This window comes from Symplocastrum torsivum, from assembly GCF_059505465.1.
In genome coordinates this window covers 1-57,671 of the sequence record NZ_JCACKQ010000019.1, presented here as the reverse complement: position 1 = coordinate 57,671, position 57,671 = coordinate 1, and the positions used below count along the sequence as shown (strand labels likewise).

The following is a 57,671-nucleotide window of genomic DNA, read 5'->3' as shown; positions in this document are numbered from 1 at the left end:
GTTACTTACCTATTTTACCGGGTCAAAGTTCCGCTCCGATGCTCAACCACTACCTCACGTTCGGTACACCCAGGTGGAAGAGTTGGATGCCTTGGGACGCAGCGTGCTGAAATATGCACCCGTTGCTGATTATGAGTTTACCCTTCAGGAAGCTTGGTCGCTTGAGCCGCCTCCGATTAAAAAGCTCATGTACAAAGAAGCGACTTCTACGGCGTTCTTAGTTGAGGAGGCAGGCTCGGAAACTGAATATAGCTTTGAGGAATTTCTCAACAAAGCCGAGACAGATAAACAGTGGTTCCGTCAGATTCTGTTTGCCGATTCCTTCTCAATACCCGTCCTAGAGATGGCAGTAGATATCTTATTGAGGAAGCGCGAACGCACAGGACAACCTCAGGCGATGCTCGTGCGGGCGCTCAACATTCCTCATACCCATCGAGTCGCTAAGCTATTAGAAGAGAATTTCCCCGTCTTGGAGGGAAGAGTCGGTGTTATCCATTCGGAACATGACTCTTACGACCTAGCCGGTCGTCCCAGCTCAATTTTGTCGCGCTTTTACAACGGTGACTACTGGGTAATTGTGCATTGCGGATTAGTCGGTGTCGGGTTCGACCATAAGTGGATTTCCGTCTCCTGTTGCTTGTGTATTCTCAAAAGTATGTCTCCGGCCGAACAAGAATGGGGAAGAGCCTTGCGGCGAGTGCCAGGGGAAGCACCGGGTAACTTCCCTCAATTAACTCATCCCAATTGGGGCGTTGTCGTCACTCATGCGGCGTTAGGACTCAGGGAGTTATTTGGGAAGTTTCAGCAGGGTGTGACATCGGATGTGATTCGAGAAGACGTTGTGCGGGAACGGGTGCGTCCGTTGCTGACAACCGAGTACGAAGCAGGGGAAACGATTCTCAATTTAAGTGATACCTCAACGGTGAAACCCGGAGATGTCTTGCAACTGCGAGTGCCAGTGGGGGCGAAGGAGGAAGTCTCACCGAAGTTTTCTATCGTTGAAGAACTGCGTTCGACGGGGAACTTGTCTGAAGGTAATGGGAAGAGTCCACGGGTGTCGGAGTCGGGTGGTTCTTACGGTGTGGATGAAGACATCACCCCCAAAAACTTCGGGGAAACACAACGGGAGGAGCAAGACTCGCCTCCGCTTGCTGGAGATGTTACGGACGAGAAGTCAACTCCCTTACCTTGGCAGCAGGAAGCGGATGCGATTAGTGAAAAGTTGAGCCAAATTAGAAGCATCAGAACCTACTCCATACAAGTGGAAGCAGTTCTTGATGAGCGAAGTGTGCAGATTACACCCGCGTGGAATGATTTTCCCAAGGGTGTGGGGGTGGATGTCAGTAAATCCAGGGAAGTTAGGGAGTTAAGTCCTGCGAATTTTCTCTCCCACATTGGGTTGGATTGGCAGATTTTGGTGGGTGAAGAGCTGATTTCTTATCGAGACTATTCCCGGCGAGTGGTACTGCAAAAACGTGGCTTCGATTTGGACGACGAGGGTGAAATTCTCGTTGGGGGTGTCCGGCTTAAGGATACAATGCCTTCTTCAGCTTATGAGTTGTTTCTCAAGGGGTTAGAGGCGGAGTTGGCAACGGAAGTGGTGGAGGTGCCGCACCCGGAGGCAGTTGCTCGTCCTGACAAAGCGAAGATGGAAACTCAAGCTCGCTATGGGGCGCAGGTACGGAGTCTGATTAATAATTTGTTTAATGCCAAGCATCTAATTCCTGATGGGACGAATGGTTGCTCGTTGGTTGAACGTCCAACCCAGTTGCTGAGGGATGCGAAAGCACGAGTCGAAGCCAAGGGACATGAACCGGATTTTCGGAGCAATTCGGCGTTGGTTCATGCGGCGGTTTTTGGGTTTATTAAGGAGAAAACTGGGAGAAGTTGGTCAGAGCATACTACGGAGCAGCAGTATCTTGAAGCCATGAAGCTGGCTCGTCAGTTTATGAGGCGACTGGCAGAACAGTTGCAGTGGCGGCGGCGTTAGATGGCTTGTAAGAACTTTTAGACAAAGCCACTCTGAGCGCTTCCTGCCCTCTGCCCTCTGCCTTCTGCCTTCTACTGAAACCAAGACCCGTCAATGTTTCCCTTCTGCATAAAAGCCTTCTGCCTTTTGCTATAGCACCCAACGAGCCGTTCAAGGAACAAAGTCCAAAAGACCCCTCATCGTGAGGGTTTTGGTTTGCCCTGGAATAGGTGTGGGGCTTAACTTTGTCAAATAAGAGCTAAAAAAAGCTTTCACACTCAAGCGACGTCAATGTCGCGTCTTTGACCAGGAGAAGGGATGACAGAAATTGAACACCAAATACTAGAAAGATATGCCCAAGGAGAAAGAGACTTTCGCGGCACATCCCTAGAATCCGCCGACTTCAACAAAGCCATCCTCAGCGAAGCCCTCTTCGACCATGCATCTCTCAAAGACACCGACTTCACCGGAGCCGACTTAAGTCGCACTTCATTCTTTGGCACAGACCTTAGCTCTGCCACACTCGTGAACGCTCAACTGAGCTATGCCGTATTAAATACTGCCATCTTGAGGGGAGCCGACCTATCACAAGCCAACCTGTTTAGTAGTGACCTGATGCGTGCTGACCTAACACAAGCCAAGCTGATCAAAAGCTGCTTGAATAACGCCTATCTTCAAGATGCTAACCTCACAGGAGCCAACCTGAAATGGGCAGACCTGCATAGCGCTACACTCATCGGAGCCAACCTCAGTGGAGCCTCTCTAGAAGGAACCACCCTAAACTACGCCAAACTGCTCAACATACAAATCGACAAAAACACCAAACTTACTGGAAAGTGGCGGCAAGTCGCAGAAATCGTCAACTTAGCAACAAAAGGACGCTTCTTAAACCAAGCTGACTTAAACCAAGCCTGGCTAATTGAGGCTGAACTATCCAACGCTCAGCTCAAGGAAGCACAACTCAATCAAGCCATACTCATCAAAGCTCGCTTAAAGAACGCCTCCCTCAAACGAGCCGACTTACAAGGAGCCAACCTCGACCAAGCCGATTTAACAAAAGCCTTCCTGTTTGAAGCGTATCTGCAACAAGCCTCCCTAAAAGGAGCCGATTTAAGTTATGCCGTATTATGTCGAGCCGTATTGGCCGAAGCCTCCTTAGAGGGAGCTAACCTTACCGGAGCACAAATGCTGGGCACCAACTTCCAGTCAGCCTCATTAAGAGGAGCCAACCTCAGTAACAGCCAGTTAGATACAGGAAACTTCGTTTTCGCCGACTTGAGTGGAGCTAACCTCATCGGAGCGACAGGAATACCCGACTTCAGCGAAGCGGTCTTAGAAGGCGCGAATCTGCAAAAAGCCAAACTCAGCTCTTCAACTTTTACACGAGCCAACCTCAAAAAAGCGAAACTCTCTCAAGCGTATCTTCTGGGTAGTAACTTGATGTCCGCCAATTTAAGCGAGGCTCAACTAGTGGAGACAAACCTCATTACAGCCAGCCTAGTACTCGCCAACTTCACAGGCGCGTCGCTTAAAGGAGCGAACTTAAATAAAGCCAACCTAGCGTTTGCTGTTCTGACGGGAGCGGACTTAAGTGGAGCCGATTTAGGGAATGCCAACCTGGCGGGAGTGGACTTGAGTGAAGTGAATCTAGAAAGCGCCAACCTGGAAGGAACAATTCTTGAACCACCAGGGGTGAATCAAGGAGTGAGATTCATCCCGAAGATGAGAATCGTCAACTGGAATGGACTGCGTTTTCGTTCTAACTCAGAAGTCAAGTTTGCAATGGCGTTAGACAAAAAAGGATTGTTGTATTATCCCAATGCGATCGCACGACTGAACGTGCAAGAGAGCCGACAGAACAAAGAATCAGACTTTCTCATCTGTGCGCCAACGCCGAAGGGATTTCGCTGGGGGATTGTGGAAATCGATGGACCGTTCCATACGCCAGAGAAGAGAGCGACAGAGCAAGAGCGGGAGCGGGTGTTTGAGCATAGTGGGGTGCGGGTTTATCGGTTTGATTCCAAGCGGTGTGATAAGAACCCCGATGCCGTAGTCGAGGAATTTCTGCAGCTGTTGAGTAAGTCTTAGTAGATACCAATGATGTCCTGTCCCTCTTTAAGCGGGTCACCAATAAGTGAGCCAATAGCCGCCAGTGTTTTGGAGAACGAAAGAGTTGTACAACCCTCCAACCCCATGCTCGTGCCACTCGCTGCCATCACATTACCCGTAAAGCGGCCAAGGCGTTCTTTCACGTCTGAGAAGTTAGAGCAATTAACCACTTCCGTAAAGACGCTAGGCATACTAGAGCCTCTGCTAGTGCGACAAAAGCCTTCAGGTGAGTATGAGTTGGTAGCCGGAGAGCGACGTTACCGCGCCGCTCACATCGCTGGGCTAACTTGTGTACCCGTCGTCGTCAGGGAACTAACCGACGAAGAAGCTCTACAGTTGTCATTAGTTGAAAACCTCCAGCGCGAAGACCTCAACCCAATTGACGAAACTGAAGGCATCCTGCAACTGCTATCGCTCAAGCTCAAGCTATCCGTACAAGAAGTAGTTGCCCTGCTTTACCGCATCGAGCATGAAGTCAAAGGAGTTACTGCCCCTAACGTTATGGGCAGTGACTCGTTTAAGGAGATTTGTGCAACATTTAACGAGCTGGGGAAGTTCACTTGGAAGTCCTTCGTCACCAATCGCTTACCGCTGCTCAAGTTGCCCGAAGACATATTGTCGGTTGTCAGAGCCGGCTCCTTGGAATACACTAAAGCCCAAGCGCTCGCACGAGTCAAAGATGAATTGAAGCGACAATCCTTGCTTGAAGAAGCGATAAGAGACAATATAAGCCTGAGTGAGTTGCGAAAACGCATCAAACCCTCTTCACCCGCCCCTGAGACAGACTATTCCAAAACGTTGATGGAAAGAGCTTACCGTCGCATTAGAGAGTCTAAGGTTTGGGAAAATCCTGAAAAGTGGGAGAGAGTGAAGGTGCTTCTTTCTGAATTGTCAGCATTGATCGACGGATAAAATCAAGATAGATTTTCCCCTAAAACCTACCACCTACGACCTAACACTAAGACGCAGGGGTAGGTGAGGGAAAGCGCTTACTCCTCCTTAGGATTCACCATCTCCTCTAGAGACATGAACAGGGCAAGTTGCTCGTACTCCTCAGCTGGTTTAGTTGGGTGCCACTTCTGGAAGAGCGCTTTCCCATTGGGTTGAGGAGGAGGTGGTGGTGCTGTTTTGGAAGGCGTTGGTAGTGGTAGCTCAGGCTCTGAGGCGGGTTCAACTGGAGCGGGTAGCTTTTGGGATGAAGTTAAAGTTTGTACGAGCGATGTAAGTTCGTTGATGCGTTGGTTAGCGGTGGCTAATTGGGCTCGCAGTTCGTCGAGGCTCGGCTTTCCATCTTCTGAAGCTTGAGGAGACGGTGAGTCGAACTCAGTGTTGACTAACTTTTCGTTCCCACTGCGCCCTAAATAGTGTTCAAAAATCATTGCGGGGCTATTGCCCACATATCTAGCCAGTTGAGAGATATCACTATGAGAGATAGGTTTTTCCATCGCCGTTGTTTCTAGAGCCAAAGTAATAAAGGTATGCCGTGTTGAATAGGGGCAGTGGTAATGATCTATCCCTCCTTCAGCTTCGGTTTTACGAGCTAGTTTGGAGACGATTCCTTGAGGAACAAGACCCTTTGTCTCATTCTTTTGTCCATACCAACTGTAGTGAAAGGTTAGACGGTTAATATGACCTCCACCGGGTTGCTGGAAAACAAAATCATCGGGGTTGACATTTTCCGGTTTAAGCTGCTTCAAAAGCTTATTTAGACTCTTATTTGTCCGAGGAAACTCACGATTCTTCCCAGTTTTTGTACTGTTTGTATGAATATGCTTCCCTCGAACTACTGATATGCTCTCGCAAAAGGTGATGTACTTTTCTGTAACACTTTTCCAGCGCAAAGCAACTGCTTCTCCAGTTCGACAACCCGTGAGAAAAAGAAAGGTTACAAGAGGAGCAAAATAGCTGTATCTAGGATGGGTTTCGTAAGCTTTAATAATTAGGTCTCTTTCCTCCCTAGTAAAAGGGTCTGGGTCTTTATCAGATTTAGGTGGTTTCAAGCCATCGACAATCACCCAAAAAGGATTATGCGAAATGAGCTGGAAATGAACAGCCCAGGTGCAGCAAGCCGAAATCTTGGTTAGAGTTCTGTACTTAGCTGTATAACGGAGCTGAGAAAGCTCAGATTCGATCTGCAAAACATCTGAGAGCTTCTTAGTAGTTAACCTGTTGATGTGCGAGCCAACTGTTTTCATAACACCCATAAAAGTCGTAAACCTCCAGCTTTTGCTTTTGTGATCAACAAATAGCGTCCACAATTCATCCAGCTGTAGTTCTTTTGCTTGAGTAGGCGGGAGTTTGTTAGCTGTATTTTCCGGTTTGCCCCAGATGTACTCCTCTAATTTTTGCGGGTCATAGTCCCCGATAAGCTGGATATGGGCATGGATTCGCTTAATGATTTTGTCAGCTTCTCCTCGATTTTCGGGAGTATCCTTCATTCCTAAGGCGATACGCTTTTGCTCTCCAGTGGGCGAGTGTTTGGCAGGGACAATTAAGCGTAACCGTCCCTCGACGGCTTCCAAACCAATGTTTCCTCTTGTAGCTCTAGGTTTTTTCGTGCTCATTTTGTCGGACTCAAAAAATACTTAAACAGGCTGATCGCCCAGGTGTGAGAGAAGAGCGATCGGCTGAAACGCCCATATTGCAAAGGCTTGAAGATTTTGTGATAGAATTCGGAGTTCATAACAACGCCCTATGCACAAGGGTTCTAGGGCTTGAAATCGGCAAAATACTTAATTCGTACTTAAAGGGGGGTAAGGAGAGTTGGCTAATCATTGGAGTGGAGGGGGTTTCGGGGATAAAGGCACGTATTTAATTGCTTGAGTGCAACAGCGCTGGGTTAGATGTTGACGACAGGGCGTTCGTGCCACAGGGGAGCTAACGCTGTCACTTGTGGCAGCGTTAGCTATTGCGTGCGGCAATCGAGGGTTTGCTCGCCAACTAGTTTTTGGATTAATGACCTCTAGCTTGGGTAGAGGGAGTTCTAGCTATTTGGGTAGTCTCTACATTTAGCGATCGCTTTTAACGAGTCTTGTGAACCGACTTTCCACTAGAAGTGAACCGAATTTAGACCGCGAATAGATGGCTTTTACGCCAGCACAAATCCCGGTCATCGTTGACCCTAAAAAGCTAAGAAAGCTCGAAATTTGTTGGCTCTAAAAATTTGAGAAGCCATGAAAGTAAGTTGGCTAATCTCTTGACTATCCCTTTGCCAAATTGCTGGTTAGTTTCAATCTCGGACGTAGCTTATTGAGAGGCAAAACTTGGCTCGTGACTTTAGACCCATTGAGTCTTTATTTGCTTGAGTTTGATTGCAGTTTTGAGTCTCAATTCCCTTCATTAGTGCTTAGGTTGGTTCTGAGTGATTTCTACTCATAATTCCTAAATAGCTTGCCTGACAACTTCCTTCAAATCAGAAGTTAGAAGTGCTTGATGAGGAGGAGTATTCATCACCAAGAAGTTTGGTGCCAGTTCAGTGGAAAACTCTCACTGACCTTGCTATAACTACCGTAAGGTCAGAGGATTTGCCTTTCAAGGGAACTTCCGGGAAAACGAAAGTTCCCGGAAGTTCCCGGAAAGACTTTTCAGCTCCGACCAGAGCAACAAGCATTTTTATCGCTTAGACCAGATAACCAACTAAATCTCTGCACAGATTCCACATGAGTCAAACGGGTAAGCCAACTCGCGGGGTTAAAGCGACTGAGAAAGGGCAAAGATTACTCGAAAAGCACAGGAGCGTGGATTCCGACTCCTCCGAAAAGCTCCTGAGTTACGAGAAACTTGCTGCCAAGGCAGGTTGCGATACTAAGACACTGAGAAAGTTTTTTAAGGGAGAAGTAGTTGACACAGCTAAGGCTTACGGTATTTGTGCAGCTTTGAACGTAGCCATAGAAGAGATTGTTGCTCCTGAAGACTTGAACAAGACTCCTGTCGAGTCGAAACCGAGGGAGGAACGGCTTCAGGAACTCATAAGAAGATGCCGGGAGATGCTAGCGCTCAAGACGAAAAGCTTAATCACCAACCCCTTAACCGCAAGGCAAGGGGTAACTCACAACATTGATGATTTGTATGTCGATGTCACAGTGGTGAAGCGCAAACGACTGACCAAACAAGGAGCGGATGATTGTGCACAACAGGGGTCTTTGTTGTATGAACGCAAGGAAATCAGCCAGATATTTAAGCCCGGTGAATTTTTTGACAAAGTTATCTTGCCAAAACTAAGTCTTGAAACGAAAAACCAACCGATTGCGATTATTGGTGAGCCTGGGGCGGGGAAAAGTAGCCTGCTCTCTAAAATCGCCTCAAGAATAGTATCAACCGAGTCATCAGTCCTTAAAGAAGAAGAACCAGTAGTCATTTGGGTATCTTTGGCGGAAGTTGGCAACCAACCCCTGAGTCAGTATTTGTTGAAAAACTGGCTGAGAGACGCGCCAAAGGCGGTAGTTGCCGCCTCGAAAGAATGGGAAAACGCCTTGGAAGAATTACTTAAGAGTGGGCGAGTCTGGTTACTACTCGATGCCGTGGATGAACTGGGAGGAGACAATCCCCTGGATTCCCTAGCTGAGCAATTCCAGCAAGGTTGGATGCATCAGGTGCAGGTGGTATTGACTTGTCGGTCGAATGTTTGGGATAGCACTTTCAATGTCCTAGCCGACAAAGTTGAAACATATTGCACCTTGCCTTTTAGTTACAAAGACGAGCAAGACGCACTGAGCGAAGAAGATGACGCCAAAGAAGACCAAGTGGCTCAGTTCATCAGCAAGTGGTTTCATGACTACTCACCTGAGAACGGAGAAGCGTTACGACGCTCCCTAAACGAGGCGGGCAAAGAGCGGCTTAAGGATATGGTAAAAAATCCCTTGCGGCTAGCTTTGCTATGCAACACTTGGAATCTCTGGCAAGCGCAGGGAGGACTGCCCGATACAAAGGCGAAACTTTACAAGGGATTTGTTGATAACTACTACGACTTGCAGCACAAGTTAATTGGTAGTACCCGACAGCGACGCCAACTGAATGAAGCCTTGGGAGAACTTGCCTTATGGGCAATAAAGCAACCGACTTCCCGCTTCCGAATCCGACTAGAGCAAATCCCGGCTCCTATCACCCAAACTTTCGGAGAGGCAGACGAGGAAGGCTCGCTGTTGTGGTTAGCTCTGGAGTTAGGCTGGCTAAATCATGTTGGGGTGGCAGCCGAGAGTCCCAATGAAGCGGCCTATGCTTTCTTTCATCCCACGTTTGAGGAATATTTTGCGGCTTGTGCGATTAAGGATTGGCGCTTTTTCTGTGAGAGTGCCCCTAACTCCCCTGATGGCGAACAACCGCGTTGCCGCATCTTAGAATCTCAATGGCGAGAAGTCTTTTTGCTATGGCTAGGGCGAACTGATGTGGCGGATTCGCACAAACAGTTGTTGTTCGAGTATCTGTACGAGATAGGCTCTGAGGAGCTATTGGATAGTATCGATATACTTGAGACCTGTGAAGCTTTGTTTCTCATCGCTGCGGGTTTAGCTGAGTTTAACAACTTTGAGCGAGCTGAGGAGGTTATCGACCGGATTATCGAGTTGTTCCGTCCTCAGTGTTTCAAAGAGCCTGGACTTCAAAAAGAGATGGTGGTTTCAAGTCCGGTTTATTATGAGTGCCAACAAGCTCTGTTGCAAACTAAACGCCAGCTAGCGGTCACGGTTATCTGTAAGTACTTGCGTTCCCTGGAAGAGCCGACGCTCAATACGTGTAAGTTTCTAATCTTGCTGCTTGAAGAGATGGGCATTGGGAACCCAAAGGTGATTGATGCCTTAACTGGACTGTTGAGGAGAACTCAGGATAAGAACCTCGCTTTACAAATAATCCGCACTCTAGAACCGATTTATCCAGGTCATTCAAGTGTTATCAGGATTCTGACTCACCTGAGCCATAAAAGCTCGGTCCCTCAGATTCAGGGCTTGCAGGCTTTTGGTTTACAAGTAATTGAGGCACTGGATTTATTGTTTACTCCAGAGGCTTAGCTTCTAATCACACATTCGGCAAACGTGATCGTAGACATCAGCCTTTGATACTGAGATTCAGAAGCAATGCTAGTTTGATCAAAGGCTCGTCATGGAAGCTCAACTCACTCGTAAGTGGCATCAAAAGAAGCGGTTTATCCTGCCTGCGCTGGTATTTTTTCCGCCGCTGGGCATCCCTTTAATTTGGCTCTCGCCGTGGAGTCGTAACGCCAAAATTGGAGCGACTATTGTTTCGGGACTATTAATGATGGGGGCGCTAGCTGACTCTCCCCAGACGGCTACACAATCGGCTTCTAAGAAAGCTCCGGTTGTATCTTCCCGTGCCGATATCCAACCCAGCCGACAAAAAAGTGACACGAGCTATCAAGAAATTACCAAATCTTCAGTGTCACCCGATGCCAACACTGAAGCTGATACCGAAGCTACCTTAATTGACGATGACCCGAAGTCAAAAATTAATCTTCGAGCTACACCCTCCGGCGCTGGCAAGTATTTGGGGTACGGATTAGTAGGCGATCACGTGCAGGTCATTAGCCAAACCGTAGCTGATGAAGCTACCTGGTATCAAGTGAAATTCCCTCGCTCCGGCGCTCTAGGCTGGATTCGTGGAGATTTTGTCAGAGTTGCCGGAGGTCAGCCCGCCTCTTCTACTCAATCTGAGTCGCAAGCTACTTCGTCCGTGACGAGTCCATCACAAAGCCCTAACCCTATTTCAACTGACGATTGCAACATCAAGGATTTAGGAAACCTTGCTGGAGCGCACGCTCTTGAGGTCAAAACTCAAACAGGTAATCAGTACTGGCTAATGGCGACCAACGAGGTACAGCAGCGCATTATCTCTGGTAATGGCACAGGCGATTCGGGTCTTAGCTACGAAGAGTTTATTGATACAGGTCTTACGCTTGAGTCTTTTAAGGCGATCAGGGATTTTGCCAGTGTATATGGTGTGGAGCAGGTCAGATTCTGGCGAATATCGGAGGCAGAGGCTCAAAAATCTCAAACTTGGTTTTCTGGTGTCACTTGCCATTAGATGCCCGTTAGCTATTGCTCAGGGTTGCTATGTCTGACTCAAAGCATTATTAATTTGCTTAACAACAAAAATTTCTCCATTGCTAAACAAAAGTGGGAACTCGTTACAACAGCCAACTTTAAGCGATCGCTTTTGTCACGCCGCTAGCTACATCTTGAGCAGATTGACGCTTGGGGAGCCGAGGCGAAAGCGCGGGGTTAGTTGCGCGGCGAACGGCGACACTCGATGTCGTTTCTGCCCTGATGCGATCGCTGGTTGAGTGAGTGAACATTAACCGGACAACCTTCAACGCAAGCTTAATCATTCAATCTCTCACTTACGCGGTAAACCTTCACTACATTTGTCGTGAATGTACTTGGCAATTCCTTGAATACTCATATCCCTTGGGGTATGCCGATGAAATGAAACAGCGAACTGATTCATCCAGTCCAATTTGTGGATTGTCCACTCTTGACTGACTCAGCACGTCTCTCTGTACTCATCCCCCTAAAAATCGCTCAAGTCTTTTCACACTAGGCATTCAAGCTCAGCCGACACTCCCAATCACCCCCATGAGCGATTAGCCGTTAAACAACCATAAAGGTTTGCCTGCACAAGCCAAGCTCTCGGACGCTCACTTGCGCTTTACAGTCGAATTGTTGACGACTCTGGAAGGAGGTGAACCCAACACCAAACTTCTATAAGAGTCATCACCGCCGTCATTCGAGCCAGGAGCCGAGCTTTTACCGTGAACGCCACCACCACCAACTCCCTACATCAAACTTCTTTCTCAACCGACAACGCTCCGGAAAATTCTACTGTTACTGACACAATGGCGTTGAGTGAGCTATTAAAAGAAGAACTGATACTTCAGCTTGGTTCCCTACCCAGCAACGCTCTTCTCGTAATCAACCGCATCGTGGTAGAAGTCGAACGGATTTGTACCAAGAGTGAGCGCATCCAAAACGGCGGTGACGTTCGTTCGTGGGAGTTAACCTTGGCACGTCATCGTCTCTCTAAGTGTATTGAGTACTATAAACTGGGTTCAAAGCAAGGACGTGTGGAACTGCACAGCCACCTCAGTGTGATGATATATCGCCAGGTGGCACCTGAAAGAACGCAGTTAAGCTTTGCCGCTCGACACCTCTTGATTGAAGACTTCTTACAAGACTTTTACGCCGATTCCCTCAAAGCCTTTAGACGGGAAAATGACTTAGCGGATAACTACACCCCGCGTACAAGAATCGAACTCGCCGAATACATGGGGTTCACTCTTGCATACGCCAAACGACGGGTAATGACCCGTTATGGTGCTGTGCAATTACTGGTACTCAGAGCGAAAAGCTTTGCCAAACGCCAACCCAGCGATACCGTCATGGACATTGAACAGGTGACCGAGTTTGCCAAAGGTGAAGAAGCACAGATGCAAAACCGCTCACCCGTGATGCAGCAGGTGCGAGAGCGTCTAGTTGCTGATACTCTTGACCCTCATGATACGGTTGTGCGAGAGCGCGTGATTGGTGAGCTGGTGCAATACCTAGAGTCTCAGGGTCATAATGATTGTGCGGATTACTTAATCTTAAAGCTGCAAGACTTGAGTGCCCCGGAAATCGACGACATCTTGGGTTTAACACCACGTTCGCGGGATTATCTGCAACAGCGTTTTAAATACCATGTGGAAAAGTTCGCTCATTCGTCTCACTGGCAACTGGTACACCAATGGCTAGGTGCAGACCTTGACCAAAAGTTGGGACTTTCCGAGCTGCAGTGGGAGGCATTTGTCGCTCAACTTGACTCCCTTCAACAGCAGTTGTTATCACTCAAACGGGCGAATTTGAGCGATTTTGAGATTGCCAAAGCCTTGAAAATCACACCGAAACAAGTGCAAAAGCGCTGGAGTCATCTATTAGAGATGGCAAGTCTTGTCCGTAACAAGGCACCAGAGAGTTCCAATAATCGCATTAACCACTCAATCGCTGCCTAATTCCCCGATTTATAAAGTAATAGAGGTGAGTTGCGAGGAGACACTAGTGTCGTGTCTGCCAGGTTGCGATCGCTTTTTCGGTTCAGCTCACTAAAGGGGCGTAAACCGCAGCAGGTGCCCCGTCCCCCGGTGCCCTCCTAAGTCCACGCCGTCCGGGTTGCGCTCTCAGGCGAAGCTTCCCTGCCCTGCTTGTGTTGCCCTCTCTACAACTTTGTCCCGACAGCTCAGGTGTTTGGCTAAGGCGAGCTGAGACAGCGGTTTTAGGTGCGGGGGGTAGGGGGGTTAGCTCGGCTACCTTGAGGCTATCAGTGCTGAGATCAGGAAGCTCTAGCGGCTGTGCAGTCAAAGCGATGTCACTACCGTTATCTTCTAAGTCAGCAGTCATCTCGATGTCAGAGCGGCTATCAAAGAGTGCTTCTAACTCAGATATCGGAGTGACAGCCTATTAGGGTGAAGTATTTTAGTTTGCTTTTGAATCGTTGGATTGTTGGCTTATCAGCTAATACCCGATTAAAAACAATTACTCTAAATTACTGAGTATTAAACCACCAAGGGTCAGGAACCGACCCAGTTTTAACCAAAAAAGCTTTTTTACGCATAAATCGTTTGAGTGCAGCCGCCCCCATCCTCGAACCCCCCATGCCAGAAAATTTGAAGGCGTTTTTTTCTCCTTCATGTATTAATGCGGTTAATCCAGCGTCGTTGATGTTGATGGCACCAGCATCAATACAGCGTGCTACGTTTAAGGCTTCGGCTTGCGAACCGGCAAACACAGCCGCACTGAGTCCGTAGATGGTATCGTTTGCTAATGCGATCGCCTCCTCAATCGTGGAAAATGGCATCACGGGCATAATCGGTCCGAAGGTTTCTTCCGCCATCACCTTCATGGAATGGTTAACTTGGGTAAGGACTGTAGGACGGCACCATAACCCCCCATCTAAGTCTTCAAGCTTGCCTCCGCAGTGAACAACCGCCCCCTTTTCAAGTGCATCAAGTAGGTGTTCGGCAATAATATCCGCTTGTCGTTCGGCAATAATGGGACCAATTTCTCCACTTTCAACAGACGGATAAGCCAGTTGCAGGCGTTGTGCTTTTTCTACCAGCTTCTGAGCAAACGACTCAAAAATATATTCTGCCACGTAAATGCGCTCGATTGAGAGGCAAGATTGCCCAGTGCTGACGACTGAACTCCATAAGATTGCCGAGGTTGCCTTGTCTAAATCGGCTGACGATAAAACAATAGCCGGGTCTTTGCCTCCCAATTCTAAAAAAGCCGGAACGAACCGCTTAGCTGCTGTCTGTGCTACTTTTCGACCCGTAGCCACACTGCCAGTAAAGCAGACTAAATCCACACATTCAATTAACGCTTCCCCTATCTCGCCAGCCCCTTCAACATAGGCTAAAACATCTCGTAAATTGGGAACGGAGGCAATTGTTTCTACCAGGGGTTGAATGAAACGAGGCGCAATTTCGCTAGGTTTTACAACAACTGCACAACCTGCTAGTAAGGCGGGAATCATATCAATCGTAGAAAGCAACAGCGGAAAATTCCAGGGGCTGATGACACCAACTAAGGGATAAGGAACAAATTCCTGTTGCAGTTGGATAAAGGGAATGGCTGTTGCTTTTTCATCCTCTTTTGCCAACAAGTCTGGTGCTAAGCAACACCAGCGCTCAATGCTGGAGATGAACGAGTCAATTTCAAGGATGGATACAGATAATCTGCCTGTGTCGCTTACTAAAGCTTTAGTAATCTCATCTTTTTTTGAGAGTATCACTTGTTTCCACTGTTGCAACGTCTCAATTCGCGGCTCTAAACCTCCCTGCTGCCAATCGATTTGAGCCTCGCGCAATCGGGTACACTGCTCAGTAAGCTGCTCGCATGTCGGCGGCGCAATCCAATAATCAATGTTTCCCGTTCGCGGGTTGCGAACTTCAATCTTTGCACCCATAGTTCAAATGATGCCCAACTTGGCTAAACGCTCAATAGTTTCTCGCTGAGGAAAGGATAAGTGTTTGCGCTCTATCTTACCTTCTCTTCCTAGTATTGGCAGGTAAAAGTGAGACGGGCGGTAGCTGTCTGCATACAGTTCAAAACGCTGTCGGCACATCTGAAACGGGCTAAAAAGAAGCGCCCAAAAATTCCTAGTGTTCAGCTACTTATCGCCTTCAACAAACTCCTCTAGGGATAGTTGGTGCTTCGAGGACTTAGCTTGATTTGGCGACGAAGTATAGGTACTCTAGCAAAACTCTGGCAAGATGAGCAATTGTCAGTATATTCTCGACACACAGGATCTGTACGTCTTCCAAAAGCTCTAGTTACAGAACTTGATTGAAAAGCCATAAAAGCGGTGCTCAGGAGATAGTTAAGAAGGGACAAATGCAACAAACGACAGTGGAAGTTGCTCATCAAGCCTTTTCGCACTTCACTCACGGTCTAGCAACAGGCGAGTGGAACCCATTCTTGGATATGCTTAGCGAAGATTTCACCTTTTGGTTTCCCGTCGGTTCCTACCACGGTTTGAATGTCGGAAAACACAGAGCTCGTGAATTCTTCGAGTATGCTTCTGAGGCTTTTAAGCCAGGGCTATCAGTCACGCTTGAGCGCGTTACCAGTAGTGAGACGACTGTTGTTTTCGAGTTCAGGGACGAGGGATGGCTGAGGGGAGAACCCTATAAAAACCGAATTGCCGTTTCTTTTGATGTTCGTGGAAACCAAATTTGTGCCTATCGGGAATACTTTGGCAGCGATGGTAAATCGAATTAAAAGGGGTACATCCCAATGAGAGCCAAAATACCGGAATGTGAGCGCTAATTGCTAGCCTTCAAGAAGGATACGTGTTTTATTTTTCCTTACTTTGCCTCGCCCTTGAATAATGGATAAGTGAGGTTATCTATAGTGTGGGGTTAGTTGCGGGGGAACGGCGACATAAATGTCGTTTCTGCCCGGATGCGCCAGTTATATACTTACGTCAATACCCTTGAGTGTTGATGGAGCGAACGCCAAAGTTTTCGGTCTACTGACCTTGACAAAAAGCGAGTGAATGGAGATTGACCGATGGACGAGACGACACCGTTAGTTTTTTACGCCAACCGCAACTGCCCGTATGCCCAGCGCAGTTGGATTACACTGCTTGAACTCTCGGTCGATTTTGAGTATCAGGAAATTTCGCTAGGCAAAGACAACAAAACCGAGTGGTTTTGCGCCCTAAATCCCAATGGAACCGTACCCGTAATCAAGCATGGGGAGACGGTAGTCTACGAATCGTTGGTGGTCAACGAGTACTTGTGCGAAGTGTTTGGCGGCAAAGGGGGGACTCTGATGCCATCACAGCTAGCCGCACGAGCGCGAGCAAGGATACTCATGACACGCTGTGACTCCAAGTTGGTCAAGCTCTCCTACAGCTACCTTTCTCACAAACGTACAGAAGACGCGGCTAAAGATGACCAGCTACGGGCACACTTAGAGGAGGAACTCCTCCTTCTCGATGCGGCTATTGAAGCTTCGGGTGGTCCATACTTTTTGGGAGAAACCGTAAGCCTTGTGGACATTGCCTTCATGCCCTTCTTTGAGCGGATGAACGTGGCGCTGTCTGCCTGGAAGGACTTTGAAATTGAAAATTCGGCGCGAGTACACCTCAACACTTGGCTGGAGGCAATGTCAAACCGAGAGACATACAGACAAACGCGCCTGTCGCCAGAGCGCATCAAAGAATTGTACTCTCAATTTCTCAATGTGGACTACTTCAAGCGCGTAGGCGTAGCCCTATGAAAACCTGACCCAACTGTTGATTGGTGCAATTTTAGTATGAACCACTCGTCAGATTCCTCTAGTGAGACAAAGATAAAAGTTGGCAAAGTTCTGCTGATTGGTGTGACGGGAGGTACAGGCGCAAATGTAGTTAAAGGATTTCTCGAACAAAATGTGAGTAACCTACGTGCCATTACTCGCCAAATTGACCTTGAGCGTCCTTCTCTATCCAGGTTGACTCATGCAGGCGTTGAACTGGTTGAAGCTGACCTAGATGATGAGAATTCACTCTCAGCCGCTTTTTCCGGGATTAAAGCTGTTTACTGTCATGCTACCTCTGGGGACTATGCTTCGCCCGATCCACGAGAAATTGAACGGGCGAAGCGAGTTGCACAAGCGGCGAAGCAAGCTAACATTAGCCACTTCGTTTATAACTCCTCCGGTGGGGTAGAGCGGAATTCTGGCATCAGCCACATTGAGCAGAAGTACAAAGTAGAGCAAATCCTCAAACAGACTGGCTTGCCAACCACGATGCTGCGAGCAAGCCTTTTCATGGAAGAGTTTTGGAAGCCCTATACGCGACCGTCCATTATAAAGGGTTCCTTTCCCTTCTCTGTTCAGCCTGACAAGCCTTTACACCTGATCACAACAAAGGATATGGGGCGCGTTGCTGCCTACGTGATGCAGCATCCCTCGAAGTATATTAGTCGAGAGATTGAGTTAGCCGGAGATGTGTTGACCCCAAAACAGATGGCGGAGGAATTTTCAAGAGTCCAGGGAAGACCAGTCGTCCACAAAGAAATTCCTCCCTGGATATTTTTACTTCTATTTCGCAAGCAACTGTTCGATCTTATTCAGTGGTATCGCCATCAGGGCTATCAAGCCGATGTTAATCACCTGCGCGAAGAGGAGTTTCCCAGACTCCTGACTACCTTTAGAGAATTTCTAGAAGAAACCAACTGGGCAAACGAAGAACTTACCTACGAGGACTTTTGACTTGTGTGTTGGCTGAAGCTCGGCTCATTTTCATCCCAAGTCTTCTGCGTATTTCTCTATTCGAGCATTTCCAGGTTTCGTACCGCGCCTTGATCCGCACTAGTCGCCAGCAGTGCATAAGCCTTGAGCGCCGCACTCACCCGACGCTGACGGGGCTGTGTCGGCTTCCAGGCATCTTTGCCCAACGCTTCCATTGCCACACGACGGTTGGCTAATTCCTCTGCCGATAGCTCCACATTGATGCGGCGATTGGGGATGTCGATTAGGATGCGATCGCCACCCTTGACCAGAGCAATGTTGCCACCCGCCGCTGCTTCCGGAGAGGCATGACCAATCGAGAGACCCGAAGTACCGCCTGAGAAGCGACCATCGGTCAACAAGGCACAAACCTTGCCCAGACCTTTGGATTTAAGGTAACTGGTCGGATAGAGCATTTCTTGCATCCCAGGCCCACCGCGCGGACCTTCATAGCGAATAATCACCACCTCGCCCGGTTCCACCTCATCGTTGAGAATTCCTTTGACAGCGGCATCCTGACTTTCATAAATGCGCGCTTTGCCTTCAAACACATGAATACTTTCATCTACGCCGGCCGTCTTCACAATACAACCGCGCTCAGCCAGGTTGCCGTATAGCACAGCCAGTCCACCCTCGATGCTGAAGGCGTGTTCGATATTGCGGATACAGCCGTTTTCCCGATCCAGGTCGAGTGAGGGCCAACGGGTCGATTGACTGAACGCCTGCTGAGTTGGAATCCCCGCAGGACCCGCCTTGAAGAAGGTGTGGACGGCTTCGTCATCGGTACGCATGACATCCCAGCGAGCGAGTGCTTCTTTGAGCGTCTTACTGTGAACCGTTGGCACGTCCGTGTGGAGCAATCCGGCACGTTCCAACTCGCCGAGAAGTCCGGGAATGCCGCCAGCACGGTGGACATCCTCGATATGGTAATTGGGGGTGTTCGGTGCCACCTTGCAAAGTTGGGGAACCTTACGCGAGAGGTGATCAATGTCAGCTAAGGTGAAATCGACACCGGCTTCATGAACAGCGGCTAGCAAGTGGAGAATGGTGTTGGTCGAGCCGCCCATAGCGATGTCCAGCATCACGGCATTTTCAAACGCTTTGACACTGGCTATGGAGCGCGGCAGTACCGAGTCATCATCCTGCTCGTAGTAGCGACGGGTAATGCTGACAATGGTTCGCGCCGCGTTGAGGAATAGATCCTTACGGTCGAAATGGGTCGCGAGTACGGTGCCGTTGCCCGGTAAGGAGAGACCAATCGCCTCGGTGAGACAGTTCATAGAGTTGGCGGTGAACATACCGGAGCAAGAGCCACAGGTTGGGCAGGCGGAACGCTCATACTCTTCGACAACCTCGTCGCTGATACTGTCGTTCGCGGCAACCACCATCGCATCCACCAAGTCCAGTTTGTGGTCTGCGAGCTTCGTCTTGCCCGCTTCCATGGGACCGCCGGAGACAAATACTGTAGGAATGTTGAGACGCAAGGCGGCCATCAACATACCGGGGGTGATTTTGTCACAGTTGGAAATGCAGACCAGGGCATCGGCACAATGGGCGTTGACCATATACTCGACCGAATCGGCGATAATTTCGCGCGAGGGCAGACTGTAGAGCATCCCGTCATGGCCCATGGCAATGCCATCGTCCACAGCGATGGTGTTGAATTCCTTGGCGACACCACCGGCGGATTCAATCTCACGGCATACCAATTGACCCAGATCCTTGAGGTGAACGTGGCCAGGTACGAATTGGGTAAAGGAGTTGGCGACGGCAATGATGGGCTTCTCGAAATCCTCGGTGTGCATTCCGGTGGCACGCCAGAGCGCACGGGCACCCGCCATATTGCGTCCGTGGGTGGAGGTTTTGGAGCGATAGGTCGGCATGGTGCCTCCGATTCGTCTAAGGGTTCTTAATAGTCTAAACTTTATGGTTGTGTCACAAAAACTTCGAGAGTGACAAACGCTCTGTGTCAATCGAGCGTGCGAGCGCTAAAGTTACCTGCCTAAGTGATGGAGCTGACTTGAAGAATGCCGATCTCAGTAAGGCTGCAATAACACTAACTGGTCACCTAGTCATTTAATTAGTCATTGTCAAATTGTTAGGCTGTGCCATAAACCTGTCGCTCAACACTAGTCAAACGCTCGCTGATTTCTGTAAACTGAGGACGCTGTGATAAAACTGGCTTGAGACACTCTTGCTGTAAGCAACGAAGACTCTCCACGGCTTTATAGTGCAAAGACTCCTCCTGGAGTGTGCAACGGTCTAACATATCCTCAAGTAAGCACCCAAACGCCCTCACCTCTAATCGTTCTAGCGCTTGCGCTATCACCCCATCACTCTTGTCATATTTAGAGGCGGCTCCAAAGTCTCCCAGCAAACTCTGACCCGTTTCATCCACCAGAATATTATGAGCATAGAGATCACCATGCATGAGGCCTTTGGCATGAAGGTGTGCCGCCGCCGAGGCAATGCCCTGAGCAATGCGTAAAATGACAGGCAAAGAGAACGAGGTGGAAGCACTGTAGGTATCTCTTGTGCAGGTGTCAAAGTCTGGCGGCTGCCCTAAGTTTTTGTAATGGGGAGGGATGAGCGAAAACACAAGCCCAAGTTTCTCCTGGGGTTCGTTGCTGAGCTTGCCTAGCACGTTAACTTGATTGTCATGGTACCCAGCCGCCAAACTTGCCGCCATTTCATCAGCCGGTAACCCGTCACTGGTGATTTCACCCTTGAAGATTTTGAGCGCCACCTCTTGTTGGGCAAGCTGGGTTGTCCAAAGCCCCTGATAAATCACCCCACTCGCCCCTTGCCCAAGGATTTCCCCCAGCGTCAGCTCAGACCAATCAATGTCTCGAAGTACTCGCTTTGTCGTAGTGTCTCTATTACACAAGGGGTTGCCAGCATAAGCCAGCCAAGACAGGCGAGGCAGGGTGAACAACCAAGGGGGCAGCTCAGTGAGCTGATTTGCCGAAAGCCGTATGAGTTCCAATTTCTGGCAAGAAGCCATTGACTCTGGGAGCGACTGAAGCTGGTTGCCAGCTAGCATCAGCTTTTGCAAATTGCTCAGGCGGCCCAGGGAAGTGGGTAGCTTCTCAATTTTATTGTTAGTGAGAATCAGCCAGCGGAGCTTTTGTGGTAGGGTCTGCTCGCCAACACTCGCAATCTGGTTGGATTTAAAACTCACAATCTTGAGGTCAAGGCAGTGTGAAAGAACCTCTGGAATTTCCTCAAAATCATTGTTGGTAAAGAAAACAATTTTGAGGCGCTTTAATCGTTCAAACTCATCGGGTAAGGTTTTTAAATGGTTATTCGATAGATCCAAGATTTCTAAGGAATCGGCAAGAGCATAAATCTCTGAGGGAAATTGAGTGAGTCCGCAAGATATATTGAGTCGTTTGCTCCCGGCTAACTCTCCAGAGCGAAGCAAGTCTAGGGTTTCCATTTAATGAGAAAGTAGCTCCGTGTAAGGAATATTGTTAAAAGAAATGCCGTCTCTCATCCTTCCCAATAAAATATTGCTGGGCTTGATGTCTCGGTGAATAACAGGTGGTTGCCGAGTGTGCAGGTACATCAGGATTTCTAGCAAAGCTTTGGCTAACTGTTTAACCTCAGCTTCGCTAAACGTGCGTCCAGCTTCATTGCCCCAACATAGCTGAACCCTTCATCCATTCAGAGTGATCACGATCACTTGCCGTCGCTGGTTAGTGTGAGCGAGGCGAGTCCGAACTATTTTGTAGTCTTGTAATATTGTGAGGTATCGGTTAATTGCGGTTAGATGACCTAAAGCCAAACTAACGGCAACGGAAATATAACAGATATAACAAATAAACTCTAGAATCTAGCCACGTTCCCAAGGAAGCGATCGCACCTCGTAAGACCAAAACGATTCAAGGAAAAAAAGAGATCTACCTTTACGCCTTAGAGAGCAATGCTTCAATCTGACCCAGCAAAGATTCCAGTTTCTTACGCTTTTTCGGGTCATCCCAAACTTTTTGCTTCTTAGCCAATTTATAAGTGGCTCCCATCCGCTCAGCTAGAGTTGGAGGTTCGCTCGACGACACTTTTGCCTCTTTGACCCGCTCTCGAATTCGACTCAAGGACAGGAAATCATGAATCGCATCTGACAGAAGCCTTTGACGTTCAGCTTCGTCTTTAATTTGTGCAATCGCTTTGGCTTTGGTGTACTCAAGGCGACCAGCCCGTAGAGCGTCCAAAATGTCAGCCGGCAGTTTGAGCAGTGGGAGGCGAGTCCGGACAAACGACAGCCAGTTCATTCGCCCCAAAGAGGTAAACACCGGCTCGATCGCTTCGGTTTCCTCCTTACCCGAAACATTTCGGGTAACTTTCCCTTTCGCTTCATTTTCCATCCGGTAAAGCTTCGAGGTGACCTCCTCTAAGTCACAGCCCAAACGGAAAGCAAGAAGGCTGAGTATCCCTTCCGTCTCCTCAATCGGATTGAGGTCTTCCCGTTGCAAATTTTCCACGAGAGCATACTGAACCGCCTGGTCATCAGTCATTACCCGAACCGTCACCGGCACTTCGGTTAATCCGGACTCAAGAGCCGCCCGATAGCGTCGCTCTCCCGCCACCACCTCATACTTCTCATCTACAGGTCGAACGAGTAGGGGTTGGAGAATCCCTTCGCTCTTCACCGACTCCGCCAAAGACTGCATCGCTTGGGGGTCAAAGTAGCGGCGGGGCTGATTGGGAGGTAGGATGATTTGGTCGAGGGAAACCGTGGAAGGAACTGTTGGTTCTTCCTCTTCACTAAAGAGAGCCACATTCTTAAGCTTTGAGCGGTCAGCGGGGGGTTGGGTACGTTGTCGGGGACTCATAGTAAACACTCCAATTGCTGGGCAATCTCATCAAAAAGGCGTAGGATAGCTTGATTTTTGTTAGGGCAAAGCGCTAAAGGCTTCCCATACTCAGCCGCTTCCGCCACCGCTGTCGCACGGGGCAGTGGGGGAAATATTGGTGCAAGGCTTGAGAGTTGTTCCGAGATAGATTGTAAAGTGCGCTGGTCGAGAGAGTTACTCACACTGTACATCGTCGGGAAAAACCCCGCGAACTTGAGGGTTCGGTTGAGCTTGCGCTGCACTCGTGCCACCGTCTTCAACAGCGAATCAGTCCCCTTCAAGGCTTTGAACTGACACTGAATTGGGACTAAGACATGAGTCGAGGCAACGAGGCTAATCTGACTCAATATCCCCAAGCTGGGGGGACAATCAATCAAGATGAAGTCGTAGTTAGGCAACAGGGGAGCCAGTACCTCTTTCAGCCGAAATTCCCGAAGTTCGGCAAAGATTAGTTCTTGTTCCGCATTAGCCAGGTCAATGTTGGCAGGAGCTAAATCCATACCCTGCAAGTTGGAGTGGAGCGCTATCGGCTCCTCTTCAAGAGACACTAGGGCATCGTAGAGCGTTTTCTCTAAATCCGCAGGCTCCAACCCCATGAACGTCGTCAAGGAAGCTTGGGGGTCCATGTCTACCAACAAAACCTTATGACCGCGTTGGGAAAGGTGATAGCCAAGATTTTGGGTGAGCGTTGACTTTCCAACGCCTCCCGCTTGATTGAACAGTGAAATAACAACAGTCAACGATCGCCGTACCGAGTGTTTCTGCTCAGACTATACCTCTATTAGTGAAACAATTCATCATCAGCAATGCGATCGCTCCCTTACTTTGCCTTGGAAACCCATTACTTGCGATCGATCATTCTCTTGCAATTAAAATCGCTCATTTTCCCTGTTAAGGAATTTTTACAGAAGGCTGGAAGGCTTATATATTACATTCTACAAGTCGCAACGCGAGAGAAAAAGTTACTTCCGCCCTCCATCCTCCACGGTTTCCGACCCGCCAGCGCTCCGCAACCACTGCCGTATTGCCGCCCTCCCAAGGCAGGTGTCCACTTGTTGCCTTTTTTTTGTTATAAATAATATCTCGTTCTGAGCTGATCCTCTGCCAGTCCACTTTACGCAAAAACTTATCCCAAGCTTCCCCATGAATTTGATCGTAGCGCCAATCGTAGTGCCTTGGTTGGTTGAGGAAGCTGTCCAAAATATGCTTTTGTATGCTGAAACCAAACTTTCCTTGTGAGCGTTCCACCCAAAGCTTGTCAATAGTATGAAGAGCAGGGCAGGAGAATTTTTTGATATCTGCGATATCGAGATAACCTTGTTTTTCTCTGTCTGCTATGTAGAGCATAGTTTGAACAGTTTTTCTATCAGCCTCTCTCCAGTTATTGACTCTCATTAAGTAGTTAAGTTCAGCGAAGAAGTGAGCTTTAAGAGATTCCCTAACCTCGTTAATTTTCCGTTGCTTGTCTGGACTTGATGTTTGGGGCAATAGTTCGAGGAATTCTCGATGTAGATTTTCCACAGCGCTCGCTGAGAGAATTTTCTGTTTCTCAGGAAGAAACTCATAGATTGGATTTTCTGTATCTCTATCAACTGGTGGTAGTTTACTCCCTGCCTCCTTGAGGGTATTGAATGCTTCCGTGTAAGCTTCTAATGCCTCTTGAGTCTTCTTTTGTTGCCTACGCAAATTCCCCTTAACTCTCTTGACGTGGACGCGAATTGCCCACTGTTCGGGAACATTCATATTTGCTTGTGAAGACAACAGCGTCAGACTTTGCTTAAGTGTTTTTTCCGCCTCATCCCACTGTTTCTCAGCCTCGCTCTGCTCGTCACTTTCCTCATATTGTCGTCCGAGTTGTTGATGGGCTAAGGAAGTAGAAGCGAATAGCATAGCTTGTCTCAGTTTATCGTTTGGGATGTCGAGCGCTCGACTTGATTGATTCCATGCCTCATTGGCCTCAGAAGCTAGTCCCATATCTTGGAGTGTTCCACCGATTTGAGCTAACCGTGAGATATTTTTTACACTTTCCGCTTTTACAACTTCCCTCCTTGCTAAGATTGCTAAAATTACGGCGACCAGTAAAGTTGTGACTAATACAACAGACCCAATGACAATACGCTGTTGTGCTTTCCGATTCGCCTCAACGAGAGCTTGGTTTCTCTGTTCTGCCGCTTCCCTATCCTTGCGTTCCCGCTCTAATTCCGCTTCCCTATCTGCTACGGCAATCCGCTCTTCAATCACCTTTTTTTCGCAAGCAGCTAGGAACTGCTGATCGAGATAGCTTAAATTTTTCCCTCTAGCCCAAGCTTGAGCTTCCTGCAATGCCCCACCGCGCAACAGTCGGGATTCATCCTGAGAATCTGAAGCTACCCAAGCTCTAAACACCTCGGAGTATGGACGCAGATTCCCTAACGCTCGCTCAATCCAACTTTGGTCAAACACCTCCCGATAAATCCGGTTGTAAACCCTTAATTTTCCTGCCTGCTTGACGACTAACCCCGAAAGCTGCAATCTGGCTTCTTCTTCACTATTGTTAGCGGTAACTTCTCCAGTGTTCCAAATCTGCCGATACAGTTCCAGCAAATATCCAGCCCGTTGCTCATTGCTCAAAATGCGATCGCGTATCGTCCTCAAATGCTCCGGCTCATCCTGAGATTCCCAGTTTTCGATAATGCGTGATCGCACTAATTCCTCAATCAACTCAGCTTCACTACCAGAGGCAATCGTAAATGGAGATGAGAGAACCAGTTGACATAGCTTTTGAGTCAGAAACGGTTGCCCTCCCGTCCAGGCTAATATTTCCGTGAAAACCTTTTGGGAATTATCCACCTTCCCCTGTAATCCCCGTTCTAACGGCTGCACTTCCTGCAACTGAAACCCCCGCAATTCAATGGCGCTGCCAATATTAAATGGCGTGCGGGTTTTATCCTGAATTAAATCTGAGGGTGTCGCTACTCCCAGCAGCGCAAAAGTAAGGCGTCGGTATTCTGGATTGTCTGCACGTTCGTTATAGCAAACCCGAATCAGGGCAAAAAAATCATCCTTTAAACTAAGCTTGAGAATGCTATCAATTTCATCGATAAAGATGACAATATTGTGAGGAATCTCTGCCAGCAGCACAGTTTCGAGAAATTCACCCAAGCGTTGTGTCGGCGATAGCCCTTCCCGCTCATTCCACCACTGGATTACCTTAATTTTGAGTCCCAAACTTCGCGCCAATCGGCGAACGACACCCAGATACCACTCGGCTGGAGTAATATCGTGGCTCCCAATCGAGGTAATATCGATAACACCACAGGCAATGCCATCTCCTTGCAACTGCCGCATTGTCTGCACCCGCAAGCTGGACTTGCCCATCTGGCGCGAATTGAGGACGTAGCAAAACTCCCCAGCTTTCAAAGCTTGATAGAATTCTTCATCAGCCTGCCGCACCACATAAGTAGGAGAATCCCTCTCTAAACTCCCTCCGAATTGATACTTATATGCCGGGTTGGGTGCTGTACTCATATCACTTTTGATTCCCCAGATGCTCGCGGAAATAGTATCGATACAAATCGCAGCGCGGTGTCACATCATTACCTTGAAGCGTGACTAGCCCCATGCTGTCTAATTTGAAGGCTGACTCCGCATCAAGCTCCACAGGTTTATTTTTTATAACAACCTGACGAAACGCTTGGGCTAACGAAGGATACTGTCTAAGATTCCACAAGTGTCGCCGCAGATGGTCGCTGTAAATTCCCGCTTCTGTAGGAGCCGTTTGCTCTAGTTCCTCTAGGATTGCATCCTGACGACGAATATGATAGAGAGCTTTTCGCACTAAATAGGGATGACCTCCCACCAGTGTCATCAATTGCTCAACCTGATGAGTTGACCAACTCAACCCATAACGCCCTGCCAAATCTTGTACTTGAGTTGAGGTAAACTCCGGTAACTCGATATTCGTTCCCACATTAAACGGTGATTGATTAATATCCAGGGGTACATAAACTTCGGTGGAATGCACCACCACCAATCGGAGTTTTTCCCAGAGTTCGCTATTCATATCGCCATACCGAGCAAACTCATACCAAGAGCGCAGCAGGGCAAAAAAGTCATCAGCAATTTCCCGATGGGGGAAAACCCGATCAACTTCATCCAAACCAATGACCAAAGGAGTATCGAGTTCTTCTAACAAACACTCCTCAAAGTAGGCAATACATTTATCCTTGCTGCCATACCCACTCCAATACTCCTCTAACTGATTCAACTTTTTCAGTCGGCGACCCACCTGTTCGCAAAACCAGCGTAAGAATCGATCCAGGTCGCTCAAAAGCGCACTATCTGCCCGCTGCAAGGTTATCGGTATCGTTTGATAGCCCTGCTCTTTAGCATGATTAAGAATCCTTGCCATCAGCGAAGTTTTACCCATTTGCCTGGGCGCTTTAATTCGGATTAGTGCCCCAGACTGCAAAATCTCCTCGTAACAGTCCACTTCAATCGGTGGTCGCTCCACGTATAAACTAGACGTGAGAGGGACTGACCCCCCTGGTTCTCTGTGTACTTCCGGCTCTGCTACTGGTAAAGGTGGACGCTCAGGGCTGTCCACCACAGGCAGTGCTATTTCTGGAGATTCTGCTGGGGCTGGTGCCTCACTTGATGCCAACAAACTCAGAATTTCCGGCAAAATCACCGGAGTATCAGCAGGCGAGTGCCATTCCCGCTGCTGAATCCGCTGCAAATAGCCTCGCAGGTCGTAATTTAGAGGGGAATCTATAGGAAAATTGACCCGAATCGGTAGGATTATCGGTTTATGTTCCGAACGGCGCTCGCGCAGTTCCCTCGCCCGTCGCACCTCCTCCGTTACCATCTCACTGGTTGCTGATTTATCAGACAATAGCAGCAAAAAGTAATCGCACCGCTCTAATTCTCGATCAATCCGCTCCGGCCAGTTTTCACCCAGTCGAATACTCTCCCCTGCCATGAAGGCTTCATGTCCCGCCGCTTTCAAGCCTTCATAAAACTGCTGGGCAAGCGTTAAATCTGGGTCTTGGCTGCGATAGCTGATAAACACTCTGGCACGTTGACCCGTTGGTTCCAAGGGTGGCACAGTCGGTTGGGGGTTGAGAAATCGTTCTAAACTCGACCACTTTTGGAGTACCGTCGCCAAGGGGACAGCGAGGGCACCTTCTGTATAATCAAAGGCAGCAATCAGTCCAATCACCCGTTGACTTTCAGCATCAAACACAGGCGAACCGCTATAGCCCCCCTGTACCCGTTGAGCATCCGCCTTAATTCGCAACCGTAGCATCGGCAGATTCCCAAAATTCGATTGGGAATTGAGATCGGTAATCGTGCCATCAATCGAGGCTCCCTCTGGAAAGTCAGGACGCCCATAGCCGATACTGAGAAAGCGGTTCATCGGCTCAAAAGTCAGGGACAGGGGGACTGCCTGCCCTTGGTAGTCTGATACCTGTAAGATGGCAAAATCATCTTGAGTGCGATCGCCTAAATACACTAAACTCACAGGTTGACCGTTAACCCGCACCTGTTCCCACCCACCTGCATCTTCTACAACATGAGCGCAAGTGAGTAAATGTCCTTCTGGTGAGATGAAAAAGCCCGTCCCCCAAATTCTGCCCTCTTCGGAAGAGGCGATCGCCCTTGGCGGTGCCGCGAATGCGGCAATCGCAACTGTACAAGTTTTAACCAGTTCCCAACTCATACAGCGTCATTATGAGTTCGGCTGGCTTGCCATATTCCAAGTCACCTTAACCTTGAGCGTCGCACCCCCAGAGGATTCCATCAGATAAACATTCCCCTTGGCACTAAAGCTGACCCCAAATTCAACTTCTGCACTCGTCGCTTGAGTTTCTTGATGTAGCTGCCTAAAGGCTCTAGTGAGCGGACGGCATCCTCGCACAATTAAAGCTTGCACCACCTCAAAGCTCTGATCCAGTTTCTTAACAGGTGTTTCTCCAGGAGCAGATACCCGACCAACTGCATCCTCCGGTGCATCTATAGCTACGAGAATGGTGCCGCCATCCTCCGTATCCAGTTCTAAAAGTTGCCGCGCCATGATTGATTTACTGGTAATTCCTGTCAAAGGGACTTGAGCGCTAGCCTAGCCGCTTCGTTAATATTAACCCCGACTCTTGATCCGTTTGTACATCACAAAATTTCAGCTGAGTGTTGTTCACTCCCCTTGAGCCTCTCGACTCCTATTCGTATGAATCTCCAACCGCTCCACCGCCATTCGCTTAGTCTCCTCTCCCCGGCGGTCATATTTAGCCGTTGTTACCGGACTGGAATGCCCCACTAGTTTCGCTACCGTAACAATATCAATTCCAGCATCAAGCAAATCCGAGCAAAACGTTCTCCTGAAATCATGAGGAGAGAACGAAGTCACTCCAGCTTCTAGAGCGCGTTTGCGAACAATCATCAGCACCGCCTGGGGAGTCATGTGTCGCTTGAGTAGCCGTCGCCCCTTGGTGACGGGATACAATAACGCTCCGGGTTCATTCCCCCGGAGCGGCAGCCAATCAGTTACCAACTCACACGCCGAAGAAGGAAGATACACCGTCCGGTCTTTACCCCCTTTGCCGCCCCGAACTTCCAAAGCCCTAGCATCAGCGTTGAAGTCCCGTAACTCCAAGTGAACCACCTCAGCTCGCCGCAACCCCGCTCCCCTTAAAATCGCCATCAAGGCAGCATCTCTCTTACCCGCCGGAGTTGGGTCTTTAAGGCAAACCTCAAACAAAGCCGTAATCTCGGCAGCACTCAAAGCACGACCTCTAAGTTTAGTCGTCGTCTTTATTTTCGGTAAGTCCACAGCCTTGGCATAGTCAGTCGCCTCCATCAAATCTAGTCTCACCGCTTCGGTGAGTACCCGCCTCAAGGCACACATCATCTTTCTCGCTGTCGCCGGAGAGTGTTGCTCTGAAAGTGCCGTCTGAACTGCCGCCGTATGCTGATACCGTAGTGCTGCCCAGTCCAAGCTCATCGCCTCACACTGACCATCAGTAAGAAGAGAAGCGATCGCATCAAGAGCCTGCCGCATCGTCGAGCGAGAGCCAGTCGCTAAAAGGGCAAGGTAAACTGCCGCCGGGTGCTGAGTAAGCGGCAGCGGATTAGAGAGCGCTAAATCTTTAGCGCCGAGCGGTCTAGAACCCATAAAGTTATCAGAACAGGGTTTCTAAAAAGTTATTGTGTCATGGAATGTGATCGCAATTTCTGTAGATTTGACATCAAAGCCGCCGCGCTACACTCAACTCAAACAGTGGTGATCAGTTGTTGTTTAGTTAGGGTTGCAGAATACCTAAGCTTAATCTCTTGTCCCAGGCGACATTGGATGTCGTGTCGGCTGAGTGTCGAGGACAGTAACCTCACTCGGCACAATTATCTCAATCGTGTTGTGGAAGCTGATATCAAGTGCCAAATTCCCAAGGCGGTAGCTCCGAGGAAGGTGCAGTGGCGTTTCACTACAAAGGATGCAAGGGTCAAATTACGTCGTCTCTACCCTAACCCAGCAAATTAAGCTTGCCGCGCTACTACAGCTAGCTGAAACTCTTTCCCATTTCTATCTCACGAAGTGCATCAGTTGATTTCACTGACACCTATCAAGAATCAGAAGGAGGGCATCAGTCCTCTAGGCAAAAACCCTACTAAGTTTAGGTAAATTATGACTTGTACAATCGGTAGTTCCTACACCATAAAGGCAGACGACATACTATTTGATATTGCCGATCGCGAATTAGGTGAGGGGAACCGTTGGCATGAAATTATGAAGCCTGATGGTACCCCATTCACAGAAAAGGAAGCTGAGAATTTGCAAGAGGGTCAGGAAATCTGCCTACCGAATGGGCAGACTACCCCGCCGTCGGCTAGTGGTGGACTAACTCCGGAACAGAAGCGCCGTGCGGAGCAGTTTACTAGTATTTTTGAGTTTGACGACATTGAGCTGCAATACCATTATGCCGAGGAACTCACCGATGACAGAGGTATCACTTGCGGACGAGCTGGTTTTACCACTCAATGGGGGGATGCTTTGGATGTCGTAGAGCTTTATAGCGAGAATGTGCCAGATAATGTCTTAGCAAAGTTTCTGCCAGAACTTAAACGCCTAGCTAAGAACATAAGTGGCAATACTAGCCGTCTGGATGGATTTATTAATGCTTGGAAGAAAGCCGCCAAGGATTCCAAATTTCGTGCAGCTCAAGATGAGGTTAATGACAGGTTATACTATCAACCTTCAGTGAAACTTTCAAACAATGCGGGATTAAGCACAGCCCTGGCAAGAGCCGCAGTATATGACACGATTATCCAACATGGGGAAGGAGATGACCCTGATGGCTTACCGGCGATACTGAAGCGTACACAAAAGCAAGTGGGCGGTACCCCTAAGACGGGCGTTGATGAAAAAGAATGGCTAGAGGCTTTTATCAAGATACGCCGGAAAGTTTTGGAACACGCACATAATCCCAAAACTCGAGAAGTATGGGCAAAATCAGTGGATCGTTGCGATGCCTTGCTAGAGATTCTCAAAGATGACAATTTCGACCTGCACGGTTCAATCCGAGTCAAGACAATTCATCACGATAAAACCATTCCTTAAGGTGTAGTTGCTCTTATGAAAAGAAGCTTTTCAAGCAGAGTACCAAGTAATTTAAAACACTTGCGTAAATCTCAAAAATCCTAGCGATAAGTGATGAAAGCTCTCTTTGAAAAGCTGACTTTTACAAGAAAATTAACGATTACGACGATGAACGCTGAGACAAGTCGGGCTTTGACTCCTGTATTTTTAGCAACTATTGGTGGAGTAATTGGTGTTGCGGTTTTAGTGACACCCAATCTTGATGATGGCAGATGGTCGGCTGGATTTGGACTAGCAGGTACAGCGATCGCGGGTGCAGCAGGACTTGCTCAGTCAACCAAAAACGAATCGACAATTTCGGCTGGGGAAAACTCGCGGATTGTGCAAACTCAAGATAATCCCACCCAACCCTAAGAAATTCCAAGAAATTCGATAAACTGAGCTAACGGAATCCACTGTCACTTTGGAAAATCAGTCACGTCACAAAACCATTGAGCAGAAAGTCAGAGAAGCCAATGTCTGGAAGGACGTTGAGAGTGAATTAGCCCGGATGAGAAAACTGGCGACGCTAAAACAAGGAGAGTCTCCTCCCGATGTGCAAAATGAAAGCACATCGGGAAGTGTTAGGCAAAATGCGCGATCGCTTAGCCAAAATGGAGGAGAAGATGCTCGACTTGACTAACGACGCTCTTCAAAATGCGATCGCCTTGAGTGAGGCACTAATTCTTCAGAAGATTTGAGGCAGGGTTAGATTCAAGTGCGATCGCGCAGTTCAATACAAGGCGCTAGCGTTTAAATTCTCCGACCTGGCAGATATCATTTAGGACGCTAGAAAAGCTCATAAATTCTAGTGCGCCCGTTCCACAAGTAGGTTTGATCGTTTCGTTGATTCAACTGTACGGCAATCCGCTGGTGTATGCCAGGAACTATGGGACGTGGCAGTCGGTGCCGTTGCGACTAAGATAATGTTGCCATTGGCTTCCACCACCCACCCCTGCGCTTCCACAATTTCAGAGCTTTGAGTATTGACATTATTGGCACTTTTTGAAGTTTGTTCGCCGCTTCTCTGCTGTTGTCTTTCCCTATTCTGGACATCCTCGGTAAGATTGTTTGCCGGAGCGTCCAGCGTCACCCAATCTACCTCAACAGCTCGACTTCTAAGAAATTGTCTGGGATTGGGTGGCAAGCCGCCGCGTCCAGTGATGATGAAAGAGTTTTGATTTTGACGGGTACCCGCTTGACAAACTTGGGACACTTCGGTGTCAACGGGTGCAGTTGGCAAGTTCATTAAGCCTCGGTTGAGGTCGATACCAGGTGTGTTGAGTTCCACGGTGCCATTGAACTGAGGACTAAGCTCAGAACTGGCGGTGATGTCACTTAATGGTGTGGGCGCATCGCGGAACTGGGTACCGAAGATGCCAGAAGCATTGACAATTACTCGACCGCCGAAGCTATCTTCAGCATTGGCACTGATGTCGCTATTTTCATTTGGAACGGCAACCAAGTTGTCAGTGTCGATGGTGATGTTGCCGCCTGTGATACTGCTTCCTCTGGCATTGGTGGTGATGCTGCTGCCATGACGCAGTATCAAGTCGCGCGATCGCAGCTCAATATTCCCCCCACCTCCAGAGGTATCAGCACTGATTTTTCCTTTGTTGTCGAGACGGATAGCGTCAGCTTCAACGGTTATTGACCCTGCATTCCCGGTCTGGGAACTGCTTACCGTGACTTGTGCATTGTCGTTCACCGTCAACGTTCCGGTTTTTAGGGTTAAGTCGCCGCCTGTCCCACTGCCAGAAGTTTCAGCGGATATAAGAGAGCCATTGCCAGTGAGGGTGATAGACTCAGGGGCAGTTATCCTCAAGTCTCCTCCATTACCACGGCTAGAGGTGGATGCTGATATCTGCGCCCCATCCCGGAAATTAACCGTCAAGTTCTGCCCCTCACCAAGTGGTTGAATAGTCAAGTTGCCAGCGTTTGCTGTACTGGTTGTCTGGGCAAACAAACCGCTATTGGAGCCAGTCAAGTTTAATTCTGAAGCGCTCACCGTGATGTCACCTGCTTCCCCGCCGCCAGAGGTAGAGGTGAGCAGTTGGCCGCCATTGACAGCACTCAAGGTATTGGCATTGACGGTAATGTTGCCGCCGCTAGAGTTACTCTGGGTTTGGGCATCTAAAACGGCTCCGTCAACTACGCTCAATATACCCGTTGTGATGCTGATGTCGCCACCCTGCCCAATGTTGCTGTCTGTTGTCCCCAACAGATCATTGCTGCCACCACTACCTGAGCGTAGACCACTGCGAATGACAGGATTAGAAGTGGTGTTGATGCCTGAGATTGTGACTGCATCAGTTGCATTCACGCGAATCGCTCCAGCATTTCCCTCTCCCAGGGTCTGCGTTTGCACAACTCCGCCTCCCGTTACAGAAAGGGAACGAGTTTGAAGGTCAATCGTGCCACTATCGCCTCTCGCTCCTCCTGCTACCCCGCTCAATAGTGAGCCATTGGCAATCGAGATAGAGTCATGAGCCAGCACTGAGATGTTGCCCGCATTGCTGCCTTGCCCGAAGGTGGTGGTAGCAATGGCTGCTCCGTCGTTGATGCTCAGTCGCCCTGTTTCAATTCTCAGGTTGCCACCACTGCCAGTGGAGCCGATTGTAGCCTGAGTAAACACACCGCTAGGAAATATGGTTCCAGGTGGAGGTGGCAGAGGAAAACCAATGTTATCAACAGGAAGATTACCAGTGGGAATAAAACCGCCTAAGTAGTTCCCGGCTGAAATTGTGGCAAATCCGGGGCTAAAAACGCCTTTGGGAGGATTGGTTGTTGCTCCACTCAGTTCTACTTTGTCGGAGACTCTAAGAGTGATATCCCCGCCCCGTCCACTGCTATGAGTGGAGGCGGATATTTGTGCGCCTCCTGTGAGGGAAATGGCAGGAGCAGTAATCTGAATATCTCCTCCCTTGCCAGAGCCAAAGGTATCGCTAGAGATGACCCTATTATCTAAAGCGAAAGGCGCATAACTTGAGATGGTAATATTTCCTCCCTGCGCCCCTGTGGAGTTAATTGCATCAGTCTTGATGGTGTTGGCAGCAAAAATGCTAATCGCGCCCCCCTGTCCCCCTGTGCCCGAAACAGAGTATTCTCGAAGATCTGAGTATGAGTCAGATAACACATAGCCAGTGGTAATACTGCCCCCTGCGGTAAAAATGCTAATTGCGCCCCCATTTCCCCCTGTGACAGAGCGAGAGTGCGAGTCAGAACTCAAATCGCCATTGATATTGATGTCTTTTGCAGCAAATAAGCTAATATTGCCTCCATTTCCTGCACTGCCCGTAACAGATACCGAGTAAGAGCGCAAATAGCCACCAGTGGTGATGTTGCCTCCCGTTGTCGATAAGTTAATCGCGCCTCCGTCACCCCTACTGCGATAATCGGACACAGAGGAAGAGTGCAAATAACCAGTGATATTGATGTCGTTGGCGGCGCTCAGGGTAATTGCACCGCCATTTCCCCCATTGCCAGAGTTAGTGCGAGAGTCCAAGTAGCCTGTAACTGCGATCGCACCATTTGTACTTGTGAGGGTGATATTACCCCCATTCCCAGAACCATTCGTCCAAGTGTCTATTTTGCCGTTAATACCAATATCCCTAAAAGCAGAAATCTGAACAGTTCCCCCGTTGTTCGCCAATGTACCCGCGTCCACAGCGCCCGTATTTACTGTCCCCTCTATACTGTTGATGGTGATATTCCCGCTATTGCCAGTTCCAGACTGATTAGAGTAAGAGATTAAATCGCCTGTTTTGATGTCGTTGGCGGCTTGAAGGGTAATCGCCGCTCCACTTCCTCCTGTGTCAGAAGAATAAGAGTACGAGTTAGATGCCAACAAGCCGGTGGTAATACTGTCATTGTTGGCGCTCATGCTAATCACGCCTCCATTTCCGGCACTGCCAGAAGTAGAGAATGAGGAAGAGTTTACATCACCTGTTGTGATACGACCATTGGTACTACCAAGGCTAATCGCGCCCCCATTTGCTGCATTGCCAGAATCAGACCGCGAGTAAGAAAACAAATCGCCAGCGATCTTGATGCTGTTGGTGGCTTGAAGGCTAATCGCGCCCCCATTTGTTGCATTGCCAGAATTAGAGAGCGAGTAAGAAGACAAATCGCCAGTGATCTTGATGCTGTTGGCGGCTTGAAGGGTAATCGCCGCTCCACTTCCTCCTGTGTCAGAAGAATAAGAGTACGAGTTAGATGCCAACAAGCCGGTGGTAATACTGTCATTGTTGGCGCTCATGCTAATCACGCCTCCATTTCCGGCACTGCCAGAAGTAGAGAATGAGGAAGAGTTTACATCACCTGTTGTGATACGACCATTGGTACTACCAAGGCTAATCGCGCCCCCATTTGCTGCATTGCCAGAATCAGACCGCGAGTAAGAAAACAAATCGCCAGCGATCTTGATGCTGTTGGCGGCTTGAAGGGTAATCGCCGCTCCACTTCCCCCTGTGTCAGAAGAATAAGAGTACGAGTTAGATGCCAACAAGCCGGTGGTAATGCTGTCATTGTTGGCGCTCATGCTAATCGCGCCTCCATTTCCGGCACTGCCAGAATTAGAGAAAGAGGAAGAGTTTACATCACCTGTAATAATGCTTCCCCCCATGGCATTAAGGTAAATCGCGCCTCCATTTCCGGCACTGCCAGAATTAGAGTACGAGTCAGAGTTCAAATTGCCAGTGGTAATGCTGCCGTTGTTGGCGACAAGGGTAATCTCACCCCCGTTGTTTGCCCCATTCCTAGTGTCCAGGGCTTGTCCATTAGTAGCGATCGCTCCAGCACTGTTAATATTAATCGCGCCACCATTAGTAGTAACCCTCTGGGTACTCACATTCCCCGATGCCGCCGATAGCGTCACTGTTCCCCCAGTCCCATTAAACGGCTGTAAGATAACATTCCCACCTATCGTAATTCCAGCAGGCACAGGCTCAGTGCCATAGGCAGGTACTGCACCAGAATTGGCAGCGCCATAAGCTAGAGTACTCTGCCCCGATCGCATGATTAATGCTGAACTCGTACTAAGTATTGCAGTATCTGGTCCAGGAGGCAAAGTGCTAGTATCTGGTCCGGTGATGTTGATATCACCTTGGAAGCGAATATTACCCCTTGCTTCGACTAACAGTGATGCTCCTGTATAGTTAGCCGCCACATCCACATCACCATTGGCACTGATAATCGGGTCATAAAAGCTCACCATATTTGCCAGTTCTCCCGATACACTTGTGAGGGAAAAACTGCCACCACTGCTCATACGAGCATCAAGAGAAATAATGCCATCGCTGATTAAGCTCAGATTACGCCCACTCACAAACGGTATCTGCATTGGGTGATTCAGCGCTAAGATGTCTATTCCTTGATTGCCCTGAATGGTGAGATTACCACTCGCTTGCGCTAAAAGCGGTGTCGTCACAGTGTCGCGCACCTGTACTGTATCTTGTGCTAAGAGTGTTAAATCTCTCCCAGCCTGTAACTGACCCTGCAAGTCAAGAAAGTCAGCCACCAAGCTCAGGTCTTGTCCTGCTGCTAAATTTCCAGTATTGGTAATAGTTGCTCCTGGCGTACTTGCTCCCCACTGCAACCCCGGAGTTACATTAATCGTCAGTAACGGTGGTGCCTGGGGATTGGTGGCACTAAACTCGCTACCATCGGGAAACTTGAAACTACTTGCCGTAGTTGCAACAAACGAACCGCCAACGTCTAACTTGGCATTAGGGCCAAAAATAATTCCATTAGGATTGAGCAGAAATAGACTTGCCGTTCCGTTAGCACGAAACAGCCCATCAATATTCGATATCGACCTACCTGTCACGCGGCTGAAGATGTTCTGAATATCCAGGGTATTGTTGAAGTAAGCTTCCGTTCCAGTAGGTACAGAAAACTCTTCAAAGCTGTGGAACAGGTTGCTTCCGGCTTGAGTTCCTTCAGAAATAACTCTGATGTTGTCCTGCGAACTGACGCTAGAATTACTGGGTAAAGTGCGATCGGGTACGATCTGGGCTAATACATAATCTCCACTAGAAGCAAATCTCTCGCTCAGCTTTGCTGGTGTCCCTTGGGCAATCACAGGTAGCTTTGCTAACGTTCCCCCCAGCACCAGCCCACTCCCTAACGCCACAACTTGACCGCACCAACGCCACCAGTATCGGGCTATTCTGGACATAGTACACCCCTCTCCCATCAGCCCAAGCTGATAATTTCCAGAACTATAACTTATTATTCCGGCGTGTAATGTTGAACAATGGGCGCTCTTGCAAGTTCTTCCAAACCAACAGCTTTCAACAACTTAGTCCACTCTTCAGTTAGGACGCGATCGTCTGGATTAGTGCGGCGTAGTTCAGCTAAATTGGTCACAGCATCGTACCAGACATTATGGGCAGCGTAAGCGGTGTACTCCCGTGGTTTTGCTGTCTGCAAGTGCCGCTGAAGGTCGGGAGTTAGCGCTACCCGTTGCATCCATGCGTCAACAAAAATATATTCGGGATGATTTTGTGGGTCACCACAATAAACTCGGAAGAACCAGTGATACTTCGAGTTTTGCTTGAGAGCATATTGTGGATTTGACGGCAGGTCGATCGCGATCGCTCCGGGCAATCCTTGCAAGGTGAGCGGTGTCCTAAACACATCGTTACCCTCTTCATCTTGCAACACAAACTCTCCAGAGCGTAGGTTCGTGGGTAACTCAGGAACATAAACCCAAAAGGTTGGATACTCAGCGACTGTTGATGCCAAGAACGATGTGCCGTTAGTTTCCTCACCCGGTACCAAGGCAGTAATAGGCGTTTTCAGGGCAGGACAACCCTCACGACGGCTTGTCCCTCCTCGGCGGCGACCCTTAGGATCGCCTTCATCTGGAAAATTCTGTGCCAGGTGGATTGGTGTGTTAGCAACGATATTGCTGAGCGATCGTCCAGAGGACGGTGCGTTTAGTGATCGCGCTAGCTCTGCCTGTACACCTGGTGGGTAACTTGCAAGCATTAGGACTAGCAAAGGAATAACACCAGCAAGTTTCATCGGCTTTTGAGGTGACATATTTTTGCTCGTAGTTCAGCCTGCAAACGTTTCTTGCTGCTGCTTGGATGGGGGCGCGGGAGTACCTTCAACACCACTGCACAAGACACCAATGCCAATGCCGATGGAACCAGAGGTATCCAGCCTGCCTGTGTAAATATACCAAAACAGATGCCAAAAACTGTCAACAGCGCAACAGTAATACCTAACCCCAGATAGAGTGGTTGACGAATACGCCACGCTATAGCCCCTCCCAGCAATGACCATCCCCACACCCAAAGCGCTTCCACCCACCCAGACCACCACCAAAATAAAGGTCTGCCATCCAGAACGGCACTCAAAATATGGCTCACCATCTGCGCCTGCACAAACACTCCTGGTATTTGCTTTTCCTCGTCTGGTGCGCTAGCGCTAAAGGGGGTTTCCCAATAATCAGAAGAACTTGGGGCGGTAACGCCAATTAGGACGATACGATTCTTCACAGACTCCAATAACTCAGGGTTAATCTGGTCACTAAGAACGTCTCTGAGAGCGACTCGATCAGCAATATTTTGGAGAGAAGGCAGGGAGCGATAATTGAGCAGTAGTTGATAACCCGATGCATCCACTCCTTGGTAGCCGCTAGAGTGGGATTTTAATCGCTTAAACACAACATTGCCAATTTGCAAGTTCCGTTCTCGATTGATGTCCGCCTTGATGCCTTGTTCATTCAGGTAGTGCCGTGCCAGAAGATAGCTAAAAGCATACTTTGCCGCACAGGGAGATTCTAGGGGAGGGGTTAAATGCAAAAGCTGGCGACGGGCAATGCGATCGCTGTCCGCCACAAAATCACTAAAACTCTGGCGTTCTTTTGAGACTTCAGGAGGGGGGAGAGTGCCATCAGGTGCGCTATCACTAGGAGCAGAAACTTTGCACACGGCAAATAGGCGCTTATCCTGTCGCAAACGAGTCGCTAAATCCGGATAATCGGGGTCAACAGAAAAATCTCGATAAATATCTATACCAATAGCGCTTGGTTGATACTGCTCCAGTTTTTGCAAAAGTTGAGCCAGTGCTTGGTCAGATAGCGACCATCGCATATTCATCTTTTTCTGGAGTTGATACTGAATATCCGCGTCATCAACAGTGACAATTAACAGACGCGAATCTGGCTTTTCATCTGCACTTCGCAGTTGCATTAAATGGTCGTAAGCCTGCAACTCCCTCGGTTGTAGCATCCCCAGATGGCGCACTCCCATCACCAAAGCGGCTACAAGCACACTCGCTACCAATAGGGTTTGGAGATGGCGATCGCTTGTAATAGAGGAGCGATGTCTGGTGGACGGGTTCTGCTTTGCTGTTCTGGAGACAGACTCGCTGCTGAAGTTTCCAGGGGCGGTGTTTCTCCTTACCACTCGAAGTTTTTTGTGTTTCGCTCTGGCGCTAACGGCGGGAGGTACCGCTAAATCGTCTGCCTCGTCTACGACTTCAGTCCGAGTTCGCTGCTGTTGCCAAATCATTGGCGGTTCGGCAGGATTGGTGCAAATTACTGGTAACCAAGTGGCGCAGGGATATTCTCCCTCTCGTGCTTGCAGTCTTTCTCGTGCAAAACGCACCGCAACATATAAAGACTGTCCCCGTGAAAATTCAGCTAAAAAATGCTTTAAAAATTCTTGAGCTATCCTATCCGGCACAGGTTCTCGCATGACAATGACTTGCGGAATCTGCAAATCTTGTAGCTGCTGCGCCAACCCTAAACCATCACAGGAGTTGAAAATCGCTAGCTTCAGCCCACGACTAATCGCTTGTTTGAGAGCATACTTTAATGGGTCAAGGGCAATCGTGTCTGTTTGATTGAGTTGAAGACAACCTTTTTCTTGACTGGAACTATGACCTGCAAAAAAGAGAATATCCCAATCTTGGTGCCAAAGTTTGTCATTGAACTGGTCTAGCTTTGGCTCTACTAAACATTCAATTTCTGCCTGAGCTGATAAGTTTTCTAAACAAGTTCTATCTTGACTAATCTCAATTCCTTTGCTATTGCCAAATATAGCTAAAATTCTAACTTTCCCTATCCGAATTTTTGTAGGTAATTTATTCGGTTGTTGATATTCAGAAGCACTTAATGCCACTTCCGCCAGAGGGTAATCCTCAAAGAAATTCCACAGATACCAGGGGATTCGCCGCAGTAAATCATCGTTCGTTTCAATAATGAAGCGAATTTCCTCAGATGGTTTTAGTTGCGTACGTAATTGTTGGTCAATCTTGCGAAACTCTGTTGACTGGAGCCAGGCATTAATGCTGTTTGTAAACTGCTGGCATAAATGAGTTAGATCGACTTCAGAAACATTAGTTATGTAAGCTTCTTCAATTTCAAAATCATCGTAATTTTCTTCAAGTTCTTCGCTACCAACACGCAAACTATGTCGTTGATAGAAAGCCCGATAGAGCGACTGCCAATTTCGATAAAGTTCGGAAATTTCTGGTGCGGCAGGTAAACTAGCAGTAAATTTCATCCGGTAGGAGTTATCTGGTTCCCCAAGCTGTGCCGTAACAGCAGGCAAACCTTGGTGTAGGTTACCTTGACCCAAGCTTAAAACCACTAACCTACTCATAGGTGTCTGACAAAAGAATAGTCAGATTATAAGTGCCTCAGTCACCCTAGCATTACCGAAAGCTCCTCTATGTTACATCAAGCACCTTCTTCTATCGTTAAGCAATTTCTGGAAACTATTGATTTTTCAACTGAATTCTTTATAGGTGTAAGTGAAATCAACTTATACACTTGTCAGATGGGATGTGAATTGTAGATAGCGCCAAACACTTTGCTGGTAATGCTTTTGAGCCGCAGATACAGGGCTGCCTTCACAGCTTCAACTTCTCTGATGCTGTATAAGTAAACCGAGGTTTCACCTATTGGATAAGTAGAAGAGTTCATTTTACTGATAGGTATTTTTTATGCATACTCAGGTTTCTTTGTCAAGAGAAGATGGCACAAAAACTGTTAGTGTGGAGTATTTTTATTCACAGCGTGTAGCATGTATCAATTTTGCCTTGAATGAACGTAATACTTTTAATCCAGAAAATATTCAACTACTCACTTCAGTAGTTGATGAGGTAGTGAGCAATAATGTCACTCGCTGCCTAATTTTTAATAGCACAATACCTAACTATTTCTCAGACGGATTTTCTTTACAAGAGATGTTTGGAGAAACGGTTAAGCAATTAAAAAACGGAGAAACCCAAATCTATGACAAAATAGCCAATAGTTATCAACGCCTTATTGAGTGTGCTATACCCACAATTTCTTTTGTTGATGGAATTTGTCGCGGGGGTGGATTTGAATGGGCGCTTTCTTCAGATTTTATTATTGCGACACCAAAATCTCAATTCGCGCTTCACGAGATAAGAATTGGCATCGTACCTGGACTAGGAGGGTTTGGAATGATTAAAAGCAAAGCCAATTTAAGTATTGCAAATTACTGTTTACTTACTGGAAACTATCTTTCTAATAGTCAGGCAGTATCGGCTGGGCTAGTTGATGACCAAGTAGATAATTTCCAAGAAATGCTTGAAAATTTTGCCTTTCCCATATCTCAACGCTCTCGTCGTTCGCTTGTAAGAACCAAGTCTTTTATCAATCTTCAGGAAACCAAATTAGCGGCATTGCACACTTCCAGAACTCCTTTCCTTAACTCTCTTATGGAGAAAAAATAAGAGTTTTTTTAAGTAGGTAGGAAGCAAATAGGCAAATACGGTCTTTTTGTACAGTAGGTAATTCCTAAATCAAAAATTCTCTTACAACCAATTCCCCACCAGAACAAAGGGTGCCCAGAAATATGGGCTTTTTTCAGACGCAAAAACAGCAAGTTGGGCATGTTGGAGTGCTTCGGCTTTATTCACCCCAGCGTTCAACTCTCGGTAGAACTCACTCATCAAATCGGCAGTCGAGCGATCGTCCACTGACCATAATGTTGCTAGCGTACTGCGTGCCCCCGCCCGCACAGCGACTCCAGCCAATCCTAAGGCAGCTCGCTTGTCTCCTTCAGCGGTTTTGCAGGCACTCAGGACGAGTAATTCAATAATGCTAGACCTGTTTTCGTGGCTATCTCGCAGTAAGTTATCAAATTCATTGACATTGAGCAGCGCATCCCAGGTGAGAATAAAGGTTTTTTCAGGATCGGAACTGAACTCGCCGTGAGTTGCTAGGTGAACGACTGAAAAGGGAGCCGCCATCAACTCGTTTTGCAGGTTCGTTTCGGTAAACTGCTGATTCAAAAGTTCTTTACTACTGGGTACCTCAGACTGGATGCCCTCTAATTCCCGTGGTACATTTTCGAGGGGGAGAAACTTTCGACCGTCAATAGTGCGTTCTTCCATCACTCCGGCAGTTAAGGCGTTTAACCGTATCTGTTGCAAGGGTTTGGGGTCAAGGAGTTGCAACCCAGGAGTTAAGGCGATCGCATACTTCTGAACCAGATATTTCTGCTGTTGAAAATCGTAGAGAACTGCCATCGGCACGTTCCGCAACGCACCATCCAGGACAAACACTAAAGTTTTGATGTCACTTTTGGCTAACTCCGTTTCAGCAGGTCGAATTAACCAGTCATATATCTGTTGGGACTGCTGCTTCACCTGAGCCGTCCGGGTTACATCTTTTAAGTATTCCCTCAGGTCTTCTACAATGCCTTCCACTTTATCTTGGGCGATTATAGTCCTATAGTGGCGCAAGTCTTGGTTAGGCAGCTTGAGAATAACATCTAGACTGTTAGGCAAAATAATTGGATAGATAACTGCTGCTCGTTGGTCTTTTTGGTCAATCAGCGGGTCAAGTTCCTGTTTTGGATTTACACAAGCTGACCGAAAGAAATTGTCCAGTTCTGCCAATTGCAGAGATTCAATTACAAAACGAGCTTGCTTGAGATTGTCTTGATTGGGTGTGGAGTTTTCCTGAGATTGCAACAGCAATTCAACAAACTGCCGATACACGGGTTCCACACTTTCTGTGAAAGAAAACTGAATGTCTGGATTGATGGCAACTAAATCGCTACGCAGAGATTGGAGGGTTTTGAAGGCTTCAGAATAGTAAGCGATCGCACCTTTAATATCTCCCTGCTGCTTGAGTACACGTCCCAGTTGCCATTGCCACTGATAAGCGATATCCGATGCATTAACACTCTGGGCTATGAACAAAGCTTTCTCGGTGAGCTTTTGGGCATCGGAGAACTGGTCCGTTTTTTCATACAATTCGCCGAGAGTACCAATGGCATAAGATTCTGCTGGCTTGTCTTGTAAGCTTTGCGCCTGCTGGACGGCTTGCGCCAATAGTTGGGCAATTTTGTGAGGGGGGGAAGTTCTCCCATCCTCACTCAAGCTCCTCTCGCTTTCCCCTGTGTTTAACTTCATCAAACTTTCGGCAAAGTTAATTTTGGCATCAACTGCCATCCGGCTGGGGGGCAAGTTGCTAATCTCAGATTGAATTTGGGACGACAGCGCCGAGGCATCAGGAAATTGCTTTGTCTCTATAAGTAGGCTAAGTTGATTTAGCTGAGCCTGAATGCGTGCGATTAGGTCAACCGATGCACTTGCTGCCTGTTGGTAGTAATCCTTAGCCGAAGAAGTGTCTCGCTGGGCACGGGCTGTGTTGCCTAGGCTGAATAGAGTCTCGCTGATGTCTCGATCAGATGACGACGATGAAGCAAGTGCTAAACTTTGCTCCAATACCCGTCGGGATTCCTTTAAATCGCCAACGACTTGCAGGACGTTGCCCAGGCTACGCAGTCCGCTAGCTTTCAGAAGTGAGTCGGGTTGGTTTTTGAGGCTTTGCTCCACAGAGGTTAAAATCTTCTTAGCTTGACGGTAAAGCCCCAACGCTTGCAAAGCTTGAGCCGAGTTAATGCGGTTGCGGGTTAATGCCCTGCTATCACCTATTTGCTGATAAATATCAGCGGCTTGTTGCCAAGTCGTTAGTGCGGCTTCAGCTTTCCCTCGTGCCAATTGTAACTGTCCTTGAACATCGAGCGTTTGGGCTAGGATTGCAGAACGCTCTTTAGAGTTATCCGAATTTTGTAATAGATTGAGACTTTGAGTAATCGCTTTTTCTGCCTCAACCCACAAGCCGAGTTGCTGATCAGCCAAGGAGAGATTGCTCAACGTCATGGCTTCCCTCAATCCATCCCCAGTGGCTCTAAAATCAGCAGCCGCCTGTTGCAAGACATTGACGGCTTCAGCAAACTGTCCTGCATCATAAAGTGTTTTACCCTGTTGCACGAGGTCTTGCGTCCTCCCCAGGCTGCTTGTCAAATTTTGCACAGTAGAGTGGACAGCAGAAGCTTTTACCAAAACAGGCGACACTACTATGCAGAGGAATGCCGTCATCAGCGCCAGTAGAAGCTTAGCTATCCAACTTCTACCTAAGTGTTGAGACTGACAAATGGGTTGTAGAGTGCGGAAAAATACAGGCTGTTTTCTTGCCAAGTTCTTTCCCTTCAACTTTAGCCATTGGTTTAAGCTACAAGACGTATACAGCAGAATTCAGAAGTCAGGAGTCAGGAGTAGAACAGGTTTTATCTCTAGCTTTCAGACTCAGTTGTGTACTTCATCAACTTGAAAACTGCTGTAACTTTTGGTTTAGTCTGGGAGCGTCAATCATTTTACAGCTCAAAGTCTTCTCTAAGGCTGACATTTTCGATACTTACCTCAATACTGAAGTGTTTTCCAGGTTCACCTTTAAAGGGTTTCAATTGAATGTAGTTATCTTGAACTCTTGAAGTGACTTCCTGGAGAGTTTTACCGACTTTAGACAGCAAAGTTAGTTTGAGAAGAGGCGGCAAATACCTTTCTACACCCGTCGGATGTAACTGGATCGAGATAGCTAATTTCTCCTGGGGTTCTTCTGCGATCGCCACTAGCAGCGCGACAGTTTGATTGCCAAGTTGCATCCCTAAGTCAATAAGTTTGCCTCTCTTCATACCCAATTGGGCATTCCTAGTACTCAAAGCTAAATTGGCTTCTGGGCTGATAAGTGCGTCCAAGCCCAGCCACCCAGAGTCAAAGATACCCTGTAACCATTGGCTCAACTTAGTTCTGGTTTCCTTCAGGTATGTCGGTAATTCGGAAACAGGCGGAACTCCCAGTGCAGAGGGAGCAGAGGGAGTAATACCTTCGTTTGCAACTTGACTACTGGTTGAGGCAACAGGTAAAGATATAGCAGTCGGCTCCAATAAACGGCAGTAGACCAAAAGGTCATTTGGCTCAGCATCAAATAAAGATAGCGGTAGCTGGTAAAAACTATCCCTTAAGAGTTGTAAATTGCTCCTACGAAGATAATTAACCAGTTGGTCGTAACACCCAACGCTTCTAACAATTACTTGTTCCTGCTCTTCTAATACCTCTAGCACTACATAGAAATGAGCTGCCAATCCAAGTTGCTCTATGGCATCTTGAGGTACATTTACCACTTCATCAAGCAGGTGCTCGGCGGCAATCAGACAAAGTTTAAACTCACCAACCTTGAGATAACAAACAGACTCAATTAAGTTGGTATCTCGATTAACTGTTTTATTGGGTGTTCGTTCTCTTAGCCATTCCTCAAAGCCAAGTAGTGCTAGAGCATTCAAATAAGTTTGCCACTTGTGCGCTTCACTCTTCACAGAGTCGGTAATCTCTATTGCCCTATCGAAATGTTCGGGTTCAAGCCAGATTATTTCTGGCGGCAAAAGTCCAAAATCAGTTGGATTAACCGGGGAACTAACCATGACGGGATTCCTGATATGTGTTTATTATATGTTGTTCAAAATAAAGGCGAAGTTGCTGTGCATATAAGCTGTTCATCTCACGGTTCTTTCCCGCTTGGATTTCTTCTACTGCCTCAGAGAAGACTTCTTCATCAACAAAATCTTTAATTTGCTCAAGCAAGGTTTTGAGATAGTCGGGTTCGGGAGGAATTTTGGTCAGCCCCTTATCTCTTGCCTTTTCTAGCGTCTTGTCGAGAACTTGTTCCACGCACGCAGCCCGAACCTTGTTGAGAAGGTCTCCCGGATTCAACACACGCCTAGCTTGCGCCCAACTGCTCATTCCCAATAAGGGAGCAATCTCCTTAAGAGACAAGCCCTGACAGTAATATAGTTGCAAACCAGGAATGAATTGTTTAGCTAGAGGAGCATAGGTTTTACTTTTTTCCAATTTGGTAATGGAAGCACGAATCTCTTGCTCTATCGCACCAGCCAAAGCTAACTTTAGTTGCTGATGCAAAAAATCCATCAGTTCCCGCCGTTCCACATCTAATTCATTTAAGGAATCAGTAGGTAAATCCGCTCTAGGTGTATAACTTCCCGTATCAGGGTCGTAGATATCCAGAGATTCTCTGTAACTCCAGATATCATACTGCCGTAACTCTGTTGCTATCTGTTTAAGTTCTTTCATCAACTCAACTGGGCTGTTGATGATGACCTTTCGTTCCTGCAAGAGGGTTAGCATTTCTTGAAGTTGAGCGCTTGAGGGGTCTGGACATTTTCTTACTCCCGCCTGCCGTTGCCCAAATCTGTCTCGACGGTAGACGGCATGAAAGATTTCTACGCTAGTGCGCGATCGAGAGGATAAACGTTCAAGCTGTTTGGCTTTAGCTCTATTCAATAGCGCCCAGTCACTAAGAGCTTTAAAGCCAAACTCCGATAAAAAATTTTTTAGTTCTGGATTTTGTCTAGTTTGCAAGTAAGCCCAATTGTCTAAGCTCATCCGACGGCTTGAGTTGTGCTTAAATGTTCGCAATATCTCAACCGTAAAAAATTTATAAGCCGTTGTCTTAACTTCACCCAAGTCATCCAGGATGAGTTGAGTTTTACCATCCCTATCTAGTATGACTAGAGTTTGACCATCGTCATTGAGTACAAAGGGCAGCAAATCCTGGTAGGTGAATTGCTTTTCACCAGAGAACAGATTGTCGATTTTTTTGCAGGCTTTGAGGATGGGGTCAGAAACATAACACCTCAGACAAAGTCCAGCCAAAGCACGGCTTGTCGTATCAACAGTAGAGTTATTGCCGTAGAAATAGGAATTCAGAGCAGCTTGCATATCCTCATTTTGAGAATTGGGAACTTGTTTGTGAACAAACTCCTGTGCAGTCGGAACTAGACAGTACTCATAGGCATCTGTTTCACTCTTTAGACTGATGCGGCAAATTTTCCAGTATTTTGATGAAGCACCCATAGCTACTGCGTTCACCTCACACTACCTGAGCTTATATATAGTAGTTGCATTAATTAAATAAATGCCAGCATCTTGAGCTTATACAGTTAGTCGAGAATTCAGGGAAAACTCAAGGAAAGCTCACTGAAAAACTGACTCTTCAATCACATCGCATCTGACAAGTGTATAAGTTGATTTCACTTACACCTATTAAGAAACAGTTGGAAAGACTATAGGGCACAGGAACTATCCTGAACGCTTTTAGCTGCCACTTGCCTGTCTGCTACTGAGGCAAGAGTTGAGTCAAGCGATTACCTACGCACTACGAGCAACATTTCTCGCTTCGTGGTATCGGCTTGAGCTTTGAAATCCCTTACAAGGCAGACGTTGATAGCCTTCGGCTCCACTAACTTCTTCGCTTGTGACACTCAAAGGACGGATGTGAGATTAAAACTAAAATGCTAAGCAATTTAACCTTTTATAGCCTATCTGATCAGGCTGTTTTACCGAAAGCTTATAAGAATTATCCTATTGAGGATGATACATTGAGAAACCTAATATTAATAATTGAATCTGATGACAAATCAGACTTAGGTATTTTTGATTTATTAGAAGATGAAGGTTTTGATATCGTTAGTGTACCCGACAGATTAGAGGGTTTAAAGCTAACAAAGGAACTTCAGCCAAGTTTGATTATTTGTGACATTAATCTACTCGAACTAGATGGTTACAGAGTTCTAAACGATCTACGAGAAGATTTGGAAACGGTTAAGATTCCTGTTGTTTTTATAGCCTCTGAGGCTGACCTGCACAAAAGCCCCCGTGATTGGCAACTAGGAGCCGATGATTATCTCATCAAACCTGTACAAATCGAAAAGTTGTTGGAAGTCATTTTTCGGAATTTAAAAAGAAACAAAATCGATTAATTTATCTAATCAGTAAGGTAGTTTATGAAGTTGAAGAAATCATTGATAGAAGAGTCTCTTTTCATAAAGAGAGAGTGGCTCGCAATCCGAGCTAGCGAGTCTTTTTGGATGGATGGTTGAGCCGTGTTAATGAAGCTCCACCTACAGAACGTATAGGACTAAGAGAGTCCATTAATAATTTGTAGAAGCTCATACAAATTCTAGTTTCAAATACGAAAAAATTCCCCTATTAAATATCTTGGAGGTAGCAATGAGCGAAGACGAAATCACGAAGGAAAACAGTAATGAAGAAACTGAAGACAGAGGCATTATTGAGCCTTGTGGAGAGATAAACGAGATTAATAATGACCTCGAAGAGGTGAGTCGAGCGCTTGATGAGGCAACTCGAAGTCTCGAAACTACGGTTCAGCAAGCACCTGGCTGCTCAACCGCTGTGGTTAGCGGGCTTTCTAAGCAGATCATTGAGGAGATGAACAGTATAGAAGCCAATTGCCTGGTGAGCTTTACCGACCTAAATGTGCAAAATAAGAGTGCAGCGGTTAACCCATTCCTTCAGCGTGAGGCAAAAGAGGCACTGGCTCGCGTTATTAGCGCTCGCGGTCAAACGCTGGTGATCAACTCGGCTTACCGCACCCTTCCTCAGCAACTCATGCTGTACAACCAATACAGAAATGGACAGTGCGGTATTCCTATAGCCGCTCGTCCAAGTACCAGCAACCATGAGGATGGTCTAGCCTTAGATGTCGATGACCCACGCGGTTGGGAGCCGTTCTTCATAAAGCAGGGTTGGCGACCACTTCGGGGTGACCCTCCCCACTTTGACTATAAAGGAGGGGGAAGATCAGATATTAGCAATATTGCCATTAAGGCTTTCCAACGGTTGTGGAATCGGTACAATCCCAATGACCGTATTGCAGAAGATGGTGACTGTGGTCAGGCTACTCTATCCCGACTCAATAAATCAGCCATAGCAGGCTTTGGCGTAAGCACGGTGGAAACGGCTTCGAGACTGACAACAAGGACACTGCGTCTGAGCAAACCTTATATGCAGGGTGACGATGTCCGCCAAGTTCAAGAAGCCTTAGTTAAGGTGAAGATTAGTGTTACAGCCGATGGCGTGTTTGGTTCCGGTACCGATAAAGCCGTCAAGCAATTCCAACAGCAGAAGGGTTTAACGGCGGATGGTGTTGTTGGAGCAGCAACTCGTATAGAACTAGGGTTGTAAATTGAGCTAGAGGCACTGTCGGTGTAAGAGACTACTATAAATTCTTGCGATTACCTCTAATTATTGGTAGGACTCGTAATTGTTGAGCTTTATGGTAGTGAACAAAGACAGTGCCTGTCCTGAAAGTGTTGAGGTTGACGGAGGAAAGAGACTATTAGGTTTCGTTATGTACTCACCTTCATGGAGCCTAATAGCATTTCTATTATCTGTAACAGGGATTTAGCGAAAAAATGTATCAGTAATTTCTAAAAAAACTGACGAAGTGGGGTAAATATGGCGAAGAACATCTATGCACTGCTGGTTGGGATCGATGAATACGATCCGGCTTCAGTTCCCCCAGTACCACTGCTAAAAGGTTGCGTTAATGATATCAGGGCTATAGAAGAATATCTTCGGGAGCGGACTAAGGAGGGTGAATGGAACCTGGTAGAACCGGATGATCTGCCTTGGGTACTCACAAACGAGCAGGCGACTCGTCAGGAAATTATCAAAGGCTTTCAACAGCACCTATGCAACGCTGACAGTGAAGATGTCGTGTTCTTTTACTATTCAGGTCATGGCGCTCAAGAGAAGGCACCCGAAGAATTTTGGAATTTAGAGCCAGATTATTTGGATGAAACTTTAGTTTGCCATGACAGCCGTACACCAGATGGTCGAGATTTAGCTGATAAGGAATTAGGGTACCTAATTTCAAAAGTTGCTAAGAATAACCCCCATGTTTTGCTTATTTTAGACTGCTGTCATTCGGGTACTGGAACGAGAGATTTAGCTTCAGATGTAACCGTGCGTCGTGGTCCTGTGGATTCTCGCGATCGCTCTTTGAGCAGCTTTATTTTTAATGAAGAAAAAACGGTCTTAGATGAACTATTAACCTCTTCTCGTAACCTTGAAAGGAAGACGGCTGGTGTCGTGTTACCTAAGGGAAAGCACGTTATGTTCTCTGCCTGTCGAGATTATGAGCTGGCGAAGGAATATAAGGGAGAAGATGGTCAACATAGAGGTGCTTTTTCCTATTTCCTCCTGCAAACTCTACAGCGAACCAATGGCAGCATAAGCTATCGAGATTTAGCCAGAAATCTTAATGCTCTGGTAAGCGGTAAAGTCAGGGAGCAGTCGCCTCAAGTTGAAGCAATTGACCCGGAAGAGTTAAACAAACCGTTCTTGGGTGGTGCAATTCCCGAACGCCCCTTCTACTTCACTTTAAGCCGTAGTAAGAATGAGAATAGTTGGGTAATTGATGGTGGAGTGCTGCACGGTATCCTTAAACCCACAACGGGAGATACCTTTTTAGCTATCTTTCCAGCCGGAAGTACTCCAGAACAGTTACGCCAACTCTCAAAGGCTCTTGGGGAAGCTAAAGTTACTCAGGTGATGCCACAACGCAGCAAAGTGCAGATTACCAAGGGTAGCGTTAGCGAAGCGAGTCCACCGGAGCTTCAATTATCCGAAAACGAAAGCTATTGGGCAGTTATAACCGCTCTCCCACTACCTCCTTTGAAGGTTTTTATTAAAGGCGAACCCGGTGAAGAAGTCGGCATCGAACTGGTACGCCAAGCCCTCTTATCAGCCGGACCTGATGGAGGACATTCATTATTCGTACATCAAGTAGACGTAGGTACGGATGCTGATTACAATCTGCTAGTTCGTAATGGTCAGTACGGGATTACACAGCCGACTGATGACCGTCCTTTAGTTGCGCCAATTCCTGTAAAACCGGATGAGGCGGGTTACACCTCTGAACGTGCACAGCAGGTTATTCAGCGCTTAGAACATATCGCCCGTTGGAATAATATTCTCGAACTCTCCAGCCCCGCTACCAGTCGAATTAAACCCAATGATGTGGAGATGGAAGTTATCATCCTTTCTGGGCGAGATACATCGGCATCACCTCAGAATGATTCTACAAAAGGTGCTGCTGAGCAACGTGTGGAGTACAGCTATGAAAATGGTGAATGGATACCACCAAAAATAAAAATAAAACTAACCAATCACAGTCAGAAAACGCTCTTCTGTAATGTCATCGATATTTCAGAGAGCTTCTCTGTAAGTGTCCCCTTTTTTGACGAGAGAAGTAGTCTACGGATTCCACCCAAAGGCATAGAAGGAGACGGAACAGTTGAGAGCAGCTTTGATGACCTTGTGTTTGTCATCCCAGAGGACTTCTTGGAGCAGGGCATTACTGAGTATAAGGATGTATTCAAGCTGATTGTCAGCACTACAGATTTTGATGCCAGTTTACTAGAGCAACCGGCGCTGGACTTGCCTCCTTTCGGCACTAGAGGATTCGGGCAAGGTACGCTCAACCGTTTAATGAGCGGAGTACATACTCGTGAGGTCGTGCGCTCCGGAGGAAACTACGATGATTGGATGACGAAGGCCGTTACGTTTACAGTCGTGCGACCCCAGGAGGGGAGAGTCCTTCAGTCTAACGAAAGCACTGTTCTACAGCAGGGTGTGGTTGAGTTGCAACCCCATCCTAGTCTGCAAGCTAAAGCGGCGCTCACTACCATACCGCAGGCTAGTAGAGATTTAGGAAATCTGATTCTGCCAGCTATTCTACGGCAAGACTCGGCTCTAACTGAAACGTTTCAATTCACAACCACTAGAGGCAGTGATCCAGGCTTGAGTGCCTTGGAGCTAAATGATGTACAAGATTACACGGTTGTGACACCAGAAGCTCCTCTTAAGTTGGTGGTTGATACAGCCTTGGCGGAGGGTGAACACCTCTTGCCGATCGCTTTTGATGGTGAGTTTTTCCTGCCATTAGGTCAAGGGGTGACAACTGAACAAGGCAAGACTGAGATTACCCTGGAGCGATTGCCCAAACCCTTAGTAAGCAGCCGCAGCTTGCAGGGTTCAATCCGTATCTTCTTTCAAAAAGTGGTGAGCCAAAAGTTGGGCAGTCCATTTGAGTACCCCATTTTATCGGCAGCCGAGGTCAGGGATGATGAGACAGTAGTTTATGAGAAAAATCAGGAGAAAGTAAAGGCGCAGGTTGCTCAAGCCCAGAAGATAGTGCTGTACATTCATGGCATTATTGGGGATACGCAAAGTATGGTTCCCAGTATCCGACGCGCCACAGTTGATGTGGATGGACAACAGCGACACTTGAGCGAACTGTATGACCTTGTCTTAGGGTTCGACTACGAGAATCTCCAAACGACAATTGAGGAGAATGGACGATTGCTCAGGCAACGGCTGGAAGCTGTAGGTTTGGGACCCAACCACGGAAAAGAGCTGCATATTGTGGCTCACTCAATGGGGGGGTTAGTCTCTCGTTGGTTTATTGAGCGAGAAGGCGGTAATCAAATAGTTCAACACTTAGTGATGTTAGGCACGCCGAACGGTGGCTCTCCTTGGCCTGCTGTACAGGATTGGATTTTTGCTGCCCTAGGTATAGGACTCAATCAACTTTCGGCAATTGTCTGGCCAACTAAAGTAGTGGCTGACTTACTTCAATTTCTGGAGAGTAACGACTATTCTCTAGAGCAAATGCAGCCAGACTCTCCCTTTCTGAAAGCGATCGCACAAAACTCAGACCCCCACGTTCCTTATACGATTGTTGCGGGTGACCGCTCTATTGTCCCAGCGGCTATGGAAACCCAACTGGGGAAGGATTCTAGCTCGTTAAAGCGACTCATGGAGAGGCTCTTTGGCAAGGCTGTGGACAAAGTCGTCAATCTGACGTTTTTTGAGCAACCTAACGATATTGCTGTTACTTTAGCCAGCATCAAAAGTGTCAGTGCTACGCGATCGCCTCAGCCTAAGATTTTACTACCCGATGCTGCCTGCGACCATCTCACCTACTTCACAACTAAGGCGGGTTTGGATGCCTTAGCGAACGCTCTCCACTCTAGCCCAAGTCGCAAACCCCAACCTCCATTAGAGGCAATTAACCCGGAGGGCGTGGCTTCGTCTATCGCTTCTTCAATGCCTCCAGAAGAAAGTAATCTCATCGCTCTCCCACCTAACCTAGATGCTGTGACTACTGTATCGAACCAAGAGCCTAGCCAGCATCGCCCATCCATCCAACCTCCTCTACCTTTGATATCTGAACAACCTCCGGTGTCTGAGCCAATTGCACCAGACAACATTGATCGAGAAGCTGAGACTCGGAGTTGGTTAAATGGTGCAGTGATTGGGGCAATTGTATTGCTGCTGGCAGGAGCAATTTTTGGTTTAACGAGGTTGAAGCGATCACCCCAACCCGATTCAGCCAAGCAAGGGAAAACCAGTCAATCGTTAGTCATTAGTCATTAATTCTTAGTAAGAGTAATGACAATCCAGATTCCGTGCCGCTACGCTAACACGAAAAATCTGCAAGTTACATGAGCGATTGCATCTATGGCAGAAATTAAACGCAGTCTGGCAGTAGTTATCGGGATTAATCAATACGTCAATGGCATCCCAGCGCTCAAAACTGCTGTCAATGACGTTAGAAAAATCGCTCATATCCTAGAAACCAAATACCAATACGAAGTCCTGCGACTGCTGGATGAGGATGCCACTGGTACGCAGCTCAGGGAACTCTTTGCTGCCTTTGAGCAACAGACACTCCCTTTACCTGATGGCAGTAAAACCCAACTTCACCCCGATGACCGCCTGTTGTTCTACTTTGCTGGACACGGCATCGCCCTAGATGCACTGGACAACGCCGATGGTCCTATGGGTTTTCTGGTGCCTCAAGATGCGCGGATGGATAATGACAACAGCTTGCTACCGATGAAGCGACTGCATGATGCCTTACTAGCACTGCCTTGCCGTCATTTGTTAGTTATCCTTGACTGCTGCTTTGCTGGGGCATTTCGTTGGGCAGGACAACGAGATGCGGTACGAGCGCAAAAAATGTATCGCGAACGCTATGAGCGCTTCATCTCTGGTTATGCCCAGCAGGTGATTACCTCTGCCGCCGATGACGAAAAAGCTGCCGATTCCTTGTATCGTTTTGGACAGCGCAGTGAGCATGAGGGACACTCTCCCTTTGCCGAATTGCTCTTGAAGGGACTCTCTGGAGAAGCCGATTTTAGATGTGACGGTGTGATCACAGCCACAGAATTGTACGTCTACATTCACGGTGAGTTGGGCAATACAAGTGCCAAACAAACCCCAGGCTTTAGTCAACTCAAACGTCATAACAAGGGAGAGTATATCTTTCCCATCCCTGGTTTTAAGGCAAATAAACTGGAGGAAGCCCCCAAACTCGACGAAAAAGCGAATCCTTACAAAGGGTTAGAGTCATTTGAAGAACGCGACAGCGACAAGTTTTTCGGCAGAAAAGCGTTAATCGAAACGCTGCAAGACTTCGTGACTAACCATCCGTTGACGGTGGTACTAGGGGCTTCGGGTTCAGGGAAATCCAGTTTGGTCAAAGCGGGATTGATTCCACAGTTGAAGAAACAGCGGGAGCAATGGCGTGTCTTAGAAACCATCCGTCCGGGAGAGTCTCCCTTCCGGGCTTTGAACCAGGCACTGGAACGAGAAAAGTTACCTGTTTTTGCTATTCCCAATCAGGCGACTGATGACCTGACTTCTGGGGACGCAAGCAAAGAGGGCAACAGTAGCGACAATACCTTGTGGTATGAACAAGGCTTGCAGAACCTGTCTTTCAACTTGGTGGCTTGGAGAGAACTTTACCCAAACTCAAAGCTGTTGCTGGTCATTGACCAATCTGAAGAATTAGTCACTCTCAGCCGGGATGAAGTTGTGCGGGAAATGTTTCTCAAGGGTTTGGAAAGGGCGCTCAAAGCCTTTCCTGATTGGTTACGGATTGTGCTGACACTGCGAAGTGACTTTGAACCCCAATTTAGAGAGACTGCTTTAGAACCTTATTGGAGTGGGGCGCGATTTATTGTCCCAGTGATGACGCGGGAGGAATTACGCCAAGCTATTGTAGAACCCGCCACCGCTAAGGTGATGTATTTCGAGCCGCCAAAGCTGGTAGACGACTTGATTGATGAAGTGGTGCAGATGCCAGGAGCGCTGCCCCTGCTTTCTTTTACCTTAAGTGAGCTTTATCTCAAGTACATCAAAAGTGTCAAAGAAGGCAAACGGAATAATCGGGCGATTACTCAGGAAGATTATGAACAACTGGGGGGAGTGGCGCGAAGTCTCACCCAAAGAGCGGACTGTGAATATGAGGAGTTGAAGAAGCGCGATTTAGCATACGAGCGAACTGTGCGCCATGTGATGCTGCGGATGGTGGCAGTGGGTGGAGGTGAGTTGGCTCGCAGACGGGTGCTATGTAATGAACTAGAGTATCCAGAGCCAGAAAATGCGCGAGTCAAGGAAGTAATTGAGCGCTTTGTCGCTGCTCGCTTGTTAGTGAAAGGACGAGATATAAAGAATCAGGAGTATGTTGAGCCTGCCCATGATGTTTTAGTGCGGGGATGGCAAAAGCTACTGAGTTGGAAACAACAGGAACAGGAAAGTTTAATTTTACAACGGCGGCTGACACCTGCGGCTTTTGAGTGGAAAAGTCAGCAACAGGCTAAGTTTCTCTGGAATGCCGATCCACGCTTGGATTTGTTGAAGCAGGTACTCAATTCTAATGACAACTGGTTTAACCGAGTAGAGGCTGAGTTTATAAGGCGCAGCGTCCAGAGGAGACAAAACAACAGTCGTCGCACAATTGGTATTGTAACTGGAGTAATTGCCTCGCTGTCTGGATTAACCATTTTTGCTTTTATTCAACTACAGTTTTCGCTTTTACGTGAAAAAGCAGCTAGAGTAGAAAATCTGCTAAATGCCACCCCTATAGATGGACTCGTTCTGGCAATCCAGGCTATAGATCAGAACCGTTCATGGATGCCGTGGAATATACTTAACCCTGTGAAATTTAGCTTACTTAATGCAATACAAGTAAACAGAGAACGAAACATTTTTACAGGTCATACAATGTTTGTCCGCTCGGTGGCATTCAGTCTCGATGGCAAAATGATTGTTAGTGCTAGTGATGATAACACGGTGCGCTTGTGGGACTTACAGGGCAACCCGATTGGGAAACCATTTCAAGGACATACACGCCCTGTCACATCTGTAGCCTTCAGTCCTGATAGCAAGATGATTATTAGTGCTAGTGAAGATAACACAGTGCGCTTGTGGGACTTACAGGGCAGACCAATCAGGCAACCCTTAAGCGGTCACAAACTTCCAGTCCAATCTGTTGCTATCAGTCCCGATAGTAAGATGATTGTTAGCGGCAGTGAGGATGGCACGGTGCGCTTGTGGGACTTACAGGGCAAACCGATTGGAAAACCATTTCAAGGACATACAAATGCTGTCTGGTCTGTTGCGATCAGTCCCGATGGCAAGATGATTGTCAGTGGTAGTAAGGACAACACGCTGCGCTTGTGGGACTTACAGGGCAAACCGATTAGGCAACTGGTTCCAGATAAAAAGAGCCATGTCTGGTCTGTTGCGATCAGTCCTGATGGTAAGGTGATAGCCAGTGGCAGGAACGACGGGATAATACACTTATGGGCCATTTCGGGCAAACTAATTGGGCAACTGGTTCCAGATAAGACGAGTGCTGTCTTATCTATTGCCTTCAGCCCTGATGGTAAGACCATTGTCAGCGGTAATTATGACAACACAGTACGCTTATGGAATACTTCGGGTAAACCGATTGGGCAACCCTTACTAGGGCATATAGATACTGTCCAATCTGTTGCCATAAGCCCCAATGGCAAAATGATTGTTAGTGGTAGTAAAGATAGCACGGTGCGCTTGTGGGACATTTCTGACCCGATTGGGAAGCCCTTAAAAGGGCATACAGATACTGCCCAATCTGTTGCTATAAGTCCCAATGGCAAGATGATTGTTAGTGGTAGTAAAGATAGCACGGTGCGCTTGTGGAACATTTTGGGCAACCTAATTGGGCAACCTTTACAAGGTCATACAGATGCTGTCCAATCTGTTGCTATAAGTCCCAATGGCAAGATGATTGTTACTGGCAGTGACGACAAAACGGTGCGCCTGTGGAACATTTTGGGCAACCCAATTGGGCAACCTTTACAAGGTCATACAGGTAC

37 protein-coding genes and 1 pseudogene (1 of these 38 running past the window's edge) are annotated in these 57,671 nt (G+C 47.7%); 17 read left to right on the top strand and 21 right to left on the bottom strand.

Annotated elements, in window-relative coordinates:
• Together AC5JL3_RS06870 and AC5JL3_RS06865 are read left to right on the top strand one after the other, a co-directional pair.
• Positions 1-1,990 carry the 3' portion of a DEAD/DEAH box helicase gene (locus AC5JL3_RS06870; RefSeq protein WP_496073765.1) on the top strand. 596 nt of this gene lie to the left of the window's left edge, so only the last 1,990 of its 2,586 coding nucleotides appear in the window; its start codon lies off the left edge, out of view; its stop codon occupies positions 1,988-1,990.
• 297 nt (positions 1,991-2,287) lie between these two features.
• Entirely contained in the window at positions 2,288-4,057 is a 1,770-nt protein-coding gene (locus AC5JL3_RS06865) for a pentapeptide repeat-containing protein (RefSeq protein WP_496073764.1), read from the top strand.
• On the opposite strand, the gene AC5JL3_RS06860 is transcribed toward AC5JL3_RS06865, so the two are convergent.
• Positions 4,054-4,269 (bottom strand): hypothetical protein, encoded by a 216-nt coding sequence (locus tag AC5JL3_RS06860; protein WP_496073784.1) that lies wholly within the window; start codon positions 4,267-4,269, stop codon positions 4,054-4,056. The genes AC5JL3_RS06865 and AC5JL3_RS06860 overlap by 4 nt on opposite strands.
• Here AC5JL3_RS06860 and AC5JL3_RS06855 point away from each other — a divergent pair.
• Entirely contained in the window at positions 4,169-4,990 is an 822-nt protein-coding gene (locus AC5JL3_RS06855) for a ParB/RepB/Spo0J family partition protein (RefSeq protein WP_496073783.1), read from the top strand. The genes AC5JL3_RS06860 and AC5JL3_RS06855 overlap by 101 nt on opposite strands.
• A 77-nt stretch (positions 4,991-5,067) precedes the next feature.
• On the opposite strand, the gene AC5JL3_RS06850 is transcribed toward AC5JL3_RS06855, so the two are convergent.
• A complete protein-coding gene (locus AC5JL3_RS06850; protein WP_496073763.1) occupies positions 5,068-6,642 on the bottom strand; it encodes a tyrosine-type recombinase/integrase in 1,575 nt (524 codons plus the stop codon).
• Between the two features lie 1,095 nt (positions 6,643-7,737).
• Here AC5JL3_RS06850 and AC5JL3_RS06845 point away from each other — a divergent pair.
• Positions 7,738-10,080, top strand: a complete 2,343-nt coding sequence (locus AC5JL3_RS06845; protein WP_496073762.1) for an NACHT domain-containing protein — start codon at positions 7,738-7,740, stop codon at positions 10,078-10,080.
• 91 nt (positions 10,081-10,171) lie between these two features.
• On the top strand, positions 10,172-11,110 hold the full coding sequence (locus AC5JL3_RS06840) for an SH3 domain-containing protein (protein ID WP_496073761.1): 939 nt from the start codon (positions 10,172-10,174) through the stop codon (positions 11,108-11,110).
• A gap of 118 nt (positions 11,111-11,228) precedes the next feature.
• Here AC5JL3_RS06840 and AC5JL3_RS06835 read toward each other — a convergent pair whose 3' ends face one another.
• Complete coding sequence (locus AC5JL3_RS06835) at positions 11,229-11,414, bottom strand: hypothetical protein (protein ID WP_496073760.1); 186 nt, start codon at positions 11,412-11,414, stop codon at positions 11,229-11,231.
• A 423-nt stretch (positions 11,415-11,837) separates the two neighbouring features.
• Here AC5JL3_RS06835 and AC5JL3_RS06830 point away from each other — a divergent pair, with 423 nt between their 5' ends.
• Entirely contained in the window at positions 11,838-13,073 is a 1,236-nt protein-coding gene (locus tag AC5JL3_RS06830; protein ID WP_496073759.1) for a hypothetical protein, read from the top strand.
• An 82-nt stretch (positions 13,074-13,155) separates the two neighbouring features.
• Here the strand turns inward: AC5JL3_RS06830 and AC5JL3_RS06825 are convergent, their stop codons facing one another.
• Together AC5JL3_RS06825 and AC5JL3_RS06820 are read right to left on the bottom strand one after the other, a co-directional pair.
• Positions 13,156-13,458 (bottom strand): hypothetical protein, encoded by a 303-nt coding sequence (locus tag AC5JL3_RS06825; protein ID WP_496073758.1) that lies wholly within the window; start codon positions 13,456-13,458, stop codon positions 13,156-13,158.
• A gap of 145 nt (positions 13,459-13,603) precedes the next feature.
• Positions 13,604-15,025, bottom strand: a complete 1,422-nt coding sequence (locus tag AC5JL3_RS06820) for an aldehyde dehydrogenase family protein (RefSeq protein WP_496073757.1) — start codon at positions 15,023-15,025, stop codon at positions 13,604-13,606.
• Positions 15,026-15,453: 428 nt separating this feature from the next.
• Between AC5JL3_RS06820 and AC5JL3_RS06815 the strand changes: the two genes are divergently transcribed.
• From AC5JL3_RS06815 to AC5JL3_RS06805, 3 genes are all read left to right on the top strand, one after another.
• The gene (locus AC5JL3_RS06815) at positions 15,454-15,840 is read left to right on the top strand and encodes a nuclear transport factor 2 family protein (protein WP_192221263.1); all 387 of its coding nucleotides are present in this window, start codon (positions 15,454-15,456) and stop codon (positions 15,838-15,840) included.
• Between the two features lie 291 nt (positions 15,841-16,131).
• Positions 16,132-16,845 carry a glutathione S-transferase family protein gene (locus tag AC5JL3_RS06810; protein ID WP_496073756.1) on the top strand — a complete coding sequence of 238 codons (714 nt, stop codon included), beginning with the start codon at positions 16,132-16,134 and terminating at the stop codon, positions 16,843-16,845.
• A 36-nt stretch (positions 16,846-16,881) separates the two neighbouring features.
• Positions 16,882-17,820, top strand: coding sequence for an NmrA/HSCARG family protein (locus tag AC5JL3_RS06805; protein WP_496073755.1), 939 nt, complete (start codon positions 16,882-16,884; stop codon positions 17,818-17,820).
• Between the two features lie 56 nt (positions 17,821-17,876).
• On the opposite strand, the gene ilvD is transcribed toward AC5JL3_RS06805, so the two are convergent.
• From ilvD to AC5JL3_RS06760, 9 genes and pseudogenes are all read right to left on the bottom strand, one after another.
• Positions 17,877-19,721, bottom strand: coding sequence for a dihydroxy-acid dehydratase (ilvD, locus tag AC5JL3_RS06800; protein WP_496073754.1), 1,845 nt, complete (start codon positions 19,719-19,721; stop codon positions 17,877-17,879).
• Positions 19,722-19,936: 215 nt separating this feature from the next.
• Positions 19,937-21,277 carry a protein kinase gene (locus AC5JL3_RS06795; RefSeq protein WP_496073753.1) on the bottom strand — a complete coding sequence of 447 codons (1,341 nt, stop codon included), beginning with the start codon at positions 21,275-21,277 and terminating at the stop codon, positions 19,937-19,939.
• Positions 21,278-21,451 (bottom strand): annotated as a pseudogene (locus AC5JL3_RS06790) (protein kinase domain-containing protein); the annotation flags it as partial.
• A 295-nt stretch (positions 21,452-21,746) separates the two neighbouring features.
• Complete coding sequence (locus AC5JL3_RS06785) at positions 21,747-22,670, bottom strand: ParB/RepB/Spo0J family partition protein (RefSeq protein ID WP_496073752.1); 924 nt, start codon at positions 22,668-22,670, stop codon at positions 21,747-21,749.
• On the bottom strand, positions 22,667-23,431 hold the full coding sequence (locus AC5JL3_RS06780; RefSeq protein WP_496073751.1) for a ParA family protein: 765 nt from the start codon (positions 23,429-23,431) through the stop codon (positions 22,667-22,669). The genes AC5JL3_RS06785 and AC5JL3_RS06780 overlap by 4 nt, the downstream gene beginning before the upstream one ends.
• A 181-nt stretch (positions 23,432-23,612) precedes the next feature.
• Positions 23,613-26,198 (bottom strand): AAA-like domain-containing protein, encoded by a 2,586-nt coding sequence (locus AC5JL3_RS06775; protein WP_496073750.1) that lies wholly within the window; start codon positions 26,196-26,198, stop codon positions 23,613-23,615.
• A 1-nt stretch (position 26,199) separates the two neighbouring features.
• Positions 26,200-28,392 carry an AAA-like domain-containing protein gene (locus AC5JL3_RS06770; RefSeq protein ID WP_496073749.1) on the bottom strand — a complete coding sequence of 731 codons (2,193 nt, stop codon included), beginning with the start codon at positions 28,390-28,392 and terminating at the stop codon, positions 26,200-26,202.
• Positions 28,393-28,401: 9 nt separating this feature from the next.
• Entirely contained in the window at positions 28,402-28,746 is a 345-nt protein-coding gene (locus AC5JL3_RS06765; protein ID WP_496073748.1) for a CU044_2847 family protein, read from the bottom strand.
• Positions 28,747-28,863: 117 nt separating this feature from the next.
• A complete protein-coding gene (locus AC5JL3_RS06760) occupies positions 28,864-29,841 on the bottom strand; it encodes a tyrosine-type recombinase/integrase (RefSeq protein ID WP_496073747.1) in 978 nt (325 codons plus the stop codon).
• Positions 29,842-30,348: 507 nt separating this feature from the next.
• Here AC5JL3_RS06760 and AC5JL3_RS06755 point away from each other — a divergent pair.
• From AC5JL3_RS06755 to AC5JL3_RS06745, 3 genes are all read left to right on the top strand, one after another.
• Positions 30,349-31,281: a chitosanase gene (locus AC5JL3_RS06755; RefSeq protein ID WP_496073746.1), complete on the top strand. Its 933-nt coding sequence runs from the start codon at positions 30,349-30,351 to the stop codon at positions 31,279-31,281.
• A gap of 93 nt (positions 31,282-31,374) precedes the next feature.
• Positions 31,375-31,674: a hypothetical protein gene (locus tag AC5JL3_RS06750; RefSeq protein WP_496073745.1), complete on the top strand. Its 300-nt coding sequence runs from the start codon at positions 31,375-31,377 to the stop codon at positions 31,672-31,674.
• Between the two features lie 49 nt (positions 31,675-31,723).
• Positions 31,724-31,942, top strand: a complete 219-nt coding sequence (locus AC5JL3_RS06745; RefSeq protein ID WP_496073744.1) for a hypothetical protein — start codon at positions 31,724-31,726, stop codon at positions 31,940-31,942.
• A gap of 165 nt (positions 31,943-32,107) precedes the next feature.
• Here the strand turns inward: AC5JL3_RS06745 and AC5JL3_RS06740 are convergent, their stop codons facing one another.
• The 4 genes from AC5JL3_RS06740 to AC5JL3_RS06725 all read right to left on the bottom strand — a co-directional run bounded on the left by AC5JL3_RS06740 (position 32,108) and on the right by AC5JL3_RS06725 (position 41,242).
• Positions 32,108-37,477, bottom strand: a complete 5,370-nt coding sequence (locus tag AC5JL3_RS06740) for a two-partner secretion domain-containing protein (protein WP_496073743.1) — start codon at positions 37,475-37,477, stop codon at positions 32,108-32,110.
• 53 nt (positions 37,478-37,530) lie between these two features.
• Entirely contained in the window at positions 37,531-38,346 is an 816-nt protein-coding gene (locus AC5JL3_RS06735) for a DUF928 domain-containing protein (RefSeq protein WP_496073742.1), read from the bottom strand.
• The gene (locus tag AC5JL3_RS06730) at positions 38,325-40,919 is read right to left on the bottom strand and encodes a CHASE2 domain-containing protein (RefSeq protein ID WP_496073741.1); all 2,595 of its coding nucleotides are present in this window, start codon (positions 40,917-40,919) and stop codon (positions 38,325-38,327) included. Before AC5JL3_RS06730 ends, AC5JL3_RS06735 begins: the two co-directional genes overlap by 22 nt.
• 173 nt (positions 40,920-41,092) lie before the next feature.
• Positions 41,093-41,242, bottom strand: coding sequence for a hypothetical protein (locus AC5JL3_RS06725; protein ID WP_496073740.1), 150 nt, complete (start codon positions 41,240-41,242; stop codon positions 41,093-41,095).
• Between the two features lie 20 nt (positions 41,243-41,262).
• Between AC5JL3_RS06725 and AC5JL3_RS06720 the strand changes: the two genes are divergently transcribed.
• A complete protein-coding gene (locus AC5JL3_RS06720) occupies positions 41,263-42,021 on the top strand; it encodes an enoyl-CoA hydratase/isomerase family protein (RefSeq protein ID WP_496073739.1) in 759 nt (252 codons plus the stop codon).
• Between the two features lie 81 nt (positions 42,022-42,102).
• On the opposite strand, the gene AC5JL3_RS06715 is transcribed toward AC5JL3_RS06720, so the two are convergent.
• From AC5JL3_RS06715 to AC5JL3_RS06705, 3 genes are all read right to left on the bottom strand, one after another.
• The gene (locus AC5JL3_RS06715; protein WP_496073738.1) at positions 42,103-44,781 is read right to left on the bottom strand and encodes a CHAT domain-containing protein; all 2,679 of its coding nucleotides are present in this window, start codon (positions 44,779-44,781) and stop codon (positions 42,103-42,105) included.
• Between the two features lie 176 nt (positions 44,782-44,957).
• Positions 44,958-46,061, bottom strand: coding sequence for a DUF1822 family protein (locus tag AC5JL3_RS06710; protein WP_496073737.1), 1,104 nt, complete (start codon positions 46,059-46,061; stop codon positions 44,958-44,960).
• Entirely contained in the window at positions 46,054-47,526 is a 1,473-nt protein-coding gene (locus tag AC5JL3_RS06705; protein WP_496073736.1) for a hypothetical protein, read from the bottom strand. The genes AC5JL3_RS06710 and AC5JL3_RS06705 overlap by 8 nt, the downstream gene beginning before the upstream one ends.
• Positions 47,527-47,948: 422 nt before the next feature.
• Between AC5JL3_RS06705 and AC5JL3_RS06700 the strand changes: the two genes are divergently transcribed.
• The 4 genes from AC5JL3_RS06700 to AC5JL3_RS06685 form a co-directional block, all read left to right on the top strand.
• Positions 47,949-48,416, top strand: coding sequence for a response regulator (locus AC5JL3_RS06700; protein WP_496073735.1), 468 nt, complete (start codon positions 47,949-47,951; stop codon positions 48,414-48,416).
• A gap of 250 nt (positions 48,417-48,666) precedes the next feature.
• Positions 48,667-49,641 (top strand): peptidoglycan-binding protein, encoded by a 975-nt coding sequence (locus tag AC5JL3_RS06695; RefSeq protein ID WP_496073734.1) that lies wholly within the window; start codon positions 48,667-48,669, stop codon positions 49,639-49,641.
• 273 nt (positions 49,642-49,914) lie between these two features.
• Entirely contained in the window at positions 49,915-53,901 is a 3,987-nt protein-coding gene (locus AC5JL3_RS06690; protein ID WP_496073733.1) for a DUF7379 domain-containing protein, read from the top strand.
• Positions 53,902-53,985: 84 nt separating this feature from the next.
• Positions 53,986-57,671: nSTAND1 domain-containing NTPase (locus AC5JL3_RS06685; protein ID WP_496073732.1), on the top strand; the 3,686-nt coding region annotated here is incomplete at its 3' end.

Coding starts and splice junctions, on each gene's coding strand:
- AC5JL3_RS06710 (WP_496073737.1), bottom strand. CDS start 46,061: ATGGTTAGTTCCCCGGTTAATCCAACTGATTTTGGACTTTTGCCGCCA.
- AC5JL3_RS06720 (WP_496073739.1), top strand. CDS start 41,263: ATGCATACTCAGGTTTCTTTGTCAAGAGAAGATGGCACAAAAACTGTT.
- AC5JL3_RS06765 (WP_496073748.1), bottom strand. CDS start 28,746: ATGGCGCGGCAACTTTTAGAACTGGATACGGAGGATGGCGGCACCATT.
- AC5JL3_RS06865 (WP_496073764.1), top strand. CDS start 2,288: ATGACAGAAATTGAACACCAAATACTAGAAAGATATGCCCAAGGAGAA.
- AC5JL3_RS06735 (WP_496073742.1), bottom strand. CDS start 38,346: ATGTCACCTCAAAAGCCGATGAAACTTGCTGGTGTTATTCCTTTGCTA.
- AC5JL3_RS06775 (WP_496073750.1), bottom strand. CDS start 26,198: ATGAGTACAGCACCCAACCCGGCATATAAGTATCAATTCGGAGGGAGT.
- AC5JL3_RS06795 (WP_496073753.1), bottom strand. CDS start 21,277: ATGGAAACCCTAGACTTGCTTCGCTCTGGAGAGTTAGCCGGGAGCAAA.
- AC5JL3_RS06860 (WP_496073784.1), bottom strand. CDS start 4,269: ATGCCTAGCGTCTTTACGGAAGTGGTTAATTGCTCTAACTTCTCAGAC.
- AC5JL3_RS06750 (WP_496073745.1), top strand. CDS start 31,375: ATGAAAGCTCTCTTTGAAAAGCTGACTTTTACAAGAAAATTAACGATT.
- AC5JL3_RS06725 (WP_496073740.1), bottom strand. CDS start 41,242: ATGAACTCTTCTACTTATCCAATAGGTGAAACCTCGGTTTACTTATAC.
- AC5JL3_RS06785 (WP_496073752.1), bottom strand. CDS start 22,670: ATGAGTCCCCGACAACGTACCCAACCCCCCGCTGACCGCTCAAAGCTT.
- AC5JL3_RS06820 (WP_496073757.1), bottom strand. CDS start 15,025: ATGGGTGCAAAGATTGAAGTTCGCAACCCGCGAACGGGAAACATTGAT.
- AC5JL3_RS06770 (WP_496073749.1), bottom strand. CDS start 28,392: ATGAGTTGGGAACTGGTTAAAACTTGTACAGTTGCGATTGCCGCATTC.
- AC5JL3_RS06740 (WP_496073743.1), bottom strand. CDS start 37,477: ATGTCCAGAATAGCCCGATACTGGTGGCGTTGGTGCGGTCAAGTTGTG.
- AC5JL3_RS06695 (WP_496073734.1), top strand. CDS start 48,667: ATGAGCGAAGACGAAATCACGAAGGAAAACAGTAATGAAGAAACTGAA.
- AC5JL3_RS06805 (WP_496073755.1), top strand. CDS start 16,882: ATGAACCACTCGTCAGATTCCTCTAGTGAGACAAAGATAAAAGTTGGC.
- AC5JL3_RS06810 (WP_496073756.1), top strand. CDS start 16,132: ATGGACGAGACGACACCGTTAGTTTTTTACGCCAACCGCAACTGCCCG.
- AC5JL3_RS06755 (WP_496073746.1), top strand. CDS start 30,349: ATGACTTGTACAATCGGTAGTTCCTACACCATAAAGGCAGACGACATA.
- ilvD (WP_496073754.1), bottom strand. CDS start 19,721: ATGCCGACCTATCGCTCCAAAACCTCCACCCACGGACGCAATATGGCG.
- AC5JL3_RS06850 (WP_496073763.1), bottom strand. CDS start 6,642: ATGAGCACGAAAAAACCTAGAGCTACAAGAGGAAACATTGGTTTGGAA.
- AC5JL3_RS06815 (WP_192221263.1), top strand. CDS start 15,454: ATGCAACAAACGACAGTGGAAGTTGCTCATCAAGCCTTTTCGCACTTC.
- AC5JL3_RS06690 (WP_496073733.1), top strand. CDS start 49,915: ATGGCGAAGAACATCTATGCACTGCTGGTTGGGATCGATGAATACGAT.
- AC5JL3_RS06760 (WP_496073747.1), bottom strand. CDS start 29,841: ATGGGTTCTAGACCGCTCGGCGCTAAAGATTTAGCGCTCTCTAATCCG.
- AC5JL3_RS06840 (WP_496073761.1), top strand. CDS start 10,172: ATGGAAGCTCAACTCACTCGTAAGTGGCATCAAAAGAAGCGGTTTATC.
- AC5JL3_RS06825 (WP_496073758.1), bottom strand. CDS start 13,458: ATGACTGCTGACTTAGAAGATAACGGTAGTGACATCGCTTTGACTGCA.
- AC5JL3_RS06730 (WP_496073741.1), bottom strand. CDS start 40,919: ATGAGTAGGTTAGTGGTTTTAAGCTTGGGTCAAGGTAACCTACACCAA.
- AC5JL3_RS06700 (WP_496073735.1), top strand. CDS start 47,949: ATGCTAAGCAATTTAACCTTTTATAGCCTATCTGATCAGGCTGTTTTA.
- AC5JL3_RS06845 (WP_496073762.1), top strand. CDS start 7,738: ATGAGTCAAACGGGTAAGCCAACTCGCGGGGTTAAAGCGACTGAGAAA.
- AC5JL3_RS06835 (WP_496073760.1), bottom strand. CDS start 11,414: ATGATTAAGCTTGCGTTGAAGGTTGTCCGGTTAATGTTCACTCACTCA.